Genomic DNA, 55,601 nt, shown 5'->3' on the forward strand with positions numbered 1-55,601 from the left:
GGCTCCTCTGGGCGCGAATAGAGGCGCCTTGGCTCCAGTCCTGCCGCCCATGCTTGCGTAACCACACCAGCACAGTCGACCGCCCCTGAATCCCGTAGCGCCGTTGAGCCTCTTTATAACTCAACTCGCCTTTTTCGACCTGATCGACGACTGCCAATTTAAAGCCCAGCGTGTAATCTCGCTGGCTGCGCCTTTTCCCCGTATCCATTGGTTCCTCCTGAAGATAAGTCAGAAGGTGTAAACCTTATTCAGGACGAGACACGGCCAACAAAAAAGGCCCGCATGATTAACCATGCGGGCCTTTTGCGTTACTGATTGGAGATCAGTGCTTGCTGTCCTGGTTCGACATCGCCAGCAGCTGTTTTTCCTGATTCCAGTCGAACGGTTCATCGTTCTGTTCGGCTTCGAAGCGACGTTCTTCCAGCGCCTGGTACAGGTCGATTTCATCATCGGGCATGTAGTGCAGGCAGTCACCGGCGAAGTACCACAGCAGATCGCGCGGCACCAGGTGGGCGATTTGTGGGTAGCGGGTGATGATCTGGCACAGGATGTCCTGGCCCAGGTATTGGCTTTCGATCGGGTCGACCGGCAGCAACGCACGCAGTTCGTCGAAGCGCTCCAGGAACAAGGCATGGCTTTCTTCGGGAACCTGTTCGGCCTCACCTACGGCGACCAGGATACTGCGCAGGTGGTCGAGCAAGACGAGATGATCGGCAACGACATTGGACACGAGATAAGTCCTCAAGAGCAAAACGGGCGCAGGAGTATAAAGCTCCCGCGCCCCTTTTTCACAGGGTAAAGCGCCCCATGATGGTAAGGCGACACACGGTCCTCTGGATTAGCGGACCTTGCCCTTGCCCAGCACCAGCACCTCTTTATCGAAATCATCGACGTCGATCACCTTGCGCCGCGCCACCTCCACTTCACGCAAGGTCTCGGCTTCAACCGGTTGCAAGACGCCAGCCTCCAGTGCGGCATCGATGACAGACTCCCCGACAGTGGGTTTGACCTGGCGACTTCTCAGCGCCGTGTTGAGTTTTTTCTGTAGCGGTTTAGCGGCGTTCAGCAAGTCGCAGGCGTGCTGCAAGGCGCCGACCGGATCCTCTGTCGATTGCGGGCGATAGCAGCCCGCCAACAACTCCTCAAGGGTCGGGTCGCCCTTGGCGCGGCCGAGGACTGCGGCGACTTTGGCCGCCAGTCTGTCCGACGGGCCTCTGTGCCGGCGACCGAACGGGAACACCAGTACCCGCAGGAGGCAGCCGAGTACCTTGTTCGGAAAGTTGGTCAGCAGTTCGTCCAGCGCACGTTCGGACTGGCCGAGGCTCTCTTCCATCGCCCAGGCGAACAACGGACGCATATGCTCCGGCGAATCGAGATCGTGATATCGCTTGAGCGCAGCGGAAGCCAGATACAGGTAGCTGAGCACATCGCCCAGACGTGCGGACAAGCGTTCGCGGCGTTTCAGGTCGCCGCCCAGAAGCATCATGCACTGGTCTGCAAGCATGGCAAAAGCCGCGGCCTGACGGTTGAGGGCGCGCACGTAGCGTTGGCTGAGCTTGTCCCCGGGCATGTGTTCGAAATGCCCGAAGCCAAGGTTCAGCACCAGGGTGCTGGCGGCGTTGCTCACGGCAAAACCAATGTGATTGAGCAGCAGGGCGTCGAACTCGATCAATGCCTGTTGTTTGTCTTCGCGGTGGACAAGGGCCATTTCCTTGAGCACGTACGGATGGCAGCGAATAGCGCCCTGGCCGAAGATCATCAGGTTGCGTGTCAGGATGTTCGCACCTTCGACCGTGACGGAAATGGGCGCACCTTGCCAGCTACGCGCGAGATAGTTGTTCGGGCCCATGATGATGGCCTTGCCGCCGTGAACATCCATGGCGTGGCTGATGCACTCGCGACCGCGTTCGGAGAGGTGGTATTTGATGATGGCGGAGGGCACCGACGGCTTTTCGCCGAGGTCGACGGCGTTGGCGGTGAGCATCCGCGCGCTGTCCATCAGCCAGGTACTGCCGCCGATCCGCGCCAGTGCTTCCTGAATCCCTTCGAAGGCTGACAGCGGTGCGTTGAATTGCTCGCGAACCTGCGCATATTGTCCTGTCACCAGGCTGCTGAACTTGCCCGCGGCGGTACCGATGGCAGGCAGCGAAATGGAACGCCCGACCGACAGGCAGTTCATCAGCATCATCCAGCCTTCGCCGAGCATTTCCTGACCGCCGATGATGAACTCCAGCGGTATGAACACATCCTTGCCGGCGTTCGGGCCGTTCATGAAGGCGGCGCCCAGCGGCAAGTGACGGCGACCGATGTCTACACCGGGTGTCTGGGTTGGAATCAATGCGAGACTGATCCCCAGGTCGACTTTGTCACCCAATAGATGGTCCGGGTCATAGGCCTTGAAGGCCAGGCCGATCAAGGTCGCCACCGGACCGAGGGTGATGTAGCGTTTTTCCCAGTTCAGGCGCAAGCCAAGGGTTTCCTGGCCTTCCCATTCACCTTTGCAAATCACCCCGGTGTCGGTCATGCCCCCGACGTTGGAACCGGCCATCGGGCCTGTCAGGGCAAAGCAGGGGATATCGTCGCCGCGGGCCAGCCGTGGCAGGTAATGATTGCGTTGTTCGTCGGTGCCGTAGTGCAGCAGCAGTTCCGCCGGGCCGAGGGAGTTGGGCACCATGACGGTGGAGGCCAGGTCACCGCTGCGGGTCGCCAGTTTCATCGCGATCTGGGAGTGCGCATAAGCCGAGAAGCCTTTGCCGCCGTACTCCTTGGGAATGATCAGGGCAAAAAAGCCATGCTGCTTGATATGATCCCAGGCCTTGGGCGGCAGATCCATCAACTGGCCGATCTGCCAATCGCTGACCATGGCGCAGAGCTCTTCGGTCGGGCCATCGATAAACGCCTGTTCCTCTTCACTCAGTTGCGCTTTTGGATAGGCCAGCAGCTTGTTCCAGTCAGGACGACCGCTGAACAGCTCGCCATCCCACCAGACCGTGCCGGCTTCAATGGCTTCACGCTCGGTTTGCGACATGGGCGGCAGGTTTTTTTGAAACCAGTTGAATATGGGCGCCGTGAACAGTTTTCGGCGCAGGTCCGGCAGCAACAGGGGGGCGGCCACGGCCGCGAGCAACACCCAGAAAATCAGCAGCAGCCAGACGGGGGCATGGCTCGCATGTCTGAAGATGCCCATCGCCAGCAGATAGACAGCGATGATGCCCAAAGCGGGCAGAGGCGCGGTGCGGCGATGTGCCAGCCAGGCAATCCCGACCACCAGAACCAGTATCCACAACAGCAGCATAATTAATTCTCCTGAAGCCAGGGGCAAAACCACTCTCAGAGCTTAGACGGCATCCATAAAAGTGGGTGGTCGGAGCGATCGGGTTGAGCTTGTAGGACGAAACGGCCGGACTTCGTCAGTTATTTCGATGGAGGGCTCGTCAACAGGGCGGGCAAGCGCTGATATTTGGCCGAAACGTCGTTATCTCTGTGCTGAAGGTGTCGCTAGACTCGTGGCTTCCCCCAGGAGATAGCTCCCATGCACGCGTATCTGAGCCCCGGCCGCTTCATCGACAGTGACCATCCCTCGGTGGTGGAGTTCGCCGAAAAACATCGTGGCGCCGGGCGCGATCCGCAGGAGCAGGCGATCAATCTCTATTACGCCGTGCGCGAGGCCGTGCGCTACAACCCCTACACCTTCAGCCGTGATCCGCAGACCTTGCGCGGCAGCTATGCGCTGGCGGCCGGGGAGAGTTATTGCGTGCCCAAAGCCACGCTGCTGGCAGGTTGCGCTCGGCATTGCGGGATCCCGGCGCGTATCGGTCTGGCGGATGTGCGCAATCACCTGTCGACGCCGCGCCTGCTCGAACTGCTCAAGAGCGATGTGTTCGCCATGCACGGCTACACCGAGCTGTATCTGGACGACCATTGGGTCAAAGCCACGCCGGCTTTCAATCAACAACTCTGCGAGTTGTTCAATGTCGCGCCGCTGGAGTTCGACGGGATCAACGACAGTGTGTTCCATCCCTTCAACCGTGACGGCGAGCAGTTGATGGAGTACCTGGTTGATCACGGCCAGTTCACCGATGTGCCTGAAGCGTTCTTTTTCGAGCACCTCGAAAAGTGCTATCCGCATTTGTTCGGCGAGTGGCTGCCGCTGCAACTGGGTGACATGCAGAGCGATTTGAGTCGCGCCTGATCCGGCGTATGCTGCCTGCGCATTCATCCAACAAGGGGCGGTCATGCTGAAAATCTGGGGTCGGAAAAATTCGTCGAATGTCAGAAAACCGTTGTGGGCCGCCGAAGAGCTGGGCCTGGCCTATGAAGCCATCGACGCCGGCGGTGCCTTTGGCGTGGTCGACACGCCTGAGTACCGGGCGATGAATCCCAACGGTCGCGTGCCGGTGATCGAAGACGACGGCTTCGTGCTGTGGGAATCCAACACCATCGTGCGTTACCTGGTGGCTCGCCATGCCAGCGGCACTGCCTGGTATCCGACGGACCTGCAAGCCCGTGCCTCGGCCGAAAAGTGGATGGACTGGACCACCTCAAGTTTTGCCGCGCCGTTTCGCACGGTGTTCTGGGGCGTGTTGCGCACCCCGCAAGAGCAGCAGGACTGGCCGGCCATCAAGGCGGCGATCAAGGAGTGCGACGATCTGCTGTCGATGGCCGATCAAGCGTTGGCGGTTAAGCCATACCTGTCGGGCGATGAGATCGGCATGGGCGACATTCCCTTGGGCAGCTTCATTTATGCCTGGTTCGAGATGCCGATCGAGCGCGCGCCGCTGCCACATCTAGAAGCCTGGTACGCACGGTTGAAACAGCGTCCGGCCTATCGCAAAGCCGTCATGACCGCGTTGACTTAATACTCACTATCAACACGCGTGACTGTACTTGTGTGGCGGCGACAAGCACCATTGCGCTCATGTGCCGCGGTTGCATTGCTCGCCGCCCGCCCTTATTTATTCCTTTCTTCCCTTCCTGGTGCGTAAATCCGATATGAGTTCCGCTCTGTCCATCCGGCAGCTAACCAAAACCTACGGCAACGGTTTCCAGGCCTTGAGTGGTATCGATCTGGACGTCGCCGAAGGTGACTTTTTCGCTTTGCTCGGCCCGAATGGCGCCGGCAAATCCACGACCATCGGCATTATCTCGACCTTGGTGAACAAAACCAGCGGCACGGTGAATGTGTTCGGTCACGACCTGGACAAGGAACCAGCGGCGCTCAAGCGCTGCATTGGTGTGGTGCCCCAGGAGTTCAACTTCAACCAGTTCGAAAAGACCTTCGACATCGTCGTGACCCAGGCCGGTTACTACGGCATCCCGGCGAGAATCGCCAAGGAACGCGCCGAGCAGTACCTGACCCAACTGGGGTTGTGGGACAAGCGCGATGTGCCGTCACGCTCCCTGTCCGGCGGCATGAAGCGCCGACTGATGATCGCCCGGGCGCTGGTTCACGAGCCACGCCTGCTGATCCTCGACGAACCGACGGCGGGGGTGGACATCGAATTGCGTCGCTCGATGTGGACCTTCCTCACTGAACTGAACAAGAAAGGCATCACCATCATCCTCACCACCCACTACCTGGAGGAGGCTGAGCAGTTGTGCCGCAACATCGGCATCATCGACCACGGCACCATTGTCGAGAACACCAGCATGAAGCAGTTGCTCAGCCAACTGCATGTCGAGACGTTCCTGCTGGACCTGAAGAACACCTTGCAAGTGGCGCCGCAGTTGCTTGGTTACCCGGCCAAACTGATCGACAGTCATACCCTGGAAGTCCAGGTCGACAAGGCCATGGGCATTACCGCGCTGTTCACCCAGTTGGCGCAGCAGAACATCGAAGTGTTGAGCCTGCGTAACAAAACCAATCGCCTCGAGGAGTTGTTCGTGTCCCTGGTGGAGAAAAATCTGTCGAAGGTGGCGGTATGAGTTCCGAGCTGCAACCCAACCTCGTTGCCCTCAATACCATCGTTTACCGTGAGGTCAAGCGCTTCACCCGGATCTGGCCGCAGACCTTGCTGCCGCCAGCCATCACCATGGTTCTGTACTTTGTGATCTTCGGCAATCTGATCGGTCGGCAGATCGGCGGCATGGGTGGCTTCACGTACATGGAGTACATCGTGCCGGGGCTGATCATGATGTCGGTGATCACCAACTCCTATGGCAACGTGGTGTCGAGTTTCTTTGGCAGCAAGTTCCAGCGCTCCATCGAAGAACTGATGGTGTCGCCGGTGTCGCCCCATACGATTCTGATCGGCTACACCCTGGGCGGCGTGCTGCGCGGGTTGATGGTCGGGCTCATCGTGACGCTGCTGTCGCTGTTCTTCACCACGCTACAGGTGCATCACCTGGGCGTGACCGTTCTGGTGGTGCTGCTGACGGCGACGATCTTCTCGTTGCTGGGTTTCATCAACGCGGTATTTGCACGCAATTTCGATGACATCTCGATCATCCCGACCTTCGTGCTGACACCGCTGACGTACCTGGGCGGGGTGTTCTACTCGATCAGCTTGTTGCCACCGTTCTGGCAGACCGTGTCGCTGGCCAACCCGGTGCTGCACATGGTCAACGCCTTCCGTTACGGCATTCTTGGCGTGTCGGACATCAAGATCAGCGTGGCGATCGCTTTCATGCTGGTAGCGACTGTTGTGCTGTACATCGGTTGTGCGCGGCTGCTGGTGAGTGGGCGCGGGATGCGTACCTGATCAAGACCGTGTCACGGCCTTCGCGGGCAAACACCGCAAAAAGAAACGGCCTCCCAAGTGGAGGCCGTTTTTCATTCCTGCATCCGGCTGCGCTTACGCCGTGCCCACTGCCGACTCACCCACCAGCGCCAATACATCATCACCAGACAATAAGCCAACGCCCCAAGCACCAGCCCCGTTACCACCGAACCCAGTAAAAACGGTTGCCACAAAGTCGAGAGCTCGCCGCTGATCCATGCCCAGGTCAACTCGTCCGGCAAGCTCCTGGCGGGGACGTCCATCAACCAGGCGCCGGTCTGGTAGGTGCAGAAGAACACCGCCGGCATGGTGATCGGGTTGGTCAGCCAGACCAGGCTGACCGCTATCGGCATGTTGCCGCGCACTACGATGGCGAGGATGGCCGCCAACAGCATTTGCAACGGGATGGGCAGGAACGCCGCGAACAGGCCGACGGCCATGGCCCGCGCGACGGAATGGCGATTGAGGTGCCAGAGGTTCGGGTCATGCAGCAGGGTGCCAAGAAAGCGTAAGGATTTGTGTTCCCTGATGCTGGTCGGGTCTGGCATGTAGCGTTTGAATAAGCGCCGGGGCATAAGGCTTCTCGGTCGGTTAAGGCGGCAAGTATGTCTGGATTCTACGAACCGCCCATTCAGACTTTGTGACAATTGTTAACGACGCCTGTGCGGCGCGACGGCTAAGCCTAGGGAGGGGACTCTCAAGGACGGGCTTATGCGCACAGGGATGATGGCGCTGGCGTTGGGTCTGCTGGCCCTGCGTTTTTTGCCGGCACTGCCGCCGGCAGGGTTGTGGCTGTTGTTGCCGGTAGTGGGTTTGATGTTGCTGCCGTTTCGAACCTTTCCACTGGCATTTTGGTTGTTCGGTTTCAGTTGGGCGTGTGCGAATGCGCAGTGGGCGCTGGATGATCGCCTGGCGCTGAAGCTCGATGGCGAGACTCGCTGGGTCGAAGGCCGGGTTACCGGGTTGCCGCAGCAGGCCGAGGGTGTAGTGCGTTTCGAACTGACAGACAGTCAGTCGCGTCGCACCCAACTGCCCCGGCACCTGCGTCTGGCCTGGTATGGCGGGCCGCCCGTCAACAGTGGCGAGCGGTGGCGGCTGGCAGTCAAATTGAAGCGTCCTGCCGGGCTGCTCAACCCTCATGGTTTTGATTACGACGCCTGGTTGCTGGCCCAACGTATTGGCGCCACTGGGACCGTCAAGGACGGTCAGCGACTGGGGCAAGCGCAGTGGGCCTGGCGCGACGGCATTCGTCAGCGTTTGCAGGCCGTGGATGCGCACGGGCGAACGGGAGCGCTGACGGCGTTGGTGCTGGGGGACGGCGCCGGGCTGAGCCGTGAGGACTGGCAGGTGCTGCAAGACACCGGCACCGTGCATCTGTTGGTGATTTCCGGGCAGCACATTGGTTTGCTGGCGGGGCTGGTGTATATGCTGATCGCCGGGCTGGCGCGCTATGGCTTATGGCCCAGACGCTTGCCGTGGCTGCCATGGGCGTGTGGGCTGGCGTTCGCGGCAGCGCTCGGTTATGGGCTGCTGGCCGGTTTCGAGGTGCCGGTGCGTCGGGCCTGCCTGATGATTGGTCTGCTGTTGTTGTGGCGGCTACGGTTTCGTCACCTCGGCGCCTGGTGGCCGCTGTTGCTGGCGCTTGACGGTGTTTTGCTGCTGGACCCGCTGGCAAGCCTGCAACCGGGTTTCTGGTTGTCCTTTGCGGCAGTAGCGGTGCTGATTTTCACCTTTGGCGGCCGATTGGGCCCGTGGCGTTGGTGGCAAACCTGGACCCGTGCCCAATGGCTGATCGCAATCGGTCTGTGCCCGCTGCTGTTAGTGCTGGGGTTGCCGATCAGTCTCAGCGGGCCGCTGGCCAATCTTCTGGCGGTGCCCTGGATCAGCCTGCTGGTCTTGCCGCCGGCCTTGCTCGGAACGCTGCTGTTGGCCGTTCCCTATGTGGGCGAGGGGTTACTGTGGTTGGCTGGCAGTCTGATCGACCTTTTGTTTAAGGGGCTGGCGTTGGTGGCCGGGCAATTGCCCGCGTGGGTGCCGGTGGCGGTTCCGTTGTGGGTTTGGGCGTTCGGCGCACTGGGCGCATTTCTGCTGTTACTGCCACCGGGCGTGCCGTTGCGCCCGCTGGGCTGGCCGATGTTGCTGTTGCTGGTTTTTGCGCCCCGGCACACGCTGCCTGAAGGCGTCGCCGAAATCTGGCAGCTGGATGTCGGCCAGGGGTTGGCCATTCTGGTGCGCACCCGCCATCACACGCTGTTGTATGACGCCGGGCCACGGTTCGGTGATATCGACCTGGGTGAGCGGGTGGTGTTGCCAACATTGCGCAAACTGGGGGTGAATGGACTTGATCTGATGCTGATCAGCCATGCCGACGCCGATCACGCCGGCGGTGCGCGAGCGATTGCCAGCGGTGTGCCGGTGACTCGGGTACTGAGTGGCGACCCACTGGCCTTGCCGGACGAGCTACATGCCGAGGGCTGCGAGAGCGGTCAACAGTGGACCTGGGACGACGTGCGGTTCCAGCTCTGGCAGTGGTCGTCGGCCAGCGACAGCAATCAGAAATCCTGCGTGCTGCAGATCGAAGCCAACGGCGAGCGGTTGCTGCTGACCGGCGATATCGATACCGCGGCCGAGCGGGTGCTGCTCGACAGTCCACTGGCGGTGCCGACGGACTGGTTGCAGGCCCCGCACCACGGCAGTCGCAGTTCATCTTCGATGGCGTTGCTCAGCGCTCTGCTGCCTAAAGCGGTGCTGATTTCCCGTGGCAACGGTAATTCTTTCGGTCATCCCCATCCCACAGTCGTGGCGCGTTATCAAAAGCGTGGCATGGCGATCTACGACAGCGCCGAGCAGGGTGCCATTCGTCTACAACTGGGGCGCTTCAAACCACCTTGGACGATGCTTCAGGAACGGCGTTTCTGGCGCGATCCGCCAGTATTGCGCCAGTAGCCCGCGTCACTAAAGCCCGACCGGATGCGACATCGCGGTCTTCGGTGCGCCCACCCCCTATGTTAGAGTGGCGCACTTTTTCGAGGGGACTGTCACTGTGTGGGAATTGGTCAAATCCGGCGGCTGGATGATGCTGCCGATCATTCTGAGTTCCATCGCGGCCATGGCGATCGTCGCCGAGCGTCTCTGGACCCTGCGCGCCAGCCGCGTGACCCCGGAGCACTTGCTCGGGCAGGTCTGGGTCTGGATCAAGGACAAGCAACTCAATAAAGAAAAACTCAAGGAGTTGCGCGCCAACTCTCCGCTGGGCGAGATCCTCGCCGCCGGTCTGGCGAACTCCAAGCATGGTCGCGAGATCATGAAAGAGTGCATCGAAGAGGCCGCCGCGCGGGTGATTCATGAGCTCGAACGTTACATCAACGCCCTGGGCACCATCGCCGCCATGGCTCCGTTGTTGGGGCTGCTGGGTACGGTGCTGGGCATGATCGATATTTTCAGTGCGTTCATGGGCACGGGCATGGGCACCAACGCCGCGGTGCTGGCCGGGGGTATTTCCAAGGCACTGATCACCACCGCCGCGGGCCTGATGGTCGGTATCCCGGCCGTGTTCTTCCACCGCTTCCTGCAACGCCGGATCGATGAGCTGGTGGTGGGCATGGAGCAAGAGGCGATCAAACTGGTCGAGGTTATTCAGGGCGATCGCGACGTGGACCTGGCCGAGGGTAAAGCGTGAAGTTCCGTCGTAAACCACGGGAAACGGTAGACATTAACCTCGCGTCGCTGATCGACGTGGTGTTTATCCTGTTGCTGTTTTTCGTCGTGACCACCACCTTCACCCGTGAAACCCAGTTGCGCGTCGACCTGCCGGAAGCGGTCAGCGGCTCCCCGGCCGAAGACCAGCAGCTCAAGCAACTGGACATCGCCATCAGCGCCGACGGGGCGTATTCGGTCAATAACCAGCTGTTGCCGAAGAACGACCTCACCAGCCTGATGGAAGCGCTACAGAAAGAATCCAATGGCGACACCAATCTGCCGTTGTCCATCAGCGCCGATGGCAAAACCCCCCATCAGTCCGTCATCACCGCGATGGACGCTGCCGGCAAGCTCGGTTTCAGCCACTTGCGCATGACCACTGTCGAGGCGGCGCCGGCGTCCTGATGGCCATGTCCGATCGATTGCTCGCTGCGTGGTACGAAGGTCATCCGGCGTTGAAGCTGTTGCAGCCTCTTGAATGGCTGTATCGACGCGTGGTCACTGGCAAGCGCGAGCGCTTTTTAGCGGGCGAGGGCGAGATCTATCAGTCGCCGGTGCCGCTGATCGTGGTCGGCAACATCACGGTGGGCGGCACGGGCAAGACGCCGCTGATTCTGTGGATGATCCAGCACTGCCAGCGCAGCGGTCTGCGGGTCGGTGTGGTCAGCCGTGGTTACGGCGCCAAACCGCCGCAATTGCCGTGGCGGGTCGCGGCGGATCAAGGCGCGGACGTGGCGGGCGATGAGCCGCTGTTGATCGTCCAGCGCACCGGCGTGCCGCTGATGATCGACCCGGACCGCAGCCGTGCGGTCAAAGCCTTGCTGGCGAGTGAGCCGCTGGACCTGATCCTTTCCGACGACGGTATGCAGCATTACCGGCTGGCTCGAAACCTGGAACTGGTGCTGATCGACGCCGCTCGCGGCTTGGGCAACCGCCGTTGTCTGCCCGCCGGACCATTGCGCGAACCGGTCGAGCGCCTGCAAAGTGTCGATGCAGTGCTGTACAACGGCGCTGCCAATGATCGCGAAGACGGTTTTGCCTTTCAGTTGCAACCCACCGAACTGGTCAACCTGCACAGCGGCGAACGGCGGCCTCTGGACCACTTTCCCGCTGGTCAGGCCCTGCACGCCGTGGCCGGGATCGGCAATCCCCGGCGTTTCTTCACGACCCTCGAAACGCTACACTGGCGGCCAGTGCCCCATGCATTTGCCGACCACGCCGAATACAGCGTGCAGGCCTTGAATTTCACACCGTCATTGCCAGTGGTGATGACAGAAAAGGACGCGGTGAAGTGCCGTGCCTTCGCCGCCGCCGATTGGTGGTACCTGGCGGTCGATGCTGCGCCATCGCCGGCCTTCGTGGCCTGGTTCGATACACAGCTGATGCGCCTGTTGCCGGCTCGTCTTTTGCCTTAACTCCGTTTCTATCCAGGGAATGTACATGGACACCAAATTGCTCGACATCCTCGCTTGCCCGGTCTGCAAAGGCCCGCTCAAGCTCAGCGCCGACAAAACCGAGCTGATCAGCAAGGGCGCCGGCCTCGCGTACCCGATTCGCGACGGCATCCCGGTGATGCTCGAAAGCGAAGCGCGCACCCTGACCACCGATGAGCGTCTGGATAAATGACCACAGCCTTTACCGTTGTCATTCCATCGCGTTACGCCTCCACCCGCTTGCCGGGCAAGCCGCTGCTGCTGATCGCCGGCAAGCCGATGATCCAGCACGTCTGGGAACAGGCGAGCAAAAGCAGCGCCCAGCGCGTGGTGGTTGCCACTGACGATGCGCGCATCGTCGAGGCCTGCAAGGGCTTTGGTGCCGAAGTGGTGCTGACTCGCGAAGATCACAACTCCGGCACTGACCGCCTGGCTGAAGTTGCGGCGAAACTGGGCCTGGCCCCGGACGCGATCGTGGTCAATGTTCAGGGCGACGAGCCGTTGATCCCGCCAAGCGTGATCGATCAGGTCGCCGCCAACCTGGCTGCTCACACCGAAGCACGCATGGCCACCCTGGCCGAGCCGATCGAAGACGTCGAAACCCTGTTCAACCCCAATGTGGTCAAAGTGGTCAGCGACCTCAATGGCCTGGCGCTGACCTTCAGTCGTGCCACCTTGCCGTGGGCTCGGGACGCGTTTGCCAAGAGCCGCGAGCAATTGCCGGAAGGCGTGCCATATCGCCGCCACATCGGCATTTATGCTTACCGTGCCGGCTTCCTTCAGGACTTCGTCACCTGGGGCCCGTGCTGGCTGGAAAACACCGAGTCTCTGGAACAGCTGCGTGCCCTGTGGCACGGCGTGCGGATTCACGTCGCCGATGCGCTGATCGCACCGCCCACCGGCGTCGACACCGTTGAAGATCTCGAGCGCGTTCGTCGCCTGCTGGAGGCCTGATGCGGGTTCTGTTCGTCTGCCTGGGCAACATCTGCCGTTCCCCCACGGCTGAGGGCGTATTGCGGCACAAGCTGCGTGAGGCGGGGCTGGCCGATCAAGTCGAAGTGGCTTCTGCCGGCACCGGTGACTGGCACGTCGGCAAGGCCCCGGACAAGCGCAGCCAGGCTGCGGCGAAACTGCGCGGCTACGACCTGTCCGCCCAGCGCGCCCAGCAAGTGACCCGCGCCGATTTCGCCACTTACGACCTGATTCTGGCGATGGACAACAGCAACCTGCGCCACCTCAAGACCATGCAACCGGCCAAGGGCAAGGCCGAGCTGGATTTGTTCCTGCGTCGCTACCAGTCGGAAGTCGATGAAGTGCCGGATCCTTATTACGACGGCGACCAAGGCTTCGAACAGGTACTGGACCTGATCGAGCGCGCCAGCGATCTGCTGGTGATCGAATTGAAGGGACGGCTATGAGTTTGCAGGTTCAACCCCGGGTTTCGCTCAAACCGTACAACAGCTTTGGCGTGGACGTTCAGGCGCGGCTGTTTGCCGAAGCCCATAGCGATGCCGACGTACGCGAAGCCCTGGCCTACGCGGTGGAACACGAAGTGCCGGTGCTGGTGATCGGTGGTGGCAGCAATTTGTTGCTGACCGCCGATGTGCCGGCACTGGTGTTGCGCATGGCCACACGGGGGATTCGCCTGCTGAGCGATGACGGCAACCAGGTGGTGATCGAAGCCGAGGCGGGCGAGCCGTGGCACCCGTTTGTGCAGCACACCCTGGCGCAAGGGTGGTCGGGGCTGGAAAACCTCAGCCTGATCCCCGGCACCGTCGGCGCGGCACCGATGCAGAACATCGGCGCTTACGGTGTCGAGATAAAGGACGTATTCGCCGGCCTGACAGCCCTCGATCGCCAGACCGGCGAGCTGCGGGACTTCACACTGGCCGAGTGCAACTTTGCCTACCGCGACAGCCTGTTCAAACAGGAGCCGGGGCGCTGGTTGATTCTGCGGGTGCGTTTCACCCTCACGCGCACCGCGCACCTGCACCTGGAATACGGCCCGGTGCGTCAGCGCCTGACCGAGCAGGGTATTGATCACCCGACGCCGACCGATGTCAGCCAGGCCATTTGCAGCATCCGCAGCGAAAAACTCCCGGACCCGGCGGTGCTCGGCAATGCCGGCAGCTTCTTCAAGAATCCGTTGGTGCCCGCCGCACTTGTGGCACAACTCAAGGGTGAATACCCGGATCTGGTGGCGTATGCGCAGCCCGATGGGCAAATGAAGCTGGCGGCGGGCTGGCTGATCGAACGCGCCGGCTGGAAAGGCTTTCGCGACGGCGATGCCGGTGTGCATAAATTACAGGCGCTGGTGCTGGTCAACTACGGCAGCGCAACGGGCCTGCAATTGCTGAATCTGGCGCAGCGCATTCAGAACGACATTGCAGAGCGTTTCAAGGTCGACCTGGAAATGGAACCCAACCAGTATTGAGGCTACGCTTCAGGCTGATTAAAAAGCCCTGCACATTTTCAAATGTGCAGGGCTTTTTTGTTAATGCTCAGTTAACTTAGCCAGCTAACGATGCAAGCATTTGCTCCATCAAAGGCCCGGTGCAGACGTCGCGTCTACATATGAGAGCCGATTAGCCTGAGTCGATCTGCGTGTAGTGAACCGCGAACCCCAAGCGGCAGATTGCTCGACCCCATAACCTCTATAACTATGCGGGCGTGCCCATGATTACCCTGAAACTCAATGGTCAAGATCATCAACTCGATGTCACCGAGGACATGCCGCTGCTCTGGGCGATCCGTGACGTGGCTGGCTACAACGGCACCAAATTCGGCTGCGGCATGGGCCTGTGCGGCGCCTGCACCATTCATATCGACGGCGCGCCAGCGCGCAGTTGCATCACACCGATCGGCTCGGTGGTCGGCCAGAACGTCAGCACCATCGACAACCTGCACGCCGACCCGGTGGGCAAAGTCGTCCAGCAAGCCTGGCTCGACAGCGCCGTGGCTCAGTGCGGTTATTGCCAGGGTGGACAGATCATGTCGGCCACCGCGCTGCTGAAAACCAACCCGAACCCCAGCGACGAGCAGATTGAAGAGGCGATGGTCGGTAATATTTGCCGTTGCGGCACCTACAACCGGATCAAGACCGCCATCCGCCAGGCATCCACTCACCTGAAGGAGGCCAAGGCATGAGCCAGCTACCGAATGATTTTGCGCTGAGTAATCTCAGCCGCCGCGGTTTCCTCAAGGGCGTGGGCGCCACCAGTGCGCTGGTGCTGGCCGCCAGTTGGGGCTGGCAGGATGCATTAGCCGCCGAAAAAGAGCAGAAATTCGGTGCCGACGGCATGCCCAACGGCTGGATCGATGATCCGAAGGTTTACATCAGCATCGCCGCCGATGGCAGCGTGACGGTGATTTGCAACCGTTCGGAAATGGGCCAGGGCGTGCGCACCAGTCTGTCCATGGTGGTGGCCGATGAACTGGAAGCCGACTGGGCACAGGTCAAAGTGCAACAGGCGCCGGGCGATGAAGTACGTTTCGGCAATCAGGACACCGACGGCTCGCGCAGCATGCGTCATTGGTACGAGCCGATGCGCCGTTGCGGTGCTGCCGCGCGGACCATGCTTGAGCAAGCTGCTGCCGCGCAATGGAAAGTGCCGGTCAGCGAGTGCCATGCGCAACTGCACAAGGTCATCCATAAATCGACTGGCCGTGAATTGGGCTACGGCGCGTTGGCCGCAGCAGCCAGTGCGCTTACGGTGCCGGCTCGCGACAGCCTGCGGCTCAAGCAGCCGTCGGAGTTTCGCTACATCGGCAAGGAAGGCACCAAGGCCATCGACGGTGTGGACATCGTCAACGGTCGCGCGGTCTACGGCGCCGATGTGCATTTCGACGGCATGCTTTTCGCCACCATCGCCCGTCCGGCGGTCTACGGCGGCAAGGTCAAATCCTTCGATGCCAGCGCTGCGATGAAAGTCCCGGGGGTGATCAAGGTTCTGCAAATCGAAAGCCGTCCATTGCCGTCCGAGTTCCAGCCTCTTGGCGGTGTGGCTGTGGTGGCCAGCAACACCTGGGCGGCGATCAAGGGTCGCGAAGCGCTGAAGATCGAGTGGGATGACGGCCCCAACGCCAGTTACGACTCGATCGCCTACCGCAAGGAACTCGAAGCCGCGTCGCTCAAGCCCGGCAAAGTGGTGCGCAACACCGGCAACATCGACCAGGCCATGAGCGCTGCCGACAGCACTCTCGAAGCTTCCTACTATCTGCCGCACCTGGCGCAATCGCCGATGGAGCCGATGGTCGCCATCGCCCGTTTCAAGGACGGTGTGTGTGAGGCCTGGGCGCCAAGCCAGGCGCCGCAAGTCACCCGCGAGCGGATTGGCGAGCGCCTGGGCATTCCGTTCGATAACGTCACGTTCAACGTCACCTTGCTCGGCGGCGGTTTTGGTCGTAAGTCCAAGCCGGACTTCGTGGTTGAAGCGGCGATCCTGGCCAAGGAATTCCCGGGCAAAGCGGTGCGGGTGCAGTGGACCCGTGAAGACGACATCCATCACTCGTATTTCCACACCGTGTCTGCCGAATACCTCAAGGCCAGTCTGAACAAGGACGGCTTGCCGTCTGGCTGGCTGCACCGCACGGTGGCGCCAAGCATCACCGCGCTGTTCGCGCCGGGGATGAACCATGAAGCGGCTTTCGAGCTGGGCATGGGTTTTACCAACATGGCTTATGCGATCCCCAACGTGCGCCTGGAAAACCCTGAAGCAGCGGTCCACACGCGGGTCGGCTGGTATCGCTCTGTGTCGAACATCCCTCATGGCTTTGCGATTCAGAGCTTTGTCGATGAACTGGCGCATAAGGCCGGCCAGGACCCGCTCAAATACCAGATCAAGCTGCTTGGCCCGGACCGTCAGATCGATCCGCGTACCTTGAGTGAAGAGTGGAACTACGGCGAATCCCCCGAGCGGTATCCGATCGATACCGCGCGGATGCGCACCGTGCTGGAAACCGCCGCTAAAGCCGCCGGATGGGGGCGTAAGCTACCCAAGGGCCGTGGCTTGGGCCTGGCGGTGCATTACAGCTTTGTCACTTATGTGGCAGCCGTGATCGAAGTCGAAGTCAAAGACGATGGCACGCTGATCGTGCACAAAGCCGACATCGCCGTGGATTGCGGCCCGCAGATCAACCCCGAGCGAATTCGCTCGCAGTTCGAAGGCGCCTGCGTCATGGGCCTGGGCAACGCGGTGCTGGGGGAAATCAGCTTCAAGGATGGCAAGGTCCAGCAGGACAACTTCCACATGTACGAAGTGGCGCGCATGTCCCTGGCACCGAAGGAAGTCGCCGTGCACCTGGTCACGCCACCGGGCAATGTACCGTTGGGCGGGGTCGGTGAGCCGGGCGTGCCGCCGATTGCGCCAGCGCTGTGCAACGCGATCTTCGCGGCCACCGGCAAGCGCATCCGTGACTTGCCGGTTCGCTATCAGCTGCAAGGCTGGCAGAAGGCTGACGCCTGATGGATAGCGTCGATCTGAACGTCCTGCGCAGCGTGCTGGAATGGCGCCGCGCCGGTCAGCGGGTGATGTTGTACAGCGTGGTTCAGACCTGGGGTACCGCGCCCCGGGCACCTGGCGCCATGCTCGCCTTGCGTGGCGATGGCGTAGTGATTGGCTCGGTGTCCGGTGGCTGTGTCGAGGATGACCTGATTGCCCGGCTGCACGATGGCCGTATCCCGGCCGATGGGCCTCCGGTGCAGTTGATTACTTATGGCGTCACTCGTGAGGAGGCCGCGCGGTTTGGTTTGCCCTGCGGCGGCACGTTGCGCCTGACCGAGGAGCGCGTCGGCGATCCGGCGTGGGTCGCCCAGGTGCTGGCGCGCTGCGAGGCGCATGAAATCGTTGCGCGCTCGCTGGATATTGCGACCGGTGAAGTGGTTCTGCAGCCGGCGAACAAGCACGATGTGCTGAGTTTTGATGGCAACACACTGCGCGCCATTTACGGCCCGCGTTGGCGATTGTTGTTGATCGGCGCGGGGCAGCTATCGCGGTATGTCGCCGAGATGGCACGGCTGCTGGATTTCGAAGTGCTGATCTGCGATCCGCGCACCGAGTTCGTCTACGGCTGGGAAGAACAACACGGTCGCTTCGTTCCGGGCATGCCCGACGAAGCAGTGCTGACCATCCAGACCGACGAACGCACCGCCATCGTCGCACTCACCCATGATCCGCGCCTGGATGACATGGCGCTGCTCACGGCCCTGGATTCCAGGGCGTTTTATGTCGGTGCGCTGGGTTCGCGAGTCAACAGCCAGAAGCGCCGGGACAACCTGGCTCAGCTAGGCTTGTCCCAACAGGCCATCGAGCGTTTGCACGGCCCGATCGGCTTGCACATCGGCAGCCATACTCCGGCGGAAATCGCCTTGTCGCTGCTGGCCGAGATTGTGGCGATCAAGAACGGCATCGAGCTCAAGCAGAAGAGGCCGTTGCAGGAGGGCGTATGAGTGACTCCATTGGCGTTATCGTTCTAGCCGCCGGGCAGGGCAGCCGGTTTCGACAGGTAGCGGGTGACGATAAGGACAAGTTGCTGGTGGACTGCACCGCCCGTGATGGCATCACCGTGCACTCAATGATCGAGCAGGTGCTGGTGAATCTGCCAGCCACACTCGAGAAGCGTGTGCTGGTCACCACCGCGGACCGCCCGCAAGTGATTCGCATGGCGCAGGCTTATGGTTGCGAGATTGTGCGAATCGAGACGACCGGCCTGGGCGACAGCATTGCGGCGGGTGTGGCGGCCTGTTCGCACCTCGGTGGCTGGCTGATCATGCTGGGGGATATGCCGTTTATCCTGCCGTCGAGCATTGAGCAGGTCGTCGCGGCCATTGCGGATGACACCATCAGCGTGCCGGTGCATGAAGGGCAATATGGGCATCCGGTGGGGTTCGGGCGAAGCTTCGGTCCGGGATTGATGGCGCTGACCGGCGATCAGGGCGCCAAGTCACTGTTTGCGCAGGCGAGGGTGGTCGAGGTGGCGGTGGAGGATCCGGGTGTGTTGTGGGATGTGGACATACCAGAGAGGTTGGTCTTCGCCTGATGCACCGCCATCGCGGTTTTCCTGCGAAGCAACCGACATAAAAAAGCCCCGCATGGGATCACCAGGCGGGGCTTTTTAGTGGCCGATGGAATCAGGCGAGGGGTTTAGGCTCGTGCTCTTTTTCCAGGGCTTGCTCGTGTTGCTCTACCGCTTCCTGTACGGAGCGCGGTGCTTCGTCGATCACGGATTCAACCGGCTCGGCAGACACTTCAGCGGCCGGGGCAGGGGCTGCCTCGACGACTTCAGCAACAACCGGTGCTGGCTCGGCAGCGGCCGGAGCAGCAGCGGCAGCCAGTTCGGCTTCCTTCTGCAGACGCTCGGCTTCACGCTTGCGACGACGTACTTCACGCGGGTCGTTCGGCGCACGGCCACTTGGGGTCAGAGCGCTGACAGGAGCGGCTTCGACCACGGGTGCAGCTTCGGCAACCACCGGTGCTTCAAGCAGCGGAGCAGGCTCGGCAGCTGCAATCACTGGCTCGGAGACCGTGGCTTCAGCCGCTGGGGCTTCAGCAACCGGAGCCTCAGCGACTGGCGCTGGAGCTTCGATGGCTACAGGTGGCTCGGCAATCCAGTTGAACGTGGTTTGTTCTTCACGAACTTCGCGAACTTCACGTGCCGGTTCAGCCACTGGTGCTTCAACGACAGGTTCTGCAGCAACCACTGGTTCGGCGGCAGCTTCAACTTCAGGCCGCGCTTCACGAGCCGGGGCCACTTCGATTTCCGGAGCGGCGATGACTTCCACCGGCGTGGTCGCTTCAACCACTGGCGCTTCAACCGGAGCGGTTTCCAGAGTGGCAGCAGTAGCGCGTTCGGCTTGCTCGTTGGCTTGTGCTTCAGCAGGTGCGCTGATCACGGTGCTGGCAACGGCTGCGGTAACAGCCAGGCCGGCGGCCAGATCGGCAGCGCTTGGCGCTTCGGCGTTTTCAGCGGATTCGGATTCTTCCGAACCTTCGATCACGTTGCCATTGGCATCGCGCTGACGCTCACGACGGTTGCTGCGACGACGCTGGCCACGGGAGCGGCGGCGTGGACGATCGCCTTCGGCGACTTCCTGACCATCTTCCTGCAGTTGCTCTTCGTTGGTTGGCAGCTCTTCTTCGGCAGCGGCAGCAGCGGCTTGCTCGGTGCGTGGTTGACGTTCTTCACGCGGTGGGCGTGGAGCGCGCTCTTCGCGTGGCTGACGGGCAGGACGCTCTTCAGCGGTGGCAGCGGCGGCCGGAGCGGCATCCAGAGGCTCGCGCAGTTCACGAACCGGACGTTCTTCACGATCGCCACGTGGCTTGCGATCTTCGCGCGGTGCGCGCGGTGCACGTTCTTCACGAGGGGCACGTGGAGCGCGTTCTTCGCGGGCGACTACTGGCGTTTCTTCGCGGGCTTCGCGTGGTTGACGCTCTTCGCGTGGCTCACGTGGTGCGCGCTCTTCACGCGGTGCACGTTCCTCACGAGGCTTGCGCTCTTCATCGCGGCGACCGTTACGGTTGCGGCTCTGCTGACGACCGTTGCGACGCTCTTCGTTGCGGGCAGGGCGCTCGGTAGTCGCTGGTTTTTCAACCACGACCGGCGCAACTGGCTCTTCCTTGGTCGCGAACAGGCTGATTAGCGACTTCACCAGGCCCTTGAACAGGCTTGGCTCAGGCGCGGCAACCGGCGCAGCTACTGGGGCGGCGACGACTTCGGTCGGCACCGGAGCATTGGCGCGAGCCGGTGCAGTCTTGACTGCGGCTTCCTGGCGAACCAGGGTGCGGGTCGCGGCGGCTGGCTGGACTTCTTCGACTTCCGCAGCGGCAGCAGCGATCTCGTAGCTGGACTGGTTGATGCTGGCTTCCGGGCTGTCATCACGCAGACGCTGAACTTCGAAGTGCGGCGTTTCGAGGTGATCGTTCGGCAGAATGACGATGCGGGCGCGGGTGCGCAGTTCGATCTTGGTGATCGAGTTGCGTTTTTCGTTGAGCAGGAACGCCGCCACCGGGATCGGCACTTGTGCGCGAACTTCGGCGGTGCGGTCTTTCAGGGCTTCTTCTTCGATCAGGCGCAGGATCGCCAGCGACAGCGATTCAACGTCACGGATGATGCCGGTGCCGTTGCAACGCGGGCAAACGATGCCGCTGCTTTCGCCCAGCGATGGACGCAGGCGCTGACGGGACATTTCCAGCAGGCCGAAGCGCGAGATGCGACCGACTTGCACGCGGGCGCGGTCGGCTTCCAGGCATTCGCGGACTTTCTCTTCCACGGCGCGCTGGTTCTTGGCAGGGGTCATGTCGATGAAGTCGATGACGATCAGGCCGCCGATGTCGCGCAAGCGCAACTGACGGGCGATTTCTTCGGCGGCTTCAAGGTTGGTCTGCAGAGCGGTTTCTTCGATGTCGCTGCCTTTGGTGGCGCGCGCCGAGTTGATGTCGATGGACACCAGGGCTTCGGTCGGATCGATGACGATGGAGCCGCCGGAAGGCAGTTCGACGACGCGCTGGAAGGCGGTTTCGATCTGGCTTTCGATCTGGAAGCGGTTGAACAGCGGAACGCTGTCTTCGTACAGCTTGATCTTGCTGGCGTACTGCGGCATCACCTGGCGAATGAAGGTCAGGGCTTCGTCCTGGGCTTCAACGCTGTCGATCAGCACTTCGCCGATGTCCTGGCGCAGGTAATCGCGGATGGCGCGGATGATCACGTTGCTTTCCTGGTAGATCAGGAACGGCGCGGCGCGGTCCAGCGAGGCTTCTTTGATGGCGGTCCAGAGTTGCAGCAGGTAGTCGAGGTCCCACTGCATTTCTTCGCTGCTGCGGCCAAGGCCGGCAGTGCGAACGATCAGACCCATGTCGGCCGGGGCAACCAGGCCGTTGAGGGCTTCACGCAGTTCGTTGCGCTCTTCACCTTCGATGCGACGGGAGATACCGCCGGCACGCGGGTTGTTCGGCATCAGAACCAGGTAACGACCGGCCAGGCTGATGAAGGTGGTCAGGGCGGCGCCCTTGTTGCCACGTTCTTCTTTTTCGACTTGAACGATGACTTCCTGGCCTTCGCTCAGGACGTCCTTGATGTTGACGCGGCCTTCGGGAGTTTTCTTGAAGTATTCGCGGGAGATTTCTTTGAGGGGCAGGAAGCCGTGGCGCTCAGAGCCGAAATCGACAAAGGCAGCCTCAAGGCTTGGTTCGATGCGAGTAATCCGGCCTTTATAGATGTTGGCCTTCTTCTGCTCGCGTGCACCGGATTCGATGTCCAGGTCGTAGAGGCGTTGGCCATCTACCAGTGCAACACGCAACTCTTCAGGTTGAGTCGCGTTAATCAGCATTCTTTTCATGTAGTACCGTCGGTTTCCGGGCTGCCGGAAACGGCGTTCGGCACACACGACTTCTCACGGTCGGTGTCAGGTGCGTCGGGAGCGGTTGGCCATTCCCGTGTCCAGCGATGTCCGACCAATTGGGCCGGTATCGCGACGTACGCGTCCTGCTTGCTGTGGCTACTTAAGCACTCAGTCAGGAGGAGGAATCAACCGGCGGCTGTGGACGAGATGAAGCGTCTTGATAAAGCCTATTGCTACACAGTCCAGCGGTTGTGCATCTCCACCCTACACGTATCCCTGATAATTCGGGTGCTGCCGCGCGCAGAATCCGCAGCGGGTTGGCATTTACCGTGAGCTCCGAAAGGGGAGGTCACGCATCATGGCTAATTTAGGCGTTGTTTCCGAAGCGTTCGCTCGGGGTCGTTTGCAGCTGACTGCACTTTGTGAACTGGCCGTGAATATTTGCTCGGAAGGCGAGTGAAAACTCTGCTTTGCGGCATGATTCAGGCCTTATGTCACCTGCGCTTGTTACAACTGCAAACTCTGCCGTTACGTAGCGAAAGCCCCGTAGGACGGCCTCTCGTCCTCGTGAATTGCGTTGGTCAGGGCCGGTTTTTGACCGTTAGTCCGCTGTCCAGGCCACTTTTGGCGGCGTTCGCGACTATAGCAGCAATGATTAAGTGCTTCAATTCCATAAAAAATTGTTATCATCTGCACCATGACGACTACTGCCCCTTCGACCCCAGGCGTACAACTGCTTGAGGTCTCGCCGGAATATGCCGGCCAACGTATTGATAACTTCCTTCTCGCTCGGCTCAAAGGCGTGCCCAAGACCTTGATTTACCGCATTTTGCGTAAAGGCGAAGTGCGGGTGAACAAAGGTCGGATCAAGCCCGAATACAAGCTGCAGGCGGGCGATATCGTGCGCGTGCCGCCGGTTCGCGTGCCCGAACGCGACGAGCCCGTGCCACTGGCGCAGGGGCTGCTGCAGCGGCTCGAGGCCTCGATTGTCTACGAAGACAAGGCGCTGATCGTGATCAACAAGCCCGCTGGCATCGCGGTTCACGGCGGCAGCGGCTTGAATTACGGCGTCATCGAAGCCTTTCGTCAGTTACGTCCTGATGCAAAAGAGCTCGAGTTGGTTCACCGCCTCGACCGGGACACGTCCGGCCTGCTGATGATCGCCAAAAAGCGCAGCATGTTGCGTCACTTGCACGCCGCATTGCGCGGTGATGGCGTCGACAAGCGCTATATGGCGCTGGTGCGCGGCAACTGGGCGACCTCGATCAAGCAAGTCCGTGCGCCGTTGCAAAAGAGCAATCTGCGCTCCGGCGAGCGCATGGTCGAAGTCGACGAAGAAGGCAAGGAAGCCCTGACCGTGTTCAAGGTGCTGCGCCGCTTCGGTGACTTTGCCACCATGGTCGAAGCCAAGCCGATCACCGGTCGCACTCACCAGATTCGCGTCCATACTTTGCATGCCGGGCATTGCATCGCCGGCGACACCAAGTACGGCGATGAAGATTTCAGCAAGGAAATTCGTGACCTGGGCGGCAAGCGTCTATTCCTGCATGCCTACATGCTGACCGTGCCGCTGCCTGATGGCGGCGAGCTGAAGTTGCAGGCGCCGGTCGACGAGATGTGGGCCAAAACCGTGGAGCGATTGAGTGCGCCCATCTGATTACAAACTGCTGATTTTCGATTGGGACGGTACGCTCGCAGACTCCATTGGTCGGATTGTCGAGGCGATGCACGTGGCGTCCAGGCGCTCCGGCTTTCCGTTGCGCGATGATTTTGCGGTCAAAGGCATTATCGGTCTCGGGTTGCCGGAAGCGATTCGGACCTTGTATCCCGAGATCGGTGATGGCGAACTGATGGCTTTCCGTGACTATTATGCGGAGCACTACATCGCGGCAGAGGCTGTTCCTTCGCCGTTGTTCGAGGGTGTGCTTGAGTCGATGGAGGCGTTTCGTGCTGACGGCTATCACCTGGCGGTTGCCACCGGCAAGGCTCGGCGCGGGCTGGACCGGGTGCTGAAGGCTCACGGCTGGGAAGATTATTTTGATGTCACTCGCGCAGCCGATGAAACGGCCAGCAAGCCCCATCCGTTGATGCTTGAGCAGATTCTCGCCCATTGCGAGGTTCGCCCGGAGCAGGCGCTGATGGTCGGGGATTCGTCCTTCGATCTGCAGATGGCGCGCAACGCCGGCATGGATTCGGTGGCGGTCAGCTATGGCGCTCAATCGATTGAGGCGTTGCAGCAGCTCGAGCCACGGCTGTCCATTGATCGTTTTTCAGAATTGCGCGCCTGGCTGAGTCAGCGGGCATAACGGTTTTTTGCAGGGGTAAATGTCATGACCGACGAATGGAAAGCACCCGCCAAGGCGAGCGCGGAGAGCGGTGACGAAAAAAGCTGGAAGCTGCTGGAAAAGACCCTGCTGGCCAGTGTGCAGGAGCATCGCCGATCCCGTCGCTGGGGGATTTTCTTCAAGCTGCTGACCTTTGCATATCTGTTGCTTGCGTTGTTCTTGTTCTCGCCGCTGATGGATATGGAAAAAAGCGCCACTCGCGGTTCCGCTTACACGGCGCTGATCGATATAACCGGCATGATCGCCGACAAAGAGCCGGCGAGTGCAGATAATATCGTCGGCAGTCTGCGTAAAGCCTTCGAGGACAACAAGGTCAAGGGTGTGATCCTGCGGATCAACAGTCCGGGCGGCAGTCCGGTGCAGTCGGGTTATGTCTATGACGAGATTCGTCGTTTGCGCGGCTTGCATCCGGATACCAAGGTTTACGCGGTGATCTCGGATCTGGGAGCTTCCGGTGCCTATTACATTGCCAGTGCGGCAGATCAGATCTATGCCGACAAGGCGAGCCTGGTGGGTTCCATTGGTGTGACCGCGGCCGGTTACGGTTTTGTCGGCACCATGGAAAAATTGGGTGTCGAGCGTCGTACCTACACCTCTGGCGAGCACAAATCATTCCTCGATCCGTTCCAGCCGCAGAAGCCTGAAGAAACTCAGTTCTGGCAGGGTGTGCTCGACACCACTCATCAGCAGTTCATCAGTAGCGTCAAGAAGGGGCGTGGCGATCGTCTCAAGGACAAAGATCATCCGGAGCTGTTCTCCGGGCTGGTCTGGTCCGGTGAGCAGGCGCTGCCGCTGGGCTTGATTGATGGTCTGGGCAGTGCCAGTTCGGTGGCGCGTGACGTGATTGGCGAGAAAGAGCTGGTGGACTTCACTATCGAGGAGTCGCCGTTTGATCGCTTCTCGAAAAAGCTCGGTGCCAGCGTGGCTGAGCATTTGGCGATGTGGATGGGCTTCCAGGGGCCGGCGTTGCGCTGATCGTTGTCTGCATAAAAAACCGGCCTGTGTGGCCGGTTTTTTTGTGCGCGCGCAGCGGTTCAGGGTATTTGCACGCCTTCAGCCAGTAACATGTCAACCAGGCGAATCAGTGGCAGGCCGATCAGGCTGGTGGCGTCAGGGCCTTCGGTGCTTTGAAACAGGCTCACCCCTAATCCTTCAGCCTTGAAGCTGCCAGCGCAGTCGTAGGGCTGCTCGGCGTGCAGGTAGCGTTCGATGCGTGCTGCGTCGAGTGCGCGCATGTGCACGGTAAACGGCACGCAGTCGACCTGGCAGTGGCCGGTCTGGCTGTTGAGCAATGCCAGCCCGGTGAGGAATGTCACACTGGCACCGCTCGATGCGAGCAGTTGTTCGCGGGCCTTTTCGAAGCTGTGTGGCTTGCCGATAATTCGCTGGCCAAGTACCGCGACCTGGTCCGAGCCGATGATCAGGTGAGCAGGATGACTGGCGGTAAGTGCCCGGGCTTTTTCTTCGGCGAGGCGCTTTACCAGTTCGATGGCTGACTCGTTCGGGCGATGGCTTTCGTCAATATCCGGCGAGCTGCAAGTAAACGGCAGCTGCAGGCGGGCCAGCAATTCCCGGCGATAAACCGAGCTTGAAGCGAGTAATAAAGGCAGCATGCGCATCTCCAAAGGGCAAGGGGCGAATTCTAACGCAGGCTCAAGTGGCGGACAGGGCTGAATTTCCTTTGACATGGCTGGGGGCATCCCTATAATGCTGCGCCTATGTTGAATGACCCGATTCCACCTCACGTTGACCCGCGCAAATTGGCTGACCGTGGCACCACCCTTCAAGGTGAAATGCTGCTGGCCGATTTGGAGAGACTCTGCGACCCGCTTTCCGACAATGTCGGTACGGTGCAGGCTAAATTCGTTTTTGAACGAGATGAACGTAAGTCTGTGGTAATCCACAGCTTTATCGACACCGAAGTCAAAATGGTTTGCCAGCGTTGTCTTGAGCTGGTCACCCTGCCGATCCATAGCGAATGCAGTTATGCTGTGGTGAAGGAGGGTGCGAATACCCAGTCGTTGCCGAAAGGTTATGACGTGCTGGAACTGGGCGAAGATCCATTGGATCTGCAGTCACTGATCGAGGAGGAGCTTCTGCTCGCCTTGCCCATTGTGCCTGCTCATCATCCGGAAGAATGCCAGCAGCCGGCGGGAGCAGATGAGCCCGAACCGAGCGAGGACGAGGTAACGCGGTCCAACCCGTTCAGTGTATTGGCGCAGTTAAAGCGTGACCCAAACGTTTAGGAGTTAATCAATTATGGCTGTTCAGCAGAACAAAAAATCCCGCTCTGCCCGTGACATGCGTCGTTCGCACGATGCTCTCGAGGCTAGCACCCTGTCTGTAGAAAAAACCACCGGTGAAGTTCACCTGCGTCACCACGTATCGCCAGAAGGCGTATACCGTGGCCGTAAAGTGATCGACAAGGGCGCTGACGAGTAATCCTTGTCCGCTCAAGTCATCGCGATTGACGCAATGGGCGGGGACTTCGGTCCCCGCAGCATTGTTCAGGCCAGCCTTGCTTGTCTGTCAGCTACGCCCTCGCTGCACCTGACCCTTGTCGGTCAACCCTCCCTACTTGAAGAACTGATCGCTGGCCAATCGGCTGCGGATCGCTCGCGCCTGTCGATTGTGCCGGCGTCCGAAGTCATCACCATGGACGAAAAGCCTGCCCAGGCCCTGCGCGGCAAGCCTGATTCGTCGATGCGCGTTGCGCTGGAGTTGTTGCGTGATGGCAAGGTCCAGGCGTGCGTCAGTGCCGGCAATACCGGTGCGCTGATGGCGTTGTCGCGGTTTGTGCTCAAAACCTTGCCGGGGATCGATCGGCCGGCCATGGTCGCCGCCATTCCGACCGAGAAAGGTTTCTGCCAGTTGCTCGATCTGGGCGCCAATGTCGATTGCAGTGCCGAGCATCTGTTGCAGTTTGCGGTGATGGGGTCTGTGGCGGCGCAAGCCCTGGGCGTCGTTCGTCCACGGGTCGCGTTGCTGAATATCGGCACCGAAGACATCAAGGGCAATCAGCAAGTCAAGCTGGCGGCGACCCTGCTGCAAAATGCGCGTGGCCTGAACTACATCGGGTTTGTCGAGGGCGACGGTTTGTACCGTGGCGAGGCGGATGTGGTGGTGTGTGACGGCTTTGTCGGCAATATCCTGCTCAAATCCAGCGAAGGCCTGGCGACCATGATCGCCGGGCGCATCGAGGCCCAGTTCAAGAAAAATTTCGCGTCGAAACTGGTAGGCGCACTGGCGCTGCCGCTGATGAAGCGCTTGCAGGCCGAGCTGGCGCCGGCACGCCATAACGGCGCAAGTTTTCTCGGTTTGCAGGGAATTGTCGTGAAAAGTCATGGTTCGGCGGGGGTTCAGGGCTTCCAGAGTGCGATTCAGCGCGCCTTGATCGAGATCCAGGAAAACTTGCCGGAACGTCTTCATGGGCGCCTGGAAGATTTGTTGCCTTAGGCGTTTTCGTCAGACAATGCTTAAATGTGACCGCTCAGTTCAATGAGCCATCCAACTGTCAGTTTCTTGCGTTCCCCTGGCGGGACGTCAATTCTCCGACGACAAGATCATTAGGGGCTTGTTACATGTCTGCTTCCCTCGCATTCGTCTTTCCAGGACAGGGTTCGCAGTCCCTCGGCATGCTGGCCGAGTTGGGCGCGCAACACCCGGTGGTCCTTGAAACATTCAAAGAAGCTTCCGATGCTCTGGGTTACGACCTGTGGGCGCTGACCCAGCAAGGGCCGGAAGAACTACTCAATCAAACCGATAAAACCCAACCGGCCATTCTGACCGCCTCGATCGCCTTGTGGCGTCTGTGGCTGGCTGAAGGCGGCGCGCGTCCGGCTTACGTTGCCGGTCACAGCCTGGGTGAATACAGCGCCCTGGTGGCTGCGGGCAGCCTGAGCCTGGGCGCCGCGGTGAAGCTGGTAGAGCGTCGCGGTCAATTGATGCAGGAGGCCGTTCCGGCCGGGCAGGGCGGCATGGCCGCTATCCTCGGTCTGGACGATGCTGATGTGCTGGCAGCCTGCGCCGAAGCGGCGCAAGGTGAAGTGGTCAGCGCAGTCAACTTCAACTCGCCGGGCCAGGTAGTGATTGCCGGCGCCAAGGCTGCGGTCGAACGCGCCATCGAAGGCTGCAAGGCGCGTGGTGCCAAGCGCGCTATGCCGTTGCCGGTCAGCGTGCCGTCCCACTGCGAGTTGATGCGTCCGGCCGCCGAGCGATTCGCCGAGTCGATCGCAGCGATCGACTGGCAGGCGCCGCAGATTCCGGTAGTGCAGAACGTCAGTGCCGACGTACCAGCCGATCTGGAAACCCTCAAGCGCGATCTGCTTGAGCAGCTTTACAAGCCTGTGCGCTGGGTCGAATCGGTCCAGGCACTGGCTGCCAAGGGTGCAACCCAACTGGTCGAGTGCGGTCCGGGCAAGGTCCTGGCCGGTCTGAACAAACGTTGCGCTGAAGGCGTGTCGACCTCTAACCTCAATACCCCAGATGCTTTCGCTGCCGCCCGTGCAGCGCTGGTCTGATCAAGGAGAAGCTTGCATGAGTCTGCAAGGTAAAGTTGCACTGGTCACCGGTGCCAGCCGTGGTATCGGCCAGGCTATCGCTCTGGAGCTGGGTCGTCAGGGTGCCATCGTTATTGGTACTGCGACCTCCGCATCGGGTGCCGAGCGTATCGCCGCCACTCTGAAAGAAAACGGTATTCAGGGCACTGGCCTGGAACTCAATGTCACCAGCGACGAGTCCGTAGCGGCCGTGCTGGCGAGCATTCAGGAGCAGTTCGGTGCGCCAGCGATCCTGGTCAATAATGCCGGTATCACCCGCGATAACCTGATGATGCGCATGAAAGATGACGAATGGCATGACGTTGTCGATACCAACTTGAACAGTCTGTTCCGCCTGTCCAAGGGCGTTTTGCGCGGTATGACCAAAGCCCGTTGGGGACGAATTATCAGTATTGGCTCGGTTGTGGGTGCCATGGGCAACGCAGGCCAAGTAAACTACGCAGCCGCCAAGGCCGGTCTGGAAGGTTTCAGCCGTGCGCTGGCGCGTGAAGTCGGTTCGCGTTCGATTACGGTAAACTCGGTGGCCCCAGGGTTCATCGACACCGATATGACCCGCGAACTGCCCGATGCGCAGCGTGAAGCCTTGCAGACGCAAATTCCGCTGGGTCGTCTGGGGCAAGCTCAAGAGATCGCATCTGTGGTCGCTTTTCTTGCGTCCGACGGTGCGGCTTACGTTACTGGGGCTACAATCCCGGTGAACGGCGGGATGTACATGAGTTAAATGTGACGGATTGCTTCAAAAAAATGTCATACGAGCTGTCTAAAATCCGTTATAAAGCTGCAATCTATTTTATCGGCAGAGGGCCGCAGGGTTTGAGGAGTGAAGCTTTCAGTTGAAAAACTGAAAAGTCTTTCTATACACTTACCCACTGGCCAGCTGCCTGAATTTGTCCATTAGGAGTGAAAACAAGGTATGAGCACCATCGAAGAGCGCGTCAAGAAAATCGTTGCTGAGCAACTGGGCGTTAAAGAAGAAGAAGTGGTCAACACCGCTTCCTTCGTTGAAGACCTGGGTGCCGACTCCCTTGACACCGTTGAGCTGGTGATGGCTCTGGAAGAGGAATTCGAGACCGAAATCCCTGACGAAGAAGCTGAAAAGATCACTACTGTACAAGCAGCAATCGACTACGTTACCAGCCATCAGGCGTAATAGTTTTTAGTCGTCGCTCGCTGTCATGGAAAAACCGCACTGCCATCATGGCGTGCGGTTTTTTCTTTAGGCCTTGTGCGAAGTCGTCATTTGAAAAAAGGAGAGTGCTGTGTCGCGTAGACGCGTCGTAGTCACCGGTATGGGTATGTTGTCGCCACTGGGCACGGATGTGCCGAGCAGCTGGCAGGGCATTCTGGCTGGCCGCAGTGGCATTGGTCTGATCGAACACACCGACCTTTCTGCCTATTCCACCCGCTTTGGCGGTTCGGTAAAGGGCTTCAATGTCGAGGAATACTTGTCGGTCAAGGAAGCCCGCAAACTCGACCTGTTCATTCAATACGGTCTGGCTGCAGGTTTTCAAGCCGTGCGTAACGCAGGTCTTGAGGTTACCGACGCCAATCGCGAGCGTATCGGCGTGGCCATGGGGTCGGGTATTGGCGGTCTGACCAATATCGAAGACACCAGCCGCACACTGCATGATTCCGGCCCACGGCGGATTTCTCCGTTTTTCGTGCCTGGCTCGATCATCAATATGATTTCCGGTTTCCTGTCCATTCACTTGGGTGCACAGGGACCTAACTACGCCATCGCCACGGCGTGTACCACCGGTACGCACTGCATTGGCATGGCGGCACGTAACATCATGTACGACGAAGCCGACGTAATGATCGCCGGTGGCGCCGAGATGGCTGCATGTGGTCTGGGCATGGGCGGCTTTGGTGCCTCCCGCGCACTGTCGACCCGCAACGACGAGCCGGCCCGTGCCAGCCGTCCATGGGACAAGGGTCGTGATGGCTTCGTGCTGTCCGACGGTGCCGGCGCACTGGTTCTCGAAGAGCTGGAGCACGCCAAGGCCCGTGGCGCGACCATTTACGCCGAGCTGATCGGTTTCGGCACCAGTGGCGATGCCTACCACATGACCTCGCCACCGGCTGATGGCGCGGGTGCTGCGCGTTGCATCACCAATGCCTTGCGCGATGCGAAGATCAATGGTGATCAGGTGCAGTACATCAATGCCCATGGCACCTCGACCTCGGCTGGCGACCTCGCCGAAGCCTGTGCGATCAAATCGGTGTTCGGCGATCACGCCTACAAGCTGGCCGTCAGTTCGACCAAGTCCATGACCGGTCACCTGCTGGGTGCGGCAGGGGCGGTCGAGGCGATTTTCAGCGTGCTGGCAATCAACAGTCAGGTAGCCCCGCCGACCATCAACCTCGATGAGCCGGACGAAGGCTGCGACCTCGACTTCGTACCCCACACCGCGCGCGGCATGGATATCGACGTGGTGCTGTCCAACTCCTTCGGATTTGGCGGTACCAATGGCTCGCTGGTGTTCCGCCGGTTCGCTGACTGATGGACAGCTGGGTCGACGGTCAACCGGCTGACGCTTTGTCGCTGAAAGATCGCGGCCTGGCTTACGGCGATGGTCTGTTCGAGACCATCGCCGTCAAGGGCGGGCAGCCGTTGTTGCTGGATCGACATTTGTCGCGTCTGGCCGAGGGCTGTTCGCGCCTGGCGATTGCCGCCGATCATGAGCTGATCCGCGCGGAGCTGCTGGCCTATGCCGCCGCACTGGGCGAGGGCGTGCTCAAACTCATCCTCACCCGCGGCGACAGCCTGCGCGGTTACGCCCCCGATCCCTCGGCCCAGGCCCGGCGCATTCTGCAAGGCAATCCTCCTGCTGCCTATCCGGCTGTGCATGCGAAGCAGGGCGTGCGCCTGTTCCCTTGTACAACACGGCTTTCCAAGCAGCCATTGCTTGCCGGTCTCAAGCACCTGAATCGTCTGGAGCAGGTTATCGCCCGTTCCGAATGGCAGGACACCGAGCATGCTGAAGGCTTGATGCTGGATCAGGTCGGGCGGGTGATCGAAGGTGTGTTCAGTAATCTGTTCCTGGTGCGCGATGGCGTGCTGGTGACCGCCGATCTCAAACGTTGTGGCGTGGCAGGCGTGATGCGTGCCGAATTATTGTTTCAAGCCGAGTCATTGGGGATTCCCACACAAATCATCGACATTACCCTCGAACAGCTGCAATGGGCTGATGAGGTCTTTGTCTGCAACAGCGTTTATGGCGTTTGGCCGGTGCGCGCCTATGCCGCACTGAGCTGGCCGGTTGGGCCGCTCACCCGTAAACTCCAAACCATTGCCCGTGCGCTACTGGATGCCTGATTCGTGAAACGTAAATTATTGCTGCTGCTGGAAACCGGACTGGTTCTGGCGGGGCTGTTGGCGGGCGCTTGCGCCTGGAAAATCCATTCGGCGCTGGAACAGCCGCTGAATATCGCCCAGGAACAGCTGTTGGAAGTGCCCAAAGGCACTACGCCGAACCGCACTTTCATTCGACTTGAAGCCGATGGCGTCATCAAGGACGCTTTCTGGCTGCGTGTGTACTGGCGCTTCAACCTGGCGGGCCAACCGCTGCACAGCGGCGAATACCGCATGGTTCCCGGCATGACAGTCGAAGGGCTGATCGACCTGTGGAAGCGCGGGGAAATGGTTCAGTACAGCCTGACGCTGGTCGAAGGCTGGAATTTCCATCAGGTCCGCGCAGCCCTGGCCAAGGATGAAAAGCTCGAACAGACCCTCAACGGTTTGAGCGACAGCCAGGTGATGGACAAGCTCGGGCACGGCGGGATTTTCCCCGAAGGGCGCTTCTTCCCCGACACATACCGTTTCGTGCGTGGCATGACTGACGTCGATCTGCTCAAGAAGGCTTACGACCGCCTCGACGAAGTCCTCGCCAAGGAGTGGAGCCAGCGTGCTGCCGACGTGCCCTATACCGAACCCTATCAGGCACTGATCATGGCCTCGCTGGTGGAAAAGGAAACCGGCGTGCCGCAGGAGCGCGGGCAAATCGCCGGCGTGTTCGTGCGGCGCATGGAGATGGGCATGTTGCTGCAGACCGATCCGACGGTGATCTACGGCTTGGGCGATCGCTATAACGGCAAGTTGACCCGCGCCCATCTCAAGGAGCCGACGCCGTATAACACTTACCTGATCGCTGGCCTGCCGCCGACACCGATTGCGATGGTCGGCCGCGAGGCGATCCATGCGGCGTTGAATCCGGCGGACGGCAACAGCCTGTATTTTGTTGCGCGCGGTGATGGCAGCCACGTGTTCTCCGATGATCTGGACGCCCATAACAATGCGGTGCGGGAGTTCCAGCTCAATCGCCGGGCCGATTACCGTTCCAGCCTGGCACCGACTACCACGCCGCTGACGGAAGATGCCCAGGCGCCAACCCCGGCGGCTTCGCCTGATACGGCAGCCGAAGACGTGCCACAAGTAGCGCCGCAAAACTCTGCACAAGAGCCTGCGCCAGCACCCGAGCGGGATGCTCCGGCGCCGCAAAGCCCGCAATGACTCTGATTAAGGACTGCCTGTGACTGGCTTGTTTATTACCCTGGAAGGCCCGGAAGGTGCCGGCAAGAGCACCAATCGCGAATACCTGGCCGAGCGTCTGCGCGCCGCCGGGATCGAGGTGGTGTTGACCCGGGAGCCGGGTGGCACGCCCCTGGCCGAGCGGATCCGCGACGTGTTGTTGGCGCCGGTCGATGAGGTCATGAACCCTGACACCGAGCTGCTGTTGGTGTTCGCTGCGCGAGCCCAGCACCTGGCCGAGGTGATCCGCCCGGCGCTGGCCCGTGGTGCGGTGGTTCTGTGTGATCGTTTTACCGATTCGACCTATGCCTACCAGGGCGGTGGTCGCGGTTTGTCGCTGGAGCGCATCGCGACCCTCGAAACGTTCGTGCAGGGCGATCTGCGCCCGGACTTGACGCTGATCTTCGATCTGCCGGTGGAAGTGGGCCTGGCCCGCGCCAGCGCCCGCGGTCGCCTGGACCGTTTCGAGCTTGAAGGCCGCACGTTCTTCGATGCCGTGCGCAGTGCCTTCCTCGAGCGTGCCAAAGCGGATCCTGCGCGTTATGTCCTGGTGGATGCCGCTCAACCGCTGGCGCAGGTTCAGCAGTCTCTGGATGTCTTGCTGCCACGTCTGCTGGAGTTGACCCGTGGCTGAAGCCTATCCGTGGCAGGACAGTCTCTGGCAGCAATTGGCCGGTCGTGCCCAGCACGCCCATGCCTATCTGCTGCATGGCCCGGCCGGGATCGGCAAGCGTGCGCTGGCCGAGCGGTTGATGGCCAGTTTGTTGTGCCAGCGTCCGACCGCCCAGGGCGCCTGCGGTGAATGCAAATCCTGCCTTCTGCTCAAGGCCGGTAGTCATCCCGACAACTACGTCCTTGAACCGGAAGAGGCAGACAGGGCGATCAAGGTCGATCAGGTGCGTGACCTGGTCAGCTTCGTGGTTCAGACTTCGCAGATGGGCGGTCGCAAAGTGGTGCTGATCGAGCCGGTCGAGTCGATGAACATCAACGCCGCCAACGCCTTGCTAAAAAGCCTTGAAGAGCCGTCCGGCGACACCGTATTGCTGCTCGTCAGCCACCAGACCAGTCGTCTGCTGCCGACCATCAAGAGCCGTTGCGTACAGCAGGCCTGTCCTTTGCCGAGCGAAGCCATGAGTCTGGCGTGGCTGGCCAAGACGTTGCCGGACTGCTCGGAAGACGAGCGCATTGAACTGCTGACCCTTGCTGCCGGTTCGCCATTGGCCGCGGTCAAATTGCAGGCCCAGGGCGTGCGCGAGCAGCGGGCGCTGGTGGTCGAGGGCGTGAAGAGGTTGCTCAAGCAGCAGCAATCGCCGACGCAACTGGCCGAGGAATGGAAAACCATTCCCATGTTGCTGCTGTTCGACTGGTTCTGCGACTGGTCGAGCCTGATCCTGCGTTATCAGTTGACTCAGGATGAAGCGGGGCTGGGGTTGGCGGACATGCGCAAGGTGATTCAATACCTGGCGCAGAAAGCCGCTCAGGATAAAGTCCTGAATATTCAGGACTGGATTCTAGCCCAGCGGCAGAAAGTGATGAGCAAGGCCAACCTCAATCCGGCGCTGTTGCTGGAGGCGCTGTTGGTGCAATGGGTATCCTTGCCTGCCCAGAGGTGACTAGACTCTGATCATCAGAAATGGAGGTCAGCATGAACGAACCCATCAGTCCGGGGCCGCGCAATGGCATTTTGTCCTTGACCATCAAGGACAGGTCCGTGCTCTATGCGGCCTACATGCCATTCATCAAGAACGGTGGCCTGTTTATCCCGACCAACAAGAGCTACAAGTTGGGCGATGAGGTCTTCATGCTGCTGCACCTGATGGACGAACCGGAAAAGATCCCGGTCGCCGGCAGGGTCACCTGGATTACCCCCAAAGGTGCCCAGGGCAACCGCGCCGCTGGAGTCGGCGTGCAATTCAACGAAGGCGATAACACCGCGCGCAGTCGAATCGAAACCCATCTGGCCGGAGCTCTGAAGTCCGACCGTCCCACTCATACGATGTAAGTTGCAGCCCTTTTATGCTTGTAGATTCCCATTGCCACCTTGATCGCCTCGATCTCACCGCCCACAACGGCTCTCTGGATGCCGCGCTCGACGCGGCTCGTCAGAGGGGAGTAGGGCACTTTCTGTGCATTGGCGTCAGCGCCGATAACGCCGCCGACGTCAAGGCGTTGGCCGAACGTTACGACGACGTCGATTGTTCGGTCGGCGTGCATCCGCTGGACGTGCAGCCGGGTGCCGCTCCGGCGCTGGATTGGCTGTTGCGCGAACTCAATCATCCGCGGGTGGTGGCGATCGGGGAAACCGGCCTGGATTACCACTACGAACCGGAAGCGGCAGAGTTGCAGCAGGAGTCGTTCCGCCTGCACCTGCAAGCGGCGCAACAGACCGGCAAGCCGGTAATCATCCATACCCGGGGCGCCCGGGCCGACACCCTCGAACTGTTGCGTGAGGCGGCGCTGCCTCAAGCAGGCGTTCTGCATTGCTTCACCGAAGACTGGGAGATGGCCAAGGCCGCGCTGGATATGGGTTATTACATTTCCCTGTCCGGTATTGTCACTTTTCGCAATGCCGATGCCTTGCGCGATGTGGCTAGCAAAGTGCCAGCAGACCGCTTGCTGGTGGAAACCGATTCGCCGTACCTGGCGCCGATCCCGTATCGCGGCAAACCGAACCTGCCGCAGTACGTGCGTGAGGTAGCGGAATTTCTGGCAATGTTGCGAGGCGAGCCCTACGGGCGATTTGCCGAGCAGACTACCGAGAATTTCAAGCGGTTATTTCCGTTGGCGCACGTCAGGGCATCGGCGTAACGTTGGAAAAAGTCGCAACCTGTGGCGGGCCTTGCTCTCAAATTGCAGGCAAAAAAAACCCGGGTTCTGGGGGGTGAATCCGGGTTAAGACCATTAGGAGTAAAACAAAGGCACGCAATCCTTTGGTACCTTCATCGGCGCGACACTTGGGGGAGATGCCTCGCCGACAGTTGAAGTATTGATCAGTATCGCGCCGAGTCCAGTTTGGTTGGTCGGGTTTTTAAACAAATTTGGAATACGTGCGCTTCGGTTGAGTTCTCATCAACCGGCGAGGTCGCGTGAATTCATCAAGAAACACATATATGGTCGGATGATCCGTGCATTTTGGCGTAAGTTAGGCATAATACGCGGCTTCGAATTTTGACCCCTACAGACCTTTTCTTATGCATAAAGAACCTCGTAAGGTCCGTGAGTTTCGTCGCCGCGAGCAAGAAATTCTCGATACCGCGCTCAAGCTGTTCCTCGAACAAGGTGAAGACAGTGTCACCGTCGAGATGATTGCTGATGCCGTAGGTATCGGCAAAGGCACGATCTACAAGCACTTCAAATCCAAGGCGGAGATCTACCTGCGCCTGATGCTCGACTACGAGCGTGATTTGAACGAGCTGTTGCATTCCGCCGATGTCGATAAGGACAAGGAAGCCCTGTCTCGGGCCTACTTCGAATTCCGCATGCGCGATCCGCAACGCTATCGGTTGTTCGATCGCCTGGAAGAAAAGGTGGTCAAGGGCAACCAGGTACCGGAGATGGTCGAGGAACTGCACAAGATCCGCGCCTCGAACTTCGAACGCCTGACCCTACTGATCAAGGGCCGGATCAGCGAAGGCAAGCTCGAAGACGTGCCGCCTTACTTCCATTACTGCGCAGCCTGGGCGCTGGTGCATGGCGCCGTGGCGCTGTATCACTCGCCGTTCTGGAGCAATGTGCTGGAAGATCAGGAAGGTTTCTTCCAGTTCCTGATGGACATCGGCGTGCGCATGGGCAACAAGCGCAAGCGCGATACCGACACTCCGAGCAGCTGAGCCATCCAGTTGTCTAATTGCGCCATGAGCCATGATTTAGCTACGTGGCGCAGTACCGCAGGAATATACTCAGGCATAGGGCTTGCTAAAACTTGATTTGTGAGTCAAGTTTTGCGCGTTCGAATCTTCTTTCGCCGGAGTGATCCATGATCGTTGACCGTCAAGGCAGGCGTTTTCGCAATTTGCGGATCAGTCTGACCTCCGCCTGCAACTACGCCTGTACCTACTGCGTGCCCAACGGCAAACGGCTGGTGGCTGCGCAGGATGAGTTGTCGGCCGAGGCGATGGCACGCGGCGTGGCTTATCTGATCGAAGCAGCCGGCATCGAGCGCCTGCGCATTACCGGTGGCGAGCCACTGGTCAGCCCCAAGCTCGAAGCCTTCATGACCGCCGTCGGGCAGATGGGGCTGGCGGACATCAGCCTGACCACCAATGGCCAGCTGTTGGCGAAGAAGCTGCCGCTGCTGGTGGATGCCGGCATTCGGCGCATCAACGTTTCCCTCGATACCCTGGACGCCGGGGCTTTCCGCAGCATTGCCCGCGGCGGCGATCTGGCGACCGTCCTCGACGGCATGGCCCAGGCCGCGGCAGCCGGCATGAAGATCAAGGTCAATATGGTGCCGCTGCGTGGGCAAAACCTCGATCAGGTGATGCCATTGCTCGATTACTGCCTGGAACGCGGCTACGAGCTGCGCTTCATCGAGTTGATGCGCATGGGGCACTTGGCCAGTGATTCCAACGCCTTCCTGCAACAGTTCGTCAGCCTTCAGCAATTGCTGAGCCTGATCGGCGAACACTACGAATACCTGCAGGCCGACGCGCCGGTCGATGCCACGGCGGTGCGCTACGAGATTCCGGGACAGGGCCACTTCGGCGTGATCGCCAACGAAAGCGTGCCGTTCTGCCGCACCTGCTCGCGTCTACGCTTGTCGTCCACTGGCTGGCTGCATGGCTGCCTGTCGTCGAGCAATCGCCACTATGTCGGCGATCTGCTGGACAAACCCCGTCATCAGGCATTGCCGGCCTTGCAGCGACTGCTGGTGAAGGCTCTGGGGGACAAGCAGGAAGTGGCGTTCTCCGGTGGCGCGACCATCATGAAAATCATCGGCGGCTGACCGGGTCTTGCGGTGAAGGGCGCTTGCTGTGGCGAGGGAGCTTGCTCCCGCTGGGGCGCGAAGCGGCCCTAAAATTACCAAACGCTCCGCATTCCCTGGAACTTACGACTGCTGCGCAGCCGAACGGGAGCAAGCTCCCTCGCCACAGGTCTGTTCAGACTGAAAATGCACATGACCTGAGCTGGCGCGGAAGCTGCATCCCTCGGCCATTCGCCGGTTTTCCGTCACCGGCTTCTGGAGGGAAGGATGCGTAGCCTGGTTTTGCTGCTGGCCGTTTTGGCACTTGGCGGCTGCATGAATGTCAGCGATATGGCCGAAGGAACTCGCTACCACATGAGCGACGTGGGGCTGCTGGACCATAGCGACAGCCGTCGCGTGAATAACATCCGCATTCAGCCGGACTCCTTCATCTACATCGCCCAGGGCGCCTTCGCGCCACCGGGCATTGCTTCTCCGCGACCTAACGTGGTGGCCGAAGAAGCCTTCAACGGCTTTATCGAATATTTCCCGATGGTCCGCCGCGCCCGCGCGCCGGAAGGCCTCGACGCCGCCATGGGAGAAGCCCGTGCCGCCGGTGCTCACTACCTGCTCTATACACGTTTTGCCAAGGCCGACGACCGTATCGGCAACGCGGACGATTTGATCGACCAGGAGCGCTCGGATCGCCTCGGGATCGACAGTGGCGTCATTCAGATCATGTTGATCGAGACCAGCACCCAGTATTTGATCGATACTGCACGTATCAAGAGTCGTGGCGGTTTACTGACGTTCTACGATAACAGGCCAGAAGATCTTCTGGGCCCGCCGCTGGAGCAATACGCTCGTAGCCTGTTGGGGCTCAGCGATCAGTAATTAAAAGGAGAACGCCATGAGTGGCCCGCAAAAAGCCAATGACCTGTTGGGACAAATCCCCAAAACCAAAGGTTTGCCACCGGTCCACTTGTGGAACCCCGACTTCTGCGGCGACATCGACATGCGCATCTCCCGCGACGGCACCTGGTATTACCTGGGCACGCCGATCGGGCGCAAGCCGATGGTCAAGCTGTTCTCCACTATCATTCGCCGCGACGGCGATGATTACTTTCTGATTACTCCAGTCGAAAAGGTCGGCATCAAGGTCGACGATGCACCGTTCGTGGCGATAGCCCTGGAAGTCGAAGGCGAGGGTGAGGCTCAGGTCTTGCGCTTTACCACCAACGTCGATGAAACCACCGACGCCGGTGTCGAGCACCCCATGCGCGTGGTGTTCGACCCGGTGACTCAGGAACCCGCGCCGTACGTGCATGTGCGCAGCAACCTTGAAGCGCTGATTCACCGCAATGTGTTCTACCAATTGGTAGAGCTGGCGGTGAGTCGTGAGATTGACGGGCAGAGCTGGCTCGGTGTCTGGAGCGGTGGCGAGTTTTTCCCGATCGGACTTGAGCCGTAAGCGCTGAACCCGAGAAATGAAACGGCCCGTTATTGCAACGGGCCTTTTTTTATGGGCTTACAAACCCTTGCTCTTCAGCCGGGCGGCGTGTTCAAGGTAGAGCATCACCGGGCTCACGTTCCAACTGTTGATCCCGGCCATCTGGTTGACTGCATCAAAGTGGTCCATGGGGTAATCCGAGCGGATCACTTTGCCCAAATGAGAGCTGTAGCGGCCGACCAGCCCATCATTGGCGTGCTTCTCTTTATAAAATAGCTGCGACAGCACTTTACAGTTCAAATGGGTCGGGTCGAGGAGTTGCAGGCTTTGAAAGTTCTGCACGATCCCGCTCCAGGAGTAGTAATACACGCCGTTCTCAACTTCGTTGCCTTCCCCGCCCCAAACCTTTGGCAGCCCTTGCGGGTACTTGCGATTGAAGGCGGCCAGGCCTGCGCTGGTCAGCGATTCGAACGCCGCTTGAGGGTCGATGGGGTTTTCCGGATGGCCACTGATCAACGAAATGAAGGTGCCGACTGCGCCTAACAGGGCTAATACCAAGGCTTCGGGTAATTCTCCGGGTGTCAGTGCCTTGTGCAGTTGGTCGGCAATCTCGGAGCCGTGGTTAGGGCAACTGACCGAGGTGACCGACGCAACCTTTTCCGGGTACAGGGCTGCGACGTAGCGTGCGGCCAGCGGACCTTGGCTGTGGCCGATCAGATTGACCTTGGCGGCGCCCGTTTCCCGCAAAATACGGTCGACGTGTTCGAGCAGTTTTTCACCGCGTTCCTCATTGCCGTTGACGGTTGGAATATTCACGGCAAACACCTGGGCACCAGCACGTTCCAGGGCTTCCTCGATTTCGAAGAAGTACGGATAACCGGCGATTCTGTCGAAGCCGAAAAGACCGTGAACCAACACAATGGGGTATTTCGTAGACGCATCCATGTCCATGTTCATACCTGACGATAGCGGATTTTAGTGAAACAGCCTGATCTGTTGCGGGCTAACCGTAGTTTACAAAGTGGGTGGGTTCAAAGCGCCGGGGGAGTAATCGGACGAACAGTCATGCCTGTGTTGGCAAGAACTCCAGAAAAATCCAATTGACACCCAATCATATGATGATTAGCGTGGGCATCCATTGCGAACGGCTTTCGTGTCGTTTCATTTTTATTTTCACCGGGCGGTGAGGTACCCATGTCCAGCAGTTTTCACGCGTCGACGGTTGATTGGCTGGGGTGCTGGATTGCCGCTGGCCAGGTGAAGCCCGGTCAGACCATCAAGGTTGAAGCCGACTTGGGCGAGCAGCTTGGGGTCAGCCGTACGGTCATCCGCGAAGCGATCAAAACCCTGGTCGCCAAAGGCATGCTCGAAGTCGGGCCGAAGGTCGGCACGCGGGTGTTGCCGGTACGGCGCTGGAACCTCTTCGATCCACAAGTCGTCGGCTGGCTGTCGCGCAGCGGTTTGCCGGAAAACTTCGTCGACGACTTGCTTGACCTGCGTCGTACCATCGAACCGATGGCGGTGCGTTGGGCCTGCGAGCGCGCGACGGTGGAACAAGTGCAAGCCGTGCTTCAGGCCTACAACGCGCTGGAACGAGCCGTAGACAGCGGCATCGATTACAACCGCGCCGACCAGTTCTTCCACGAGTGCATCCTCGCCGCCAGCCACAATCAATTCATCGAACAAATGGTCCCGGCTCTCGGCGCGCTGCTGGCGGTGTCGTTCGAAGTGTCTGCCGCCGACCCGGACGAACTGCGCCGAACCTTGCCGATTCACAAAGACATGGCCGACGCCATCGCTGCTCGGGATGCCGCGCGGGGTGTGTGGGCCTGCATGACCCTGATCGATAACGCCGACCTGGCGATCAAACGGTTTTACCCCCAAGTCATGGCCGACAAGAAGGCAAGCTGACCAGGTTCGCTCCCACATAAAAGCAATAAAAAGGAGGTTTCATGACGTGGACTGCGGTTACCGAACACCGTGCGCGACTCGGTGAAGGTCCGTTCTGGGATGCACCGGCCCAGGCGCTGTACTGGGTCGATATCGCCGGCCAACAGGCGCTGCGATTGATCGGCGCCAATGTGGAAATCTGGCAGATGCCGGAACACGTGTCCGCATTCATCCCCTGCGAAAGTGGCGATGCCCTGGTGACATTGAGCAGTGGGGTTTATCGGCTGGACCTGAACTCTCCCGGCCTGGAGCCTCGGCTGACCTTGCTCTGTGTGGCCGATCCGCAACCCGGCAATCGCGCCAACGAAGCCCGCTGCGATGCCTTGGGCCGGCTCTGGCTGGGCACCATGCAAAACAACATCGGCGAGCAGGGCGAAGATTTGCCGATCGTGCGCCGCTCCGGTGGCCTGTTTCGCATCGACCGCGATGCTCGGGTCACGCCGCTGCTTCGAGGGCTCGGCATCCCCAACACATTGCTATGGAGCGACGACGGCACAACCCTGTATTTCGCCGACAGCCTCGACGGTACGTTGTACCAACATTTCATCCATACCGACGGCAACCTCGACACCGCCTGCGTCTGGTTTGGCCCCCACGAACGGGGTGGCCCCGACGGCTCGGCGATGGATGCCGAGGGCTATATCTGGAACGCCCGCTGGGACGGCAGTTGCTTGCTCAGGCTGAGCCCGGACGGTCATGTCGATCGGGTGATCGAACTGCCTGTCAGTCGCCCCACCAGTTGCGTGTTTGGTGGCGAAGACTTCAAAACCTTGTACATCACCAGTGCGGCGAGCCCGCTCAACCATCCATTGGATGGGGCGGTGTTGTCGGTTCGAGTCGATGTGCCCGGAAAGCCCTGTCAGAGATTTGCAGGCTAAATCCCAAAATATGGGATGCAAAATTATATATTGAGATTTGTTGGTGGCCGGGTTTATAGTCGGCCCCATCAGTTACACGCACTCACACTTAAAAAAACAAAACAGGTGAAGTGATGCAGCGATATTCCACCGTCCTCCCTTGGGTCGACAGTGCTTCAGGCCGCCCCGGCGCCCGGGCGTTTGCACGCCTGCCTGCCTATTCCCAAAAGCCTTTTGACCGGACATCGACAGATGTCCGGTTTTCGTCGTGCCCTCGAACAGGAGTGTTGATCCATGGCTGAACCCCTTTCCTTGCCACCGGTGCCCGAACCGCCGAAGGGTGAGCGCCTGAAAAACAAGGTCGTGCTGTTGACCGGCGCCGCTCAGGGGATCGGCGAAGCGATTGTCGCGACCTTTGCGTCCCAGCAAGCCAAGCTGGTCATCAGCGATATCCAGGCCGAGAAAGTCGAAAAAGTCGCGGCGCATTGGCGTGAACAAGGCGCGGATGTCGTGGCGATCAAGGCCGACGTATCGCGCCAGCAAGACCTGCACGCCATGGCCAAGTTGGCCATTGAGCTTCACGGTCGCATCGACGTGCTGGTCAACTGCGCCGGGGTCAACGTGTTCCGTGATCCGCTGCAAATGACCGAGGACGACTGGCATCGTTGCTTCGCCATCGACCTGGACGGCGCCTGGTATGGCTGCAAAGCCGTGCTGCCGCAGATGATCGAGCAGGGCATCGGCAGCATCATCAACATCGCCTCGACCCATTCCACTCACATCATTCCCGGCTGCTTCCCGTACCCGGTGGCCAAGCATGGCTTACTCGGGCTGACCCGCGCCTTGGGCATCGAATACGCACCCAAGGGCATTCGCGTCAACGCCATCGCACCGGGCTATATCGAAACCCAACTGAACGTCGACTACTGGAACGGCTTTGCCGACCCTCATGCCGAACGTCAACGGGCCTTCGACTTGCATCCACCGCGCCGCATCGGTCAGCCAATCGAAGTGGCGATGACTGCCGTGTTCCTGGCCAGCGATGAGGCGCCATTCATCAACGCTTCGTGCATCACCATCGATGGTGGTCGTTCGGTCATGTACCACGACTGAATAACTTGGGTTTCAGGCGCAAAACTACGCCTGAAATACAATCATCATACGATATGACTATTGGCTACATGCTTCGACCGCTGTATTGGCTTTCAACTAACGCTCAAAAAAAATAACAAGGAGTCAGCTTATGAAACGTCGTCGTGGGATCCGTTCCCTGTGCTGTGCCGCTTTGGCGGTCACCGCGGTCAGCCTGAGCAGTACGTTGCTGGCGGCCGAGGAAGTGAAGATCGGTTTTCTGGTCAAGCAGGCCGAAGAGCCCTGGTTCCAGACCGAGTGGGCCTTCGCTGAAAAGGCCGCCAAGGACAAGGGCTTCACCGTCATCAAGATCGCTGTGCCTGATGGCGAGAAAACCCTTTCGGCCATCGACAGCCTGGCGGCGAACGGCGCCAAGGGCTTCGTGATCTGCCCGCCGGACGTCTCCCTCGGCCCGGCGATCATGGCCAAGGCCAAGCTCAACGGTTTGAAAGTGATCGCTGTCGATGACCGTTTCGTCGATGCCGGCGGCAAGTTCATGGAGGACGTGCCATACCTCGGCATGGCAGCTTTCGAAGTTGGCCAGAAGCAGGGCGCCGCCATGGCCGCCGAAGCGAAAAAACGCGGCTGGGACTGGAAACAAACCTATGCGGTGATCAACACCTTCAACGAACTCGATACCGGCAAGAAACGCACCGACGGTTCGGTTAAAGCCCTGGAAGACGCCGGGATGCCGAAAGACCACATTCTGTTCTCGGCCCTGAAAACCCTCGACGTACCTGGCAGCATGGACGCCACCAACTCGGCGCTGGTGAAGCTCCCGAGCGGGGCGAAAAACCTGATCATCGGCGGGATGAACGACAACACCGTGCTGGGCGGCGTGCGCGCCACCGAAAGCGCCGGTTTTGCCGCGGCTAACGTAATCGGCATCGGCATCAACGGCACCGATGCCATCGGCGAATTGAAGAAAGCCAACAGCGGCTTCTTCGGCTCGATGCTGCCGAGCCCGCACATCGAGGGCTACAACACCGCCAGCATGATGCACGAGTGGGTCACCACCGGCAAAGAACCGCCGAAATACACCGCCATGGACGACGTGACGCTGATCACGCGCGACAACTTCAAGCAGGAACTGGAAAAGATCGGCCTGTGGAATTGAGGGTCGGTTGATTTCATTGGCGGCCCCGGCGACGGGGCCGCCTGATCGGTGTGATGAGGTGGGTTATGCACGCACACGTACAAACAGATGAACAGCGCATTGGCGGCAGCCTGCGCTTCAACGGGATCGGCAAAACCTTTCCCGGGGTGAAGGCGCTGGACGGCATCAGCTTCGTCGCGCATCCGGGGCAGGTTCACGCCTTGATGGGCGAGAACGGCGCCGGTAAATCCACGCTGCTGAAGATCCTCGGCGGTGCTTACACGCCGAGCAGCGGCGACCTGCGGATCGGCGAGCAGACGAGGGTCTTCAAATCCACTGCCGACAGCATTGGCAGCGGGGTCGCGGTGATCCATCAGGAGCTGCACCTGGTGCCGGAAATGACCGTGGCCGAGAACCTGTTTCTTGGGCATCTGCCGGCAAGTTTCGGCCTGATCAATCGCAGCGTTTTGCGGCAACAGGCACTGGCCTGCCTCAAAGGCCTGGCCGATGAAATCGATCCACAAGAGAAAGTCGGGCGCTTGTCCCTCGGTCAGCGGCAACTGGTGGAAATCGCCAAGGCGCTGTCCCGTGGCGCGCATGTGATTGCGTTCGACGAACCCACCAGCAGCCTGTCGGCGCGGGAAATCGATCGCTTGATGGCAATCATCGGGCGCCTGCGCGACGAAGGCAAAGTGGTGCTCTACGTCTCCCATCGCATGGAGGAAGTGTTCCGTATCTGCAACGCGGTAACGGTGTTCAAGGACGGTCGCTTCGTGCGCACCTTCGAGGACATGAGCGCGCTGACCCATGACCAGTTGGTGACGTGCATGGTCGGTCGCGATATTCAGGATATCTACGATTACCGCAGCCGCCCGCGTGGCGCGGTGGCGCTCAAGGTTGACGGTTTGCTGGGGCCGGGTTTGCGTGAACCGGTGAGTTTCGAGGTGCACAAGGGCGAGATTCTGGGTCTGTTCGGCTTGGTTGGCGCGGGCCGCACCGAGCTGTTTCGCATGCTCAGCGGACTTACCCGCAACACGGCCGGACGCCTGGAGTTGCGTGGACATGAACTGAAACTGCGTTCACCGCGCGATGCCATTGCGGCGGGGATTCTGCTGTGCCCCGAGGACCGCAAGAAGGAGGGCATCCTGCCGCTCGCCAGTGTCGCCGAGAACATCAACATCAGTGCTCGTGGTGCTCATTCCACCTTCGGTTGCCTGTTGCGCGGGCTGTGGGAAAAGGGCAACGCCGACAAGCAGATCAAGGCGCTGAAGGTGAAGACGCCCAACGCGGCGCAGAAAATCATGTACCTGTCCGGCGGCAATCAGCAGAAGGCGATTCTCGGTCGCTGGCTGTCGATGCCGATGAAAGTCCTGCTGCTCGATGAGCCTACACGCGGCATCGACATCGGCGCCAAAGCCGAGATCTACCAGATCATCCACAACCTGGCCGCCAGCGGTATTGCCGTGATTGTGGTGTCCAGCGACCTGATGGAAGTCATGGGCATTTCCGACCGCATCCTGGTGCTCTGCGAAGGCACGATGCGCGGCGAACTGACCCGCGAACACGCCAATGAATCCAACCTGCTGCAACTGGCTTTGCCACGCCAACGCGCTGCCGACGTGGCGAACTGAGAGGTGACTATGACCATCCAAAACAACGCTCTGCCAACCCCGCGCAAACCGCTGGACCTGCGACGCTTTCTCGATGACTGGGTAATGCTGCTGGCGGCCGTCGGGATCTTCGTGCTCTGCACCTTGCTGATCGACAACTTCCTGTCGCCGCTGAACATGCGCGGTCTGGGCCTGGCGATTTCCACCACCGGGATTGCCGCCTGCACCATGTTGTATTGCCTGGCGTCGGGGCACTTCGACTTGTCCGTGGGCTCGGTGATTGCCTGCGCCGGCGTGGTCGCGGCGGTGGTGATGCGCGACACCAACAGCGTGTTCCTCGGCGTCAGTGCGGCGCTGGTGATGGGGCTGATTGTCGGGCTGATCAACGGGATCGTGATCGCCAAGCTGCGGGTCAATGCGTTGATCACCACGCTGGCGACCATGCAGATTGTTCGTGGCCTGGCTTACATCTTTGCCAACGGCAAAGCGGTCGGCGTGTCCCAGGAGTCGTTTTTCGTCTTCGGTAATGGCCAGTTGTTCGGTGTGCCGGTGCCGATTCTGATCACCATCGTTTGCTTCCTGTTTTTCGGCTGGCTGCTGAATTACACCACCTACGGGCGCAACACCATGGCCATCGGCGGCAACCAGGAAGCGGCGTTGCTGGCTGGGGTCAACGTTGACCGAACCAAAATCATCATCTTCGCCGTGCACGGGGTGATTGGTGCATTGGCCGGGGTGATTCTAGCGTCGCGCATGACCTCGGGTCAGCCGATGATTGGCCAGGGTTTCGAGCTGACAGTGATCTCGGCCTGCGTGTTGGGCGGGGTGTCGCTGAGTGGCGGGATCGGGATGATTCGGCATGTGATCGCCGGGGTGCTGATTCTGGCGATCATCGAGAATGCGATGAACCTGAAGAACATCGATACCTTCTATCAGTACGTGATTCGTGGTTCGATCCTGTTGCTGGCGGTTGTGATCGACCGACTGAAACAACGCTGATTTTCCCCGGGGGAGCGGGATGTCCGGCACATGGATACTGGATGTGCCGACGCCTTCGCGGGCAAGCCTCGCTCCTACAGTACCGTGCAGACCCCCCTGTAGGGGCGAGGCTTACCCGCGAAAGCGGTCTGTCTGTCACACAATCCAGCCACAAAATATCCCTTGCTCGCCCTAATCCCTTTCGGTTATCACTTTGTACATGGTTAGACAGGTACGATTTGACAAGAAACAACGGATTATCGATGAGCTTGTCCGGCGCATCGAAAGCGGCCTCATGGAGGACGGCTTGCTATTGCCGGGTGAACATCAGTTGGCTCAAGAATTCAAGGTCAGCCGCGGCACGCTGCGTGAAGCCCTGGCCGAACTGAAACGGCGTCACTACATCGCCACGCAAAGCGGAGTCGGTTCCATCGTTACTTACGACGGCGTAGTGCTCGATCAGAGCAGCGGCTGGGCCCAGGCACTGGCGGACAGCGGGGCGTTGATCAATACCGAAGTGCTGCGACTGGAGGCGGTGACCCGTCCTGACCTGCTGTCGCGGTTCGGCACCGATCAATTCATCACCCTCGACCGTCGCCGGCGCGCCACCGACGGCACGCTGGTGTCTCTGGAACGCGCGTTAATGCCCGCGACCGGAGGCCTAGAAGGCCTGCCGCGAGTGGGACTGATTGATAACTCCCTGACCATCACGTTGGCTGCCTACGGCTATGTCGGCGAGCACGGCGATCAGTGGATCGGTGCCGAACCCTTGAACGCCGAAGACGCCGAACTGCTCGGGCGCCCGGTCGGCACGGTGTTCCTCAAGGCCCTGCGCACCACCTACGACCGTCAGAACCGTTTTATGGAGCAGGTCGAAAGCCTGCTCGATCCGGTGCACTTTCGTCTGCATTTGCAGTTTGGAGCTCCAAAATGACCGCGCTCAACCGTGCCCTCGGCGCGTTCTATGGACTGGCCCTGGGCGATGCGCTGGGCATGCCGACCCAATCCCTGAGCCGCGCCGACATCAAGGCGCGCTTCGTTGAAATCACCGATCTGCAAGACGCCGGCCCCGATCAACCGATTGCCGCGAACCTGCCCAAAGGTTCTATCACCGACGATACCGAGCAGGCGATTCTGGTCGCTCGGTTGTTGATCGAGGGCGAGGGCCGGATCGAACCGGCGGTACTGGCCCAACGATTGATCGAATGGGAAGCCGGGATGCAGGCCAAGGGCTCGCAAGACTTGCTCGGCCCTTCGACCAAACGCGCGATCGAAATGATCCTCGCCGGCCACTCGCTGGAAGAGGCCGGGCGCCACGGCACCACCAATGGCGCGGCGATGCGCATCACCCCGGTGGGGATTGCGGCCGATGTCGCCGATCCTGAGCGTTTCATCCGCTCCGTGGTGCAAGCCTGTCAGGTGACCCACAACACCACGCTGGGGATTGCCAGTGCGGCGGCGGTGGCGGCTGTGGTTTCCGCCGGGATCAACGGCATGGACCTGGGCGAGGCGTTGAACCTTGGCCAGCAATTCGCGCAGCAGGCAGAAAGTCACGGCCACTGGGTCGCCGGCGGGCGGATTGCCTCGCGCATCAGTTGGGCGCGGAGTATCGGCATCGACAGCGACAAGGCGTTGCTGGCGGATTTGCTGTACGACGTGATCGGCACTTCGGTGGCCGCACAGGAATCGGTGGTGGTGTCGTTTGCGCTGGCCCAGCAAGTGGCCATCGGCGAGATGACGGCCTTTGAAGCGCTGTGCATGGCCGCGAGCCTGGGCGGTGACACCGACACTATCGCGGCCATGCTCGGCGCGATGCTCGGGGCCTGTCTGGGGCTTGAGAGTTGGCCGGTGGCGATGATCGAGCAGGTTAAAGCGGTTAACTCGTTGGAGTTGGAACCGTTGGTAAAAGGACTGTTGGCTTTACGTTGACTGGACTGGCCCCATCGCGGGCTTGCCCGCGATGAACACGCCGCATACTTGAATTTTTCACCCGCAATGGAACGCACAAACACGGGCAGGACGGCCGGCTGTTGTTTTGTCCTCCGAGATTGCCCACACCATAACAATTGCAAGGAGCATTTTCATGAGTTCATCGAACGCCGGGCAAAGCGCCGGACAACTGGAAACCCGTGGCATCGAACCGGTGCCGGAGGGGGAGTGCAACGGTCATCCGCTGCAACTGTTCTGGGTCTGGTTCGCGGCCAACATTTCCATTCTCGGCTTGCCGTTGGGTGCCACGCTGGTGGCCTTTCGCGGCCTGGCGATCTGGCAAGCGATCATCGTCGCGATCCTTGGTGCCGCCGGTTCTTTTGCGGTGGTGGGGATCATCTCCATTGCCGGTCGTCGTGGCCGCGCACCGAGCCTGACATTGTCGCGGGCGATCTTCGGCGTACGCGGCAATATCGGCCCGACGCTGGTCTCGCTGATGTCGCGCCTGGGTTGGGAAACGGTCAATACCACCACCGCCGCGTTCGTCCTGCTGTCGTTGTGCTCGATAGTGTTCGGCTCGCCGGTGGAAGCCAAAAGCGCGCCGCTGCTGACCCTGGTGTTCATCGCGATTTTCGTGCTGCTGACGTTGTCGGTGTCCGGCCTCGGCCACGCCACATTGCTGGTGATCCAGAAATGGGCAACCTACGTGTTCGGTGCGCTGAACATCCTGGTCGGCGGTTTCCTCTGTGCGACCATCGACTGGAGCGCCGTGTTCAACGCCACGCCAGCACCGTTGAGCGCGATGATCATCGGCATCGGCACCATGGCCGCCGGCACCGGGATCGGCTGGGCCAACGCCGGCGCGGACATGTCGCGCTACCAGCACCGCAGCGTCAAAGCGGTGCGCCTGGTGGCGTCGGCGGCGTTCGGTGCGGGGATTCCGCTGGTGCTGCTGATCACCCTTGGCGGTCTGCTGTCGGTGGGTAACAACGATCTGGCCTCGGCCACTGACCCGATTGTCGCGATCCGCGACATGCTGCCGACCTGGATGGCGGTGCCGTACCTGATCACCGCGTTCGGCGGGCTACTGCTGTCGAACAACCTGTCGGTGTACTCCGCCGGGCTGACCACCTTGACCCTCGGCCTGAAGGTCAAACGCGTGTACGCGGTGGTGGTCGATATCGTGGCGATCTTCGCCGGCTCGATCTATTTCATGCTGATCGCCGAGAGCTTCTACGGTCCGTTCATTACCTTCATTTCCTTGCTGGCGGTGCCCATCACGGCGTGGGTCGGGATCTTCGTGGTCGACCTGATCCATCGTCATTACTACAGCCCCAAGGACCTGCTGGACGTCAGCCCGAGCAGCGCCTACTGGTATCGCGGCGGCGTCGAGTGGCGTGCATTCGGTGCGTGGGCGGTGGCGATTGTGTTGGGTTTCAGCTTCACCACCATTGGCACCACTGAACAAGATGTCTGGTTCCGGGGCTTCCTGTCCGACTCATGGCTGGGCCACAACGGCTTGGGCTGGATCGTGACGTTCGTGGTGGCTGGCGGGATTTACTGGGTGCTCGGCGGCGCCAAGGACCGCCGCGCCGCGTTGCTCGAGCCTGTTCATGTCTAGGCTGCTGCATACCGGCCAAGTCATCATCGACCTGGTCATGGCCGTGGATAGATTGCCTCATTCGGGTGGTGACGCGCTGGCGCAATCCGCCCGTTTCGAGGCTGGCGGCGGTTTCAATGTGATGGCCGCGGCCCGACGGAACGGCTTGCCGGTGGTTTACCTCGGGCGCCATGGCAACGGCCGTTTTGGTGATCTGGCCCGGGAGGCGATGGCGGCAGAAGGCATTCGGATCGGCATCGCTCACAGTGCTGAGCGCGACACCGGGTTGTGTGTCGCACTGACTGAAGCCTCGGCCGAACGTACGTTCATTTCCAACATCGGTGCCGAAGGCGAATTGACCGCCGAAGACCTGGCGAGTGTGCCGGCCGAGGCGGGCGACTTTGTCTATGTCAGCGGCTACAGCCTGCTGCATGCCGGCAAGGCTCAGGTGCTGGTGGATTGGGTGTTGGAGTTGCCGGACGGGATCAAAGTGGTATTCGATCCGGGACCGTTGGTGGATTCGCCGGACGCACCGCTGATGAAGGCCTTGCTGCCGCGCATCGATCTGTGGACCAGCAACCGTGTCGAGGCGCTGCGGTTTACCGGGGCGTCGGACATTGCCGAGGCGTTGAATATTTTGGCGGATCAGTTGCCGACGGACGCCCTGATGGTGGTTCGCGATGGGCCGCAGGGTTGCTGGATCAGCCAGCATGGCGACCGTCAGCAGGTGCCGGGATTCAAGGTCTCGGCCGTCGACAGCAACGGTGCGGGGGATGCCCATGCCGGGGTGTTTGTGGCCGGGTTGGCGCAGGGTTTGTCGGCGGCTGAAGCGGCACGGCGGGCGAATGCGGCAGCGGCGTTGGCGGTCACTCGTTGGGGGCCGGCGACTTCGCCGGGGGCGGCGGAAGTGGATGCGTTGATCCGCGAGACTTTTAGCGCCTGATCAGCCGCCATCGGCCTTCAAATTCACCCTCAATCCTGACTTTCAACCCGCCTTGCGCAACGCCTCGATCAACTCTTGCTTGCGCATGCTCGAACGCCCCGGAATCTTCTTCGCCCGGGCTTCCTTCATCAGGCTGTCCACCGTCTGGGTATCGCGTGACGCCTTGCTGTTGCGCGGTTTGCCCTCACGGGTGGCGACGGCACGGCGGGCTGATTCCTTGCGATCGGCAGACTTGGCAGCGGCCGGTTTCTTGCGTCCCGAGCCGCCGGCGCGCTCACCGCCACCCGACTGCTTGTTTACCGTCGCCCAGGCGCGGGCCTCGGCTTCATCTTTCGACACGCCTTTGCGTTCGTAGCTTTCTTCGATGTGTTCGGCCTTGCGTTTCTGCTCGGCGGTGTATTTGTCTTTGCTTCCACGAGGCATGGGATTTCTCCTGGCTATAGGAGCTGGCGCAGGCTTCGCCAGCTCCTGCTCGTTTAGTTATCCAGTTTGCGCGCCGCCTCAACCCCAGCGGCGCTGAGTTTGATCGGCAGGTTCAGCGAGTGCTCGCCGGCTTCGTTGCAGATCACATGACCGTGCTGGATCAGCCCACGCTCTTGCAGCGTCGCAAGGGTGCTGGCCACGACTTTCTCCCCCCGGTAATTGTCCAGAACCTCCTTGCCCAAGCCACTTGGATGGGCATGCAGCAGGCGGGTCAGGACTTCTTTTTCCAGGTTTTTATCGACGTTCATGGTGACCTCTTGGTTGGGATGGACGAGTGTTGCTCCTCGCTCGCATTGGCGAGCCCTTACTCGATATTGGTCCGTCCCCGACCGGGATTGGTGCCTGATGAACGACGAGCGGTGTGGCTCTGGCTCCTCAGCCGACGCCGATTTCTTCCTTGAACAGCTCCATGAATCCCTTCAAGCGTTGATGGCGAACCTGTGCCAGACGCTGGCCGGTGGTCGTTTGGAAGCCGTCCGCCAGGTGCAGCAATTTGGTCTGGAAATGATCGAGGCAAAAGCGTTTGTCGTCGTAGTCCCGCTCGTCTGCCTCCGGGTCCACAGGGTCGTACAGCGCGCTGCCCATGCGCCCGGCAATGTAGAAGGTACGCGCCACGCCGAGCATGCCAAGCGAGTCGAGGCGGTCGGCGTCCTGGATGATTCGGGCTTCGAGGGTCGTGGGTGTGATGTTGGCGCTGAAGCTATGGGCCTCAATGGCATGGACGACCGCGGTGATTTTTGCGTCAGGCCAATCCATGGCTGTCAGCACTGTCGACGCTTTCTGCGCCGCCAGCCGTGACGCCTGGGAACGCAGCGGCGAGTTCTTCTCCACTGCCACGCAATCGTGCAACAGCACGGCGGCCAGCAGCACCTCAAGATCACCGCTTTCTTCAGCATGAAGCGTGCGCACGTTGTGCCATACCCGTTGCAAGTGCGACAGATCGTGGGCGCCATCCTCGCCAGGTTCCAGCGCATGGGGCAGCAGTTCAGAAGCCAGATTCTGCAGAGGTGCGAAAGCAGCGGTGCTCATAAATGTCCTAAGTATGAAAACGCTTTTGTGGCGAGGGAGCTTGCTCCAATGCCAGTAAGTTAAACCGTAAATGCAATCCGTAGCAGCTGCCGAGCCTGCGAGGCAGCTGCTACGGAGAGTGTGTTACGGCTGAGATCACTTAGCGAATCGACATTAGCCACAAAGGCCCCCTCCATCATTTCAAATGTGACGAGCGCCGCGCGCGGACTTAGTATGGCGTTTTCAACTTTTGACAAGGCACGTCCATGACGATCGAAATCCGCCCGGCAACCCCCAGCGATGCTCCGCAAATCCTCGCGTTCATCACTGAACTGGCCGACTTCGAACGTGCCCGCCACGAAGTCATCGCCAGCGTCGCCGACATCGAGCGCAGCCTGTTCAGCGAAGGCGCCACCGCCCATGGCCTGATCTGCCTGCGCGATGGCCTGCCGATCGGCTTCGCGGTGTTCTTCTTCAGCTATTCCACCTGGCTGGGCAGCAATTGCCTGTACCTAGAAGACCTCTACATCACCCCTGAACAACGGGGCGGCGGCGCCGGTAAAACCTTGCTGCGCCACCTGGCAAAAATCGCCTGTGCCAATGACTGCGGCCGTTTCGAATGGAGCGTGCTGGACTGGAACAAACCGGCGATTGAATTCTACAAATCCCTCGGCGCACAACCGCAGGAAGAGTGGGTGCGGTATCGGATGGATGGGGCGGTGTTAAGGGATTTTGCCGCCGGTAATTGATCCTCTAAAAGATCGCAGCCTTCGGCAGCTCCTGCACGGGATTGTGTTTCGACCGCGATATTGCGGGCGTACATCGAATCTGTAGGAACTGCCGAAGGCTGCGATCTTTTTTTGTTGCGTCTCAATATATGGGATTGATATTTATATATTGAGATTATCCCTCGTCCAGGTTTATAGTCCAGCTCACTCACTGCCAAAAAACAAAACAGGTGAAGCGATGCTGGCGCAATTGATCGCGCTCGATTGGGGGACAACCTCATTACGTGCTTACAAACTCGGCTTCGGTGGCCAGGTGCTGGAACAGCGTGCGCTGTCGTCCGGGATCATGCAGTTGCCCAAGACGCCGCGAACCATTGCCGGTCAGGCATGCGCCGACGGTTTTGAACTGGCCTTCGACGAGGCTTGCGGTGACTGGCTCGACGCGCAGCCCGACGTTCCGGTGATTGCCTGTGGCATGGTCGGCAGTGCTCAGGGCTGGCGCGAAGCGGCCTACTGCGACACGCCGGCGAACGTCGCCAATCTCGGAACTTCCCTACAAACCGTTCGCAGTCTTCGCGGTGTCGATGTGCACATCGTGCCGGGTGTGATTCAGCGTTCGCACTTGCCCAACGTTATGCGTGGCGAGGAAACCCAGGTCCTCGGCGTATTGCAGAATCTGCCGGGCGAGGCGGGTAGGGATCTGCTGATAGGCCTGCCGGGCAGTCATTCGAAATGGGTGCAAGTGGCCGACGGCTGCATCGTGCATTTCGAGACCTTCATGACCGGCGAAGTCTTCGCCGTACTCAGCGAACACAGCATTCTGGGGCGCACTCAGCAGCGCGGTGGGGCTTTTGATGGCGATGCTTTTGACCGTGGCGTGCAAGTGGCGCTGTCGGCGGATGGCGAGATCGGGCCGCTGTCGACGTTGTTCAGTGCCCGCAGCCTGGGGCTGACCGGCGAGCTGAGCGCTACCGCTCAGCCGGACTATCTGTCCGGCCTGTTGATCGGCCATGAACTGTCGGCCCTGGCCAATGTTCAGCGGCGTCGACGCAATAGCGTGCACCTGCCCTCGATCATCCTCATTGGCAATGCCCAACTCTGCACTCGCTACAGCCGGGCGCTCGACGCCTGCGGTTTTACCCGAGTGACCCTGGCCGAGCAGGCCACCGAACGCGGCTTGTGGCAGTTGGCGGTCGCCGCCGGACTTATCACTGCAAACCCATCCCGTTAAACCTGACTGGAGGTCTGACATGCTCAAGCAAGCATTGGCACAAAACGGTCTGATCGCGATCTTGCGTGGCCTGCGTCCGCAA

General features: G+C 60.3%; 58 protein-coding genes and 1 pseudogene (1 of these 59 running past the window's edge). 49 read left to right on the forward strand and 10 right to left on the reverse strand.

All coding sequences use genetic code 11. The features are described 5' to 3' along the window. From F475_RS28845 to F475_RS28855, 3 genes and pseudogenes are all read right to left on the reverse strand, one after another. A pseudogene (locus F475_RS28845) lies at positions 1-208 on the reverse strand (IS3 family transposase); the annotation flags it as partial. A 114-nt stretch (positions 209-322) separates the two neighbouring features. Next, positions 323-730, reverse strand: a complete 408-nt coding sequence (locus F475_RS28850) for a PA2817 family protein (RefSeq protein WP_007938686.1) — start codon at positions 728-730, stop codon at positions 323-325. A gap of 108 nt (positions 731-838) precedes the next feature. Next, positions 839-3,295 (reverse strand): acyl-CoA dehydrogenase, encoded by a 2,457-nt coding sequence (locus tag F475_RS28855; protein ID WP_111455344.1) that lies wholly within the window; start codon positions 3,293-3,295, stop codon positions 839-841. A 237-nt stretch (positions 3,296-3,532) separates the two neighbouring features. Between F475_RS28855 and F475_RS28860 the strand changes: the two genes are divergently transcribed. From F475_RS28860 to F475_RS28875, 4 genes are all read left to right on the forward strand, one after another. After that, a complete protein-coding gene (locus F475_RS28860; RefSeq protein WP_111455345.1) occupies positions 3,533-4,192 on the forward strand; it encodes a transglutaminase family protein in 660 nt (219 codons plus the stop codon). Between the two features lie 43 nt (positions 4,193-4,235). Further along, positions 4,236-4,859 (forward strand): glutathione S-transferase family protein, encoded by a 624-nt coding sequence (locus tag F475_RS28865; protein WP_018926240.1) that lies wholly within the window; start codon positions 4,236-4,238, stop codon positions 4,857-4,859. Between the two features lie 133 nt (positions 4,860-4,992). Continuing rightward, positions 4,993-5,925, forward strand: coding sequence for an ABC transporter ATP-binding protein (locus F475_RS28870; RefSeq protein WP_018926239.1), 933 nt, complete (start codon positions 4,993-4,995; stop codon positions 5,923-5,925). Beyond that, on the forward strand, positions 5,922-6,701 hold the full coding sequence (locus tag F475_RS28875; protein ID WP_018926238.1) for an ABC transporter permease: 780 nt from the start codon (positions 5,922-5,924) through the stop codon (positions 6,699-6,701). Before F475_RS28870 ends, F475_RS28875 begins: the two co-directional genes overlap by 4 nt. A gap of 71 nt (positions 6,702-6,772) precedes the next feature. On the opposite strand, the gene F475_RS28880 is transcribed toward F475_RS28875, so the two are convergent. Further along, a complete protein-coding gene (locus F475_RS28880; protein ID WP_018926237.1) occupies positions 6,773-7,294 on the reverse strand; it encodes a DUF2062 domain-containing protein in 522 nt (173 codons plus the stop codon). A gap of 136 nt (positions 7,295-7,430) precedes the next feature. On the opposite strand from F475_RS28880, the gene F475_RS28885 reads away from it, so the two are divergent. The 12 genes from F475_RS28885 to F475_RS28940 all read left to right on the forward strand — a co-directional run bounded on the left by F475_RS28885 (position 7,431) and on the right by F475_RS28940 (position 18,889). Further along, a complete protein-coding gene (locus tag F475_RS28885) occupies positions 7,431-9,665 on the forward strand; it encodes a DNA internalization-related competence protein ComEC/Rec2 (RefSeq protein WP_111455346.1) in 2,235 nt (744 codons plus the stop codon). Between the two features lie 97 nt (positions 9,666-9,762). Then, complete coding sequence (locus F475_RS28890) at positions 9,763-10,398, forward strand: MotA/TolQ/ExbB proton channel family protein (protein ID WP_007941964.1); 636 nt, start codon at positions 9,763-9,765, stop codon at positions 10,396-10,398. Further along, positions 10,395-10,823: a biopolymer transporter ExbD gene (locus F475_RS28895; protein ID WP_018926235.1), complete on the forward strand. Its 429-nt coding sequence runs from the start codon at positions 10,395-10,397 to the stop codon at positions 10,821-10,823. The genes F475_RS28890 and F475_RS28895 overlap by 4 nt, the downstream gene beginning before the upstream one ends. Then, positions 10,823-11,833, forward strand: coding sequence for a tetraacyldisaccharide 4'-kinase (gene lpxK, locus F475_RS28900; RefSeq protein WP_018926234.1), 1,011 nt, complete (start codon positions 10,823-10,825; stop codon positions 11,831-11,833). Before F475_RS28895 ends, lpxK begins: the two co-directional genes overlap by 1 nt. 25 nt (positions 11,834-11,858) lie before the next feature. Further along, a complete protein-coding gene (locus F475_RS28905; protein ID WP_003179363.1) occupies positions 11,859-12,044 on the forward strand; it encodes a Trm112 family protein in 186 nt (61 codons plus the stop codon). Further along, positions 12,041-12,805 carry a 3-deoxy-manno-octulosonate cytidylyltransferase gene (gene kdsB / locus F475_RS28910; RefSeq protein WP_018926233.1) on the forward strand — a complete coding sequence of 255 codons (765 nt, stop codon included), beginning with the start codon at positions 12,041-12,043 and terminating at the stop codon, positions 12,803-12,805. Before F475_RS28905 ends, kdsB begins: the two co-directional genes overlap by 4 nt. Continuing rightward, positions 12,805-13,269 (forward strand): low molecular weight protein-tyrosine-phosphatase, encoded by a 465-nt coding sequence (locus F475_RS28915; RefSeq protein WP_018926232.1) that lies wholly within the window; start codon positions 12,805-12,807, stop codon positions 13,267-13,269. Before kdsB ends, F475_RS28915 begins: the two co-directional genes overlap by 1 nt. Further along, on the forward strand, positions 13,266-14,285 hold the full coding sequence (murB, locus tag F475_RS28920; RefSeq protein WP_018926231.1) for a UDP-N-acetylmuramate dehydrogenase: 1,020 nt from the start codon (positions 13,266-13,268) through the stop codon (positions 14,283-14,285). Before F475_RS28915 ends, murB begins: the two co-directional genes overlap by 4 nt. A gap of 242 nt (positions 14,286-14,527) precedes the next feature. Continuing rightward, positions 14,528-14,998: a (2Fe-2S)-binding protein gene (locus tag F475_RS28925; RefSeq protein WP_007941956.1), complete on the forward strand. Its 471-nt coding sequence runs from the start codon at positions 14,528-14,530 to the stop codon at positions 14,996-14,998. Continuing rightward, positions 14,995-17,316, forward strand: coding sequence for a xanthine dehydrogenase family protein molybdopterin-binding subunit (locus tag F475_RS28930; RefSeq protein WP_111455347.1), 2,322 nt, complete (start codon positions 14,995-14,997; stop codon positions 17,314-17,316). Before F475_RS28925 ends, F475_RS28930 begins: the two co-directional genes overlap by 4 nt. Beyond that, positions 17,316-18,299 (forward strand): XdhC family protein, encoded by a 984-nt coding sequence (locus F475_RS28935; protein ID WP_111455348.1) that lies wholly within the window; start codon positions 17,316-17,318, stop codon positions 18,297-18,299. The genes F475_RS28930 and F475_RS28935 overlap by 1 nt, the downstream gene beginning before the upstream one ends. Then, positions 18,296-18,889, forward strand: a complete 594-nt coding sequence (locus tag F475_RS28940; RefSeq protein ID WP_018926227.1) for an NTP transferase domain-containing protein — start codon at positions 18,296-18,298, stop codon at positions 18,887-18,889. The genes F475_RS28935 and F475_RS28940 overlap by 4 nt, the downstream gene beginning before the upstream one ends. Positions 18,890-18,980: 91 nt before the next feature. Here F475_RS28940 and rne read toward each other — a convergent pair whose 3' ends face one another. Continuing rightward, positions 18,981-22,184, reverse strand: coding sequence for a ribonuclease E (gene rne / locus F475_RS28945; protein ID WP_111455349.1), 3,204 nt, complete (start codon positions 22,182-22,184; stop codon positions 18,981-18,983). A gap of 700 nt (positions 22,185-22,884) precedes the next feature. Between rne and rluC the strand changes: the two genes are divergently transcribed. The 3 genes from rluC to sppA are packed head-to-tail and all read left to right on the forward strand — an operon-like array spanning position 22,885 to position 25,507. Continuing rightward, positions 22,885-23,844 (forward strand): 23S rRNA pseudouridine(955/2504/2580) synthase RluC, encoded by a 960-nt coding sequence (gene rluC, locus F475_RS28955; protein ID WP_007941997.1) that lies wholly within the window; start codon positions 22,885-22,887, stop codon positions 23,842-23,844. Beyond that, a complete protein-coding gene (locus tag F475_RS28960) occupies positions 23,831-24,493 on the forward strand; it encodes an HAD-IA family hydrolase (protein ID WP_111455350.1) in 663 nt (220 codons plus the stop codon). Before rluC ends, F475_RS28960 begins: the two co-directional genes overlap by 14 nt. Positions 24,494-24,517: 24 nt before the next feature. Beyond that, positions 24,518-25,507, forward strand: a complete 990-nt coding sequence (sppA, locus tag F475_RS28965; RefSeq protein WP_064616586.1) for a signal peptide peptidase SppA — start codon at positions 24,518-24,520, stop codon at positions 25,505-25,507. 59 nt (positions 25,508-25,566) lie between these two features. Here sppA and F475_RS28970 read toward each other — a convergent pair whose 3' ends face one another. Beyond that, complete coding sequence (locus tag F475_RS28970; protein ID WP_018926223.1) at positions 25,567-26,145, reverse strand: nucleoside triphosphate pyrophosphatase; 579 nt, start codon at positions 26,143-26,145, stop codon at positions 25,567-25,569. Between the two features lie 105 nt (positions 26,146-26,250). On the opposite strand from F475_RS28970, the gene F475_RS28975 reads away from it, so the two are divergent. From F475_RS28975 to F475_RS29060, 17 genes are all read left to right on the forward strand, one after another. After that, on the forward strand, positions 26,251-26,778 hold the full coding sequence (locus F475_RS28975; RefSeq protein ID WP_007942001.1) for a YceD family protein: 528 nt from the start codon (positions 26,251-26,253) through the stop codon (positions 26,776-26,778). A gap of 13 nt (positions 26,779-26,791) precedes the next feature. Beyond that, on the forward strand, positions 26,792-26,974 hold the full coding sequence (gene rpmF / locus F475_RS28980) for a 50S ribosomal protein L32 (protein WP_003179396.1): 183 nt from the start codon (positions 26,792-26,794) through the stop codon (positions 26,972-26,974). Positions 26,975-26,977: 3 nt separating this feature from the next. Beyond that, complete coding sequence (gene plsX / locus F475_RS28985) at positions 26,978-27,988, forward strand: phosphate acyltransferase PlsX (protein WP_018926222.1); 1,011 nt, start codon at positions 26,978-26,980, stop codon at positions 27,986-27,988. 125 nt (positions 27,989-28,113) lie between these two features. Beyond that, the gene (gene fabD, locus F475_RS28990; protein WP_026286430.1) at positions 28,114-29,052 is read left to right on the forward strand and encodes an ACP S-malonyltransferase; all 939 of its coding nucleotides are present in this window, start codon (positions 28,114-28,116) and stop codon (positions 29,050-29,052) included. Between the two features lie 16 nt (positions 29,053-29,068). After that, entirely contained in the window at positions 29,069-29,812 is a 744-nt protein-coding gene (fabG, locus tag F475_RS28995; protein ID WP_111455351.1) for a 3-oxoacyl-ACP reductase FabG, read from the forward strand. 192 nt (positions 29,813-30,004) lie between these two features. After that, positions 30,005-30,241, forward strand: coding sequence for an acyl carrier protein (gene acpP / locus F475_RS29000; RefSeq protein WP_003175607.1), 237 nt, complete (start codon positions 30,005-30,007; stop codon positions 30,239-30,241). 109 nt (positions 30,242-30,350) lie between these two features. Beyond that, complete coding sequence (fabF, locus tag F475_RS29005; RefSeq protein WP_026286429.1) at positions 30,351-31,595, forward strand: beta-ketoacyl-ACP synthase II; 1,245 nt, start codon at positions 30,351-30,353, stop codon at positions 31,593-31,595. After that, entirely contained in the window at positions 31,595-32,410 is an 816-nt protein-coding gene (gene pabC, locus F475_RS29010; RefSeq protein WP_064616590.1) for an aminodeoxychorismate lyase, read from the forward strand. Before fabF ends, pabC begins: the two co-directional genes overlap by 1 nt. Positions 32,411-32,413: 3 nt before the next feature. Continuing rightward, the gene (gene mltG / locus F475_RS29015; protein WP_111455352.1) at positions 32,414-33,604 is read left to right on the forward strand and encodes an endolytic transglycosylase MltG; all 1,191 of its coding nucleotides are present in this window, start codon (positions 32,414-32,416) and stop codon (positions 33,602-33,604) included. A gap of 19 nt (positions 33,605-33,623) precedes the next feature. Further along, positions 33,624-34,256 carry a dTMP kinase gene (gene tmk, locus F475_RS29020; RefSeq protein ID WP_064616594.1) on the forward strand — a complete coding sequence of 211 codons (633 nt, stop codon included), beginning with the start codon at positions 33,624-33,626 and terminating at the stop codon, positions 34,254-34,256. After that, positions 34,249-35,235: a DNA polymerase III subunit delta' gene (locus F475_RS29025; RefSeq protein ID WP_111455353.1), complete on the forward strand. Its 987-nt coding sequence runs from the start codon at positions 34,249-34,251 to the stop codon at positions 35,233-35,235. The genes tmk and F475_RS29025 overlap by 8 nt, the downstream gene beginning before the upstream one ends. 32 nt (positions 35,236-35,267) lie before the next feature. Beyond that, complete coding sequence (locus F475_RS29030) at positions 35,268-35,624, forward strand: PilZ domain-containing protein (protein ID WP_018926214.1); 357 nt, start codon at positions 35,268-35,270, stop codon at positions 35,622-35,624. A gap of 14 nt (positions 35,625-35,638) precedes the next feature. Then, positions 35,639-36,430 (forward strand): TatD family hydrolase, encoded by a 792-nt coding sequence (locus F475_RS29035; RefSeq protein ID WP_111455354.1) that lies wholly within the window; start codon positions 35,639-35,641, stop codon positions 36,428-36,430. Between the two features lie 383 nt (positions 36,431-36,813). Then, positions 36,814-37,452 (forward strand): TetR/AcrR family transcriptional regulator, encoded by a 639-nt coding sequence (locus F475_RS29040; protein WP_007942012.1) that lies wholly within the window; start codon positions 36,814-36,816, stop codon positions 37,450-37,452. Positions 37,453-37,598: 146 nt separating this feature from the next. Beyond that, positions 37,599-38,567, forward strand: coding sequence for a GTP 3',8-cyclase MoaA (locus F475_RS29045; protein WP_018926212.1), 969 nt, complete (start codon positions 37,599-37,601; stop codon positions 38,565-38,567). Positions 38,568-38,813: 246 nt separating this feature from the next. Then, positions 38,814-39,419, forward strand: coding sequence for a DUF4823 domain-containing protein (locus F475_RS29055; protein ID WP_064616596.1), 606 nt, complete (start codon positions 38,814-38,816; stop codon positions 39,417-39,419). 16 nt (positions 39,420-39,435) lie between these two features. Continuing rightward, positions 39,436-39,996, forward strand: a complete 561-nt coding sequence (locus F475_RS29060; RefSeq protein ID WP_111455355.1) for a DUF1285 domain-containing protein — start codon at positions 39,436-39,438, stop codon at positions 39,994-39,996. Between the two features lie 57 nt (positions 39,997-40,053). On the opposite strand, the gene F475_RS29065 is transcribed toward F475_RS29060, so the two are convergent. After that, positions 40,054-40,926 (reverse strand): triacylglycerol lipase, encoded by an 873-nt coding sequence (locus tag F475_RS29065; protein WP_019582740.1) that lies wholly within the window; start codon positions 40,924-40,926, stop codon positions 40,054-40,056. 243 nt (positions 40,927-41,169) lie between these two features. On the opposite strand from F475_RS29065, the gene F475_RS29070 reads away from it, so the two are divergent. The 10 genes from F475_RS29070 (at position 41,170) to F475_RS29115 (ending at position 52,069) form a co-directional block, all read left to right on the forward strand. Next, positions 41,170-41,886, forward strand: a complete 717-nt coding sequence (locus F475_RS29070) for a FadR/GntR family transcriptional regulator (RefSeq protein WP_018926208.1) — start codon at positions 41,170-41,172, stop codon at positions 41,884-41,886. A 41-nt stretch (positions 41,887-41,927) separates the two neighbouring features. Beyond that, positions 41,928-42,803, forward strand: a complete 876-nt coding sequence (locus tag F475_RS29075; RefSeq protein WP_111455356.1) for an SMP-30/gluconolactonase/LRE family protein — start codon at positions 41,928-41,930, stop codon at positions 42,801-42,803. Positions 42,804-43,076: 273 nt separating this feature from the next. Then, positions 43,077-43,895: an SDR family oxidoreductase gene (locus F475_RS29080; RefSeq protein ID WP_018926206.1), complete on the forward strand. Its 819-nt coding sequence runs from the start codon at positions 43,077-43,079 to the stop codon at positions 43,893-43,895. Between the two features lie 130 nt (positions 43,896-44,025). Beyond that, entirely contained in the window at positions 44,026-45,030 is a 1,005-nt protein-coding gene (locus F475_RS29085; RefSeq protein WP_018926205.1) for a substrate-binding domain-containing protein, read from the forward strand. 65 nt (positions 45,031-45,095) lie between these two features. Next, positions 45,096-46,640: an L-arabinose ABC transporter ATP-binding protein AraG gene (gene araG, locus F475_RS29090; RefSeq protein ID WP_019650447.1), complete on the forward strand. Its 1,545-nt coding sequence runs from the start codon at positions 45,096-45,098 to the stop codon at positions 46,638-46,640. Positions 46,641-46,649: 9 nt separating this feature from the next. Next, positions 46,650-47,618: an L-arabinose ABC transporter permease AraH gene (gene araH / locus F475_RS29095; protein ID WP_018926203.1), complete on the forward strand. Its 969-nt coding sequence runs from the start codon at positions 46,650-46,652 to the stop codon at positions 47,616-47,618. A gap of 199 nt (positions 47,619-47,817) precedes the next feature. Next, on the forward strand, positions 47,818-48,531 hold the full coding sequence (locus tag F475_RS29100) for a GntR family transcriptional regulator (RefSeq protein WP_026286427.1): 714 nt from the start codon (positions 47,818-47,820) through the stop codon (positions 48,529-48,531). Further along, on the forward strand, positions 48,528-49,526 hold the full coding sequence (locus F475_RS29105) for an ADP-ribosylglycohydrolase family protein (RefSeq protein ID WP_111455357.1): 999 nt from the start codon (positions 48,528-48,530) through the stop codon (positions 49,524-49,526). The genes F475_RS29100 and F475_RS29105 overlap by 4 nt, the downstream gene beginning before the upstream one ends. Positions 49,527-49,680: 154 nt before the next feature. Next, positions 49,681-51,147, forward strand: a complete 1,467-nt coding sequence (locus F475_RS29110; protein WP_064616603.1) for a cytosine permease — start codon at positions 49,681-49,683, stop codon at positions 51,145-51,147. Continuing rightward, entirely contained in the window at positions 51,140-52,069 is a 930-nt protein-coding gene (locus F475_RS29115) for a PfkB family carbohydrate kinase (protein ID WP_111455358.1), read from the forward strand. Before F475_RS29110 ends, F475_RS29115 begins: the two co-directional genes overlap by 8 nt. A gap of 42 nt (positions 52,070-52,111) precedes the next feature. Here the strand turns inward: F475_RS29115 and F475_RS29120 are convergent, their stop codons facing one another. The 3 genes from F475_RS29120 to F475_RS29130 form a co-directional block, all read right to left on the reverse strand. After that, positions 52,112-52,492 carry a Rho termination factor N-terminal domain-containing protein gene (locus F475_RS29120; protein WP_086944608.1) on the reverse strand — a complete coding sequence of 127 codons (381 nt, stop codon included), beginning with the start codon at positions 52,490-52,492 and terminating at the stop codon, positions 52,112-52,114. Positions 52,493-52,545: 53 nt separating this feature from the next. Then, the gene (locus tag F475_RS29125; RefSeq protein WP_018926197.1) at positions 52,546-52,800 is read right to left on the reverse strand and encodes a hypothetical protein; all 255 of its coding nucleotides are present in this window, start codon (positions 52,798-52,800) and stop codon (positions 52,546-52,548) included. 127 nt (positions 52,801-52,927) lie between these two features. Beyond that, positions 52,928-53,581, reverse strand: coding sequence for an HD domain-containing protein (locus tag F475_RS29130; protein ID WP_111455359.1), 654 nt, complete (start codon positions 53,579-53,581; stop codon positions 52,928-52,930). 245 nt (positions 53,582-53,826) lie between these two features. Here F475_RS29130 and F475_RS29135 point away from each other — a divergent pair, with 245 nt between their 5' ends. The 3 genes from F475_RS29135 to F475_RS29145 form a co-directional block, all read left to right on the forward strand. Next, positions 53,827-54,309 carry a GNAT family N-acetyltransferase gene (locus F475_RS29135; protein WP_111455360.1) on the forward strand — a complete coding sequence of 161 codons (483 nt, stop codon included), beginning with the start codon at positions 53,827-53,829 and terminating at the stop codon, positions 54,307-54,309. A 217-nt stretch (positions 54,310-54,526) separates the two neighbouring features. Beyond that, positions 54,527-55,519, forward strand: a complete 993-nt coding sequence (locus F475_RS29140; RefSeq protein ID WP_111455361.1) for a 2-dehydro-3-deoxygalactonokinase — start codon at positions 54,527-54,529, stop codon at positions 55,517-55,519. Between the two features lie 19 nt (positions 55,520-55,538). After that, positions 55,539-55,601: the 5' portion of a 2-dehydro-3-deoxy-6-phosphogalactonate aldolase gene (locus tag F475_RS29145; protein WP_111455362.1), read on the forward strand. The gene runs 558 nt beyond the window's last position; the window shows 63 of its 621 coding nt (coding positions 1-63); the start codon lies at positions 55,539-55,541; the stop codon falls past the right edge of the window.

The sequence above is a fragment of the Pseudomonas sp. URMO17WK12:I6 genome, from assembly GCF_003253625.1.
In the GTDB taxonomy this organism is placed as follows: Bacteria; Pseudomonadota; Gammaproteobacteria; order Pseudomonadales; family Pseudomonadaceae; genus Aquipseudomonas.

Excerpts from the sequence above, each read along its gene's own strand:
- F475_RS29130 (WP_111455359.1), bottom strand. The coding sequence starts at position 53,581 with ATGAGCACCGCTGCTTTCGCACCTCTGCAGAATCTGGCTTCTGAACTG.
- F475_RS28855 (WP_111455344.1), bottom strand. The coding sequence starts at position 3,295 with ATGCTGCTGTTGTGGATACTGGTTCTGGTGGTCGGGATTGCCTGGCTG.
- kdsB (WP_018926233.1), top strand. The coding sequence starts at position 12,041 with ATGACCACAGCCTTTACCGTTGTCATTCCATCGCGTTACGCCTCCACC.
- F475_RS29060 (WP_111455355.1), top strand. The coding sequence starts at position 39,436 with ATGAGTGGCCCGCAAAAAGCCAATGACCTGTTGGGACAAATCCCCAAA.
- acpP (WP_003175607.1), top strand. The coding sequence starts at position 30,005 with ATGAGCACCATCGAAGAGCGCGTCAAGAAAATCGTTGCTGAGCAACTG.
- F475_RS28880 (WP_018926237.1), bottom strand. The coding sequence starts at position 7,294 with ATGCCCCGGCGCTTATTCAAACGCTACATGCCAGACCCGACCAGCATC.
- F475_RS28940 (WP_018926227.1), top strand. The coding sequence starts at position 18,296 with ATGAGTGACTCCATTGGCGTTATCGTTCTAGCCGCCGGGCAGGGCAGC.
- rpmF (WP_003179396.1), top strand. The coding sequence starts at position 26,792 with ATGGCTGTTCAGCAGAACAAAAAATCCCGCTCTGCCCGTGACATGCGT.
- F475_RS29045 (WP_018926212.1), top strand. The coding sequence starts at position 37,599 with ATGATCGTTGACCGTCAAGGCAGGCGTTTTCGCAATTTGCGGATCAGT.
- F475_RS29105 (WP_111455357.1), top strand. The coding sequence starts at position 48,528 with ATGACCGCGCTCAACCGTGCCCTCGGCGCGTTCTATGGACTGGCCCTG.
- fabG (WP_111455351.1), top strand. The coding sequence starts at position 29,069 with ATGAGTCTGCAAGGTAAAGTTGCACTGGTCACCGGTGCCAGCCGTGGT.
- F475_RS29125 (WP_018926197.1), bottom strand. The coding sequence starts at position 52,800 with ATGAACGTCGATAAAAACCTGGAAAAAGAAGTCCTGACCCGCCTGCTG.
- F475_RS29110 (WP_064616603.1), top strand. The coding sequence starts at position 49,681 with ATGAGTTCATCGAACGCCGGGCAAAGCGCCGGACAACTGGAAACCCGT.
- araH (WP_018926203.1), top strand. The coding sequence starts at position 46,650 with ATGACCATCCAAAACAACGCTCTGCCAACCCCGCGCAAACCGCTGGAC.
- rne (WP_111455349.1), bottom strand. The coding sequence starts at position 22,184 with ATGAAAAGAATGCTGATTAACGCGACTCAACCTGAAGAGTTGCGTGTT.
- F475_RS29035 (WP_111455354.1), top strand. The coding sequence starts at position 35,639 with ATGCTTGTAGATTCCCATTGCCACCTTGATCGCCTCGATCTCACCGCC.
- F475_RS28930 (WP_111455347.1), top strand. The coding sequence starts at position 14,995 with ATGAGCCAGCTACCGAATGATTTTGCGCTGAGTAATCTCAGCCGCCGC.
- F475_RS28970 (WP_018926223.1), bottom strand. The coding sequence starts at position 26,145 with ATGCTGCCTTTATTACTCGCTTCAAGCTCGGTTTATCGCCGGGAATTG.
- F475_RS28905 (WP_003179363.1), top strand. The coding sequence starts at position 11,859 with ATGGACACCAAATTGCTCGACATCCTCGCTTGCCCGGTCTGCAAAGGC.
- F475_RS28885 (WP_111455346.1), top strand. The coding sequence starts at position 7,431 with ATGCGCACAGGGATGATGGCGCTGGCGTTGGGTCTGCTGGCCCTGCGT.
- F475_RS29100 (WP_026286427.1), top strand. The coding sequence starts at position 47,818 with ATGGTTAGACAGGTACGATTTGACAAGAAACAACGGATTATCGATGAG.
- F475_RS28975 (WP_007942001.1), top strand. The coding sequence starts at position 26,251 with ATGTTGAATGACCCGATTCCACCTCACGTTGACCCGCGCAAATTGGCT.
- murB (WP_018926231.1), top strand. The coding sequence starts at position 13,266 with ATGAGTTTGCAGGTTCAACCCCGGGTTTCGCTCAAACCGTACAACAGC.
- F475_RS29085 (WP_018926205.1), top strand. The coding sequence starts at position 44,026 with ATGAAACGTCGTCGTGGGATCCGTTCCCTGTGCTGTGCCGCTTTGGCG.
- F475_RS29115 (WP_111455358.1), top strand. The coding sequence starts at position 51,140 with ATGTCTAGGCTGCTGCATACCGGCCAAGTCATCATCGACCTGGTCATG.
- F475_RS29140 (WP_111455361.1), top strand. The coding sequence starts at position 54,527 with ATGCTGGCGCAATTGATCGCGCTCGATTGGGGGACAACCTCATTACGT.
- F475_RS28865 (WP_018926240.1), top strand. The coding sequence starts at position 4,236 with ATGCTGAAAATCTGGGGTCGGAAAAATTCGTCGAATGTCAGAAAACCG.
- araG (WP_019650447.1), top strand. The coding sequence starts at position 45,096 with ATGCACGCACACGTACAAACAGATGAACAGCGCATTGGCGGCAGCCTG.
- lpxK (WP_018926234.1), top strand. The coding sequence starts at position 10,823 with ATGGCCATGTCCGATCGATTGCTCGCTGCGTGGTACGAAGGTCATCCG.
- F475_RS28870 (WP_018926239.1), top strand. The coding sequence starts at position 4,993 with ATGAGTTCCGCTCTGTCCATCCGGCAGCTAACCAAAACCTACGGCAAC.
- F475_RS28860 (WP_111455345.1), top strand. The coding sequence starts at position 3,533 with ATGCACGCGTATCTGAGCCCCGGCCGCTTCATCGACAGTGACCATCCC.
- F475_RS28935 (WP_111455348.1), top strand. The coding sequence starts at position 17,316 with ATGGATAGCGTCGATCTGAACGTCCTGCGCAGCGTGCTGGAATGGCGC.
- F475_RS29080 (WP_018926206.1), top strand. The coding sequence starts at position 43,077 with ATGGCTGAACCCCTTTCCTTGCCACCGGTGCCCGAACCGCCGAAGGGT.
- F475_RS29065 (WP_019582740.1), bottom strand. The coding sequence starts at position 40,926 with ATGGACATGGATGCGTCTACGAAATACCCCATTGTGTTGGTTCACGGT.
- F475_RS28925 (WP_007941956.1), top strand. The coding sequence starts at position 14,528 with ATGATTACCCTGAAACTCAATGGTCAAGATCATCAACTCGATGTCACC.
- sppA (WP_064616586.1), top strand. The coding sequence starts at position 24,518 with ATGACCGACGAATGGAAAGCACCCGCCAAGGCGAGCGCGGAGAGCGGT.
- F475_RS29040 (WP_007942012.1), top strand. The coding sequence starts at position 36,814 with ATGCATAAAGAACCTCGTAAGGTCCGTGAGTTTCGTCGCCGCGAGCAA.
- F475_RS29120 (WP_086944608.1), bottom strand. The coding sequence starts at position 52,492 with ATGCCTCGTGGAAGCAAAGACAAATACACCGCCGAGCAGAAACGCAAG.
- F475_RS29075 (WP_111455356.1), top strand. The coding sequence starts at position 41,928 with ATGACGTGGACTGCGGTTACCGAACACCGTGCGCGACTCGGTGAAGGT.
- fabD (WP_026286430.1), top strand. The coding sequence starts at position 28,114 with ATGTCTGCTTCCCTCGCATTCGTCTTTCCAGGACAGGGTTCGCAGTCC.
- F475_RS28915 (WP_018926232.1), top strand. The coding sequence starts at position 12,805 with ATGCGGGTTCTGTTCGTCTGCCTGGGCAACATCTGCCGTTCCCCCACG.
- F475_RS29135 (WP_111455360.1), top strand. The coding sequence starts at position 53,827 with ATGACGATCGAAATCCGCCCGGCAACCCCCAGCGATGCTCCGCAAATC.
- pabC (WP_064616590.1), top strand. The coding sequence starts at position 31,595 with ATGGACAGCTGGGTCGACGGTCAACCGGCTGACGCTTTGTCGCTGAAA.
- rluC (WP_007941997.1), top strand. The coding sequence starts at position 22,885 with ATGACGACTACTGCCCCTTCGACCCCAGGCGTACAACTGCTTGAGGTC.
- F475_RS29055 (WP_064616596.1), top strand. The coding sequence starts at position 38,814 with ATGCGTAGCCTGGTTTTGCTGCTGGCCGTTTTGGCACTTGGCGGCTGC.
- F475_RS29030 (WP_018926214.1), top strand. The coding sequence starts at position 35,268 with ATGAACGAACCCATCAGTCCGGGGCCGCGCAATGGCATTTTGTCCTTG.
- F475_RS29070 (WP_018926208.1), top strand. The coding sequence starts at position 41,170 with ATGTCCAGCAGTTTTCACGCGTCGACGGTTGATTGGCTGGGGTGCTGG.
- F475_RS28875 (WP_018926238.1), top strand. The coding sequence starts at position 5,922 with ATGAGTTCCGAGCTGCAACCCAACCTCGTTGCCCTCAATACCATCGTT.